The organism is Salegentibacter tibetensis (assembly GCF_020164485.1).
GTDB classification, from domain to species: Bacteria; Bacteroidota; Bacteroidia; order Flavobacteriales; family Flavobacteriaceae; genus Salegentibacter; species Salegentibacter tibetensis.
In genome coordinates this window covers 1-56543 of record NZ_JAIQZA010000022.1, presented here as the reverse complement: position 1 = coordinate 56543, position 56543 = coordinate 1, and the positions used below count along the sequence as shown (strand labels likewise).

61 protein-coding genes and 1 tRNA gene (1 of these 62 running past the window's edge) are annotated in these 56543 nt (G+C 38.6%); 36 read left to right on the top strand and 26 right to left on the bottom strand.

Translation table 11 applies throughout. From position 1 onward, the window contains the following. From LB467_RS12265 to LB467_RS12235, 7 genes are all read left to right on the top strand, one after another. Positions 1-805, top strand: the 3' portion of a protein-coding gene (locus tag LB467_RS12265) for a sugar phosphate nucleotidyltransferase (RefSeq protein WP_224474332.1). Its footprint begins 212 nt before the window's first position; only the last 805 of its 1017 coding nucleotides appear in the window; its start codon lies beyond the left edge, outside the window; its stop codon occupies positions 803-805. A gap of 220 nt (positions 806-1025) precedes the next feature. Next, positions 1026-2402, top strand: coding sequence for a tetratricopeptide repeat protein (locus tag LB467_RS12260; protein WP_224474331.1), 1377 nt, complete (start codon positions 1026-1028; stop codon positions 2400-2402). Continuing rightward, positions 2403-3173: a DUF4292 domain-containing protein gene (locus tag LB467_RS12255; RefSeq protein ID WP_224474330.1), complete on the top strand. Its 771-nt coding sequence runs from the start codon at positions 2403-2405 to the stop codon at positions 3171-3173. It begins immediately after the preceding gene. Next, positions 3173-4396 (top strand): murein hydrolase activator EnvC family protein, encoded by a 1224-nt coding sequence (locus LB467_RS12250; RefSeq protein ID WP_224474329.1) that lies wholly within the window; start codon positions 3173-3175, stop codon positions 4394-4396. The genes LB467_RS12255 and LB467_RS12250 overlap by 1 nt, the downstream gene beginning before the upstream one ends. Before the next feature lie 61 nt (positions 4397-4457). Next, positions 4458-4643, top strand: coding sequence for a hypothetical protein (locus tag LB467_RS12245; RefSeq protein ID WP_224474328.1), 186 nt, complete (start codon positions 4458-4460; stop codon positions 4641-4643). A gap of 219 nt (positions 4644-4862) precedes the next feature. Next, positions 4863-5162: a hypothetical protein gene (locus LB467_RS12240; protein WP_224474327.1), complete on the top strand. Its 300-nt coding sequence runs from the start codon at positions 4863-4865 to the stop codon at positions 5160-5162. After that, positions 5146-5784: a hypothetical protein gene (locus LB467_RS12235; RefSeq protein ID WP_224474326.1), complete on the top strand. Its 639-nt coding sequence runs from the start codon at positions 5146-5148 to the stop codon at positions 5782-5784. The genes LB467_RS12240 and LB467_RS12235 overlap by 17 nt, the downstream gene beginning before the upstream one ends. On the opposite strand, the gene LB467_RS12230 is transcribed toward LB467_RS12235, so the two are convergent. Both LB467_RS12230 and LB467_RS12225 read right to left on the bottom strand, forming a co-directional pair. Beyond that, positions 5781-6293, bottom strand: a complete 513-nt coding sequence (locus tag LB467_RS12230; protein ID WP_224474349.1) for an acyl-CoA thioesterase — start codon at positions 6291-6293, stop codon at positions 5781-5783. The genes LB467_RS12235 and LB467_RS12230 overlap by 4 nt on opposite strands. A 57-nt stretch (positions 6294-6350) precedes the next feature. Beyond that, positions 6351-7280, bottom strand: a complete 930-nt coding sequence (locus LB467_RS12225) for an HU domain-containing protein (protein WP_224474325.1) — start codon at positions 7278-7280, stop codon at positions 6351-6353. A gap of 98 nt (positions 7281-7378) precedes the next feature. Here LB467_RS12225 and dprA point away from each other — a divergent pair, with 98 nt between their 5' ends. Further along, positions 7379-8479, top strand: a complete 1101-nt coding sequence (gene dprA / locus LB467_RS12220) for a DNA-processing protein DprA (RefSeq protein WP_224474324.1) — start codon at positions 7379-7381, stop codon at positions 8477-8479. Here dprA and trpS read toward each other — a convergent pair. Then, positions 8476-9444, bottom strand: a complete 969-nt coding sequence (gene trpS / locus LB467_RS12215) for a tryptophan--tRNA ligase (protein WP_224474323.1) — start codon at positions 9442-9444, stop codon at positions 8476-8478. The two genes, dprA and trpS, sit on opposite strands and share 4 nt — an antisense overlap. A gap of 75 nt (positions 9445-9519) precedes the next feature. Here trpS and LB467_RS12210 point away from each other — a divergent pair, with 75 nt between their 5' ends. Beyond that, positions 9520-10275: a lysophospholipid acyltransferase family protein gene (locus tag LB467_RS12210; protein ID WP_224474322.1), complete on the top strand. Its 756-nt coding sequence runs from the start codon at positions 9520-9522 to the stop codon at positions 10273-10275. 60 nt (positions 10276-10335) lie between these two features. Further along, the gene (locus LB467_RS12205; protein ID WP_224474321.1) at positions 10336-11304 is read left to right on the top strand and encodes an arsenic resistance protein; all 969 of its coding nucleotides are present in this window, start codon (positions 10336-10338) and stop codon (positions 11302-11304) included. A gap of 202 nt (positions 11305-11506) precedes the next feature. On the opposite strand, the gene LB467_RS12200 is transcribed toward LB467_RS12205, so the two are convergent. The 4 genes from LB467_RS12200 to recA all read right to left on the bottom strand — a co-directional run bounded on the left by LB467_RS12200 (position 11507) and on the right by recA (position 15178). Next, the gene (locus tag LB467_RS12200; protein ID WP_224474320.1) at positions 11507-12973 is read right to left on the bottom strand and encodes a hypothetical protein; all 1467 of its coding nucleotides are present in this window, start codon (positions 12971-12973) and stop codon (positions 11507-11509) included. Continuing rightward, positions 12970-13512 (bottom strand): RNA polymerase sigma factor, encoded by a 543-nt coding sequence (locus LB467_RS12195; RefSeq protein ID WP_224474319.1) that lies wholly within the window; start codon positions 13510-13512, stop codon positions 12970-12972. The genes LB467_RS12200 and LB467_RS12195 overlap by 4 nt, the downstream gene beginning before the upstream one ends. Before the next feature lie 11 nt (positions 13513-13523). Further along, a complete protein-coding gene (locus LB467_RS12190; protein ID WP_224474318.1) occupies positions 13524-14003 on the bottom strand; it encodes a hypothetical protein in 480 nt (159 codons plus the stop codon). A gap of 158 nt (positions 14004-14161) precedes the next feature. Then, positions 14162-15178 carry a recombinase RecA gene (recA, locus tag LB467_RS12185; RefSeq protein WP_224474317.1) on the bottom strand — a complete coding sequence of 339 codons (1017 nt, stop codon included), beginning with the start codon at positions 15176-15178 and terminating at the stop codon, positions 14162-14164. A gap of 467 nt (positions 15179-15645) precedes the next feature. Between recA and trhO the strand changes: the two genes are divergently transcribed. From trhO to LB467_RS12150, 7 genes are all read left to right on the top strand, one after another. Beyond that, positions 15646-16677 carry an oxygen-dependent tRNA uridine(34) hydroxylase TrhO gene (gene trhO, locus LB467_RS12180; RefSeq protein ID WP_224474316.1) on the top strand — a complete coding sequence of 344 codons (1032 nt, stop codon included), beginning with the start codon at positions 15646-15648 and terminating at the stop codon, positions 16675-16677. A gap of 207 nt (positions 16678-16884) precedes the next feature. Further along, positions 16885-18045, top strand: a complete 1161-nt coding sequence (locus LB467_RS12175; RefSeq protein WP_224474315.1) for a PSP1 domain-containing protein — start codon at positions 16885-16887, stop codon at positions 18043-18045. Then, positions 18038-18529 (top strand): gliding motility lipoprotein GldH, encoded by a 492-nt coding sequence (locus LB467_RS12170; protein ID WP_224474314.1) that lies wholly within the window; start codon positions 18038-18040, stop codon positions 18527-18529. The genes LB467_RS12175 and LB467_RS12170 overlap by 8 nt, the downstream gene beginning before the upstream one ends. A 13-nt stretch (positions 18530-18542) precedes the next feature. After that, the gene (locus LB467_RS12165) at positions 18543-20855 is read left to right on the top strand and encodes a penicillin-binding protein 1A (protein ID WP_224474313.1); all 2313 of its coding nucleotides are present in this window, start codon (positions 18543-18545) and stop codon (positions 20853-20855) included. Positions 20856-20963: 108 nt separating this feature from the next. Next, the gene (locus LB467_RS12160; protein ID WP_224474312.1) at positions 20964-21665 is read left to right on the top strand and encodes a CoA transferase subunit A; all 702 of its coding nucleotides are present in this window, start codon (positions 20964-20966) and stop codon (positions 21663-21665) included. Between the two features lie 30 nt (positions 21666-21695). Continuing rightward, a complete protein-coding gene (locus LB467_RS12155) occupies positions 21696-22049 on the top strand; it encodes a four helix bundle protein (protein WP_224474311.1) in 354 nt (117 codons plus the stop codon). A gap of 46 nt (positions 22050-22095) precedes the next feature. Further along, complete coding sequence (locus LB467_RS12150; protein ID WP_224474310.1) at positions 22096-22749, top strand: CoA transferase subunit B; 654 nt, start codon at positions 22096-22098, stop codon at positions 22747-22749. A gap of 60 nt (positions 22750-22809) precedes the next feature. Here the strand turns inward: LB467_RS12150 and LB467_RS12145 are convergent, their stop codons facing one another. From LB467_RS12145 to hemA, 14 genes are all read right to left on the bottom strand, one after another. After that, positions 22810-23169, bottom strand: a complete 360-nt coding sequence (locus LB467_RS12145; protein WP_224474309.1) for a DUF6616 family protein — start codon at positions 23167-23169, stop codon at positions 22810-22812. A 117-nt stretch (positions 23170-23286) separates the two neighbouring features. Beyond that, complete coding sequence (locus LB467_RS12140; RefSeq protein WP_224474308.1) at positions 23287-24000, bottom strand: 3'-5' exonuclease; 714 nt, start codon at positions 23998-24000, stop codon at positions 23287-23289. Beyond that, positions 23984-25138 (bottom strand): serine hydrolase domain-containing protein, encoded by a 1155-nt coding sequence (locus LB467_RS12135; protein ID WP_224474307.1) that lies wholly within the window; start codon positions 25136-25138, stop codon positions 23984-23986. Before LB467_RS12135 ends, LB467_RS12140 begins: the two co-directional genes overlap by 17 nt. Before the next feature lie 12 nt (positions 25139-25150). Then, complete coding sequence (locus LB467_RS12130; RefSeq protein WP_224474306.1) at positions 25151-25633, bottom strand: methylated-DNA--[protein]-cysteine S-methyltransferase; 483 nt, start codon at positions 25631-25633, stop codon at positions 25151-25153. Then, complete coding sequence (locus tag LB467_RS12125) at positions 25578-26705, bottom strand: CNNM domain-containing protein (protein ID WP_224474305.1); 1128 nt, start codon at positions 26703-26705, stop codon at positions 25578-25580. The genes LB467_RS12130 and LB467_RS12125 overlap by 56 nt, the downstream gene beginning before the upstream one ends. A gap of 131 nt (positions 26706-26836) precedes the next feature. Beyond that, positions 26837-27310: a hypothetical protein gene (locus LB467_RS12120; protein ID WP_224474304.1), complete on the bottom strand. Its 474-nt coding sequence runs from the start codon at positions 27308-27310 to the stop codon at positions 26837-26839. A gap of 100 nt (positions 27311-27410) precedes the next feature. Continuing rightward, a complete protein-coding gene (locus LB467_RS12115; RefSeq protein ID WP_224474303.1) occupies positions 27411-27758 on the bottom strand; it encodes a hypothetical protein in 348 nt (115 codons plus the stop codon). A gap of 137 nt (positions 27759-27895) precedes the next feature. Continuing rightward, positions 27896-28885, bottom strand: coding sequence for a porphobilinogen synthase (gene hemB, locus LB467_RS12110; RefSeq protein ID WP_224474302.1), 990 nt, complete (start codon positions 28883-28885; stop codon positions 27896-27898). Positions 28886-28922: 37 nt separating this feature from the next. Beyond that, complete coding sequence (hemF, locus tag LB467_RS12105) at positions 28923-29825, bottom strand: oxygen-dependent coproporphyrinogen oxidase (RefSeq protein ID WP_224474301.1); 903 nt, start codon at positions 29823-29825, stop codon at positions 28923-28925. A 2-nt stretch (positions 29826-29827) separates the two neighbouring features. Then, positions 29828-30286 carry a DUF6973 domain-containing protein gene (locus tag LB467_RS12100; protein WP_224474300.1) on the bottom strand — a complete coding sequence of 153 codons (459 nt, stop codon included), beginning with the start codon at positions 30284-30286 and terminating at the stop codon, positions 29828-29830. Positions 30287-30312: 26 nt separating this feature from the next. Beyond that, positions 30313-31341 (bottom strand): uroporphyrinogen decarboxylase, encoded by a 1029-nt coding sequence (gene hemE, locus LB467_RS12095; RefSeq protein ID WP_224474299.1) that lies wholly within the window; start codon positions 31339-31341, stop codon positions 30313-30315. Beyond that, positions 31338-31985 carry a uroporphyrinogen-III synthase gene (locus tag LB467_RS12090; protein ID WP_224474298.1) on the bottom strand — a complete coding sequence of 216 codons (648 nt, stop codon included), beginning with the start codon at positions 31983-31985 and terminating at the stop codon, positions 31338-31340. Before LB467_RS12090 ends, hemE begins: the two co-directional genes overlap by 4 nt. A 22-nt stretch (positions 31986-32007) precedes the next feature. Beyond that, complete coding sequence (hemC, locus tag LB467_RS12085) at positions 32008-32928, bottom strand: hydroxymethylbilane synthase (RefSeq protein WP_224474297.1); 921 nt, start codon at positions 32926-32928, stop codon at positions 32008-32010. After that, positions 32925-34181: a glutamyl-tRNA reductase gene (hemA, locus tag LB467_RS12080; protein WP_224474296.1), complete on the bottom strand. Its 1257-nt coding sequence runs from the start codon at positions 34179-34181 to the stop codon at positions 32925-32927. Before hemA ends, hemC begins: the two co-directional genes overlap by 4 nt. A gap of 199 nt (positions 34182-34380) precedes the next feature. Here hemA and LB467_RS12075 point away from each other — a divergent pair, with 199 nt between their 5' ends. The 11 genes from LB467_RS12075 (at position 34381) to LB467_RS12025 (ending at position 44323) form a co-directional block, all read left to right on the top strand. Then, positions 34381-35280: a helix-turn-helix domain-containing protein gene (locus LB467_RS12075; protein ID WP_224474295.1), complete on the top strand. Its 900-nt coding sequence runs from the start codon at positions 34381-34383 to the stop codon at positions 35278-35280. A 3-nt stretch (positions 35281-35283) separates the two neighbouring features. Further along, on the top strand, positions 35284-36036 hold the full coding sequence (locus tag LB467_RS12070) for a ThuA domain-containing protein (RefSeq protein ID WP_224474294.1): 753 nt from the start codon (positions 35284-35286) through the stop codon (positions 36034-36036). Positions 36037-36318: 282 nt separating this feature from the next. Then, positions 36319-37353 carry a ferrochelatase gene (hemH, locus tag LB467_RS12065; RefSeq protein WP_224474293.1) on the top strand — a complete coding sequence of 345 codons (1035 nt, stop codon included), beginning with the start codon at positions 36319-36321 and terminating at the stop codon, positions 37351-37353. Beyond that, a complete protein-coding gene (locus LB467_RS12060; protein ID WP_224474292.1) occupies positions 37353-38708 on the top strand; it encodes an MATE family efflux transporter in 1356 nt (451 codons plus the stop codon). Before hemH ends, LB467_RS12060 begins: the two co-directional genes overlap by 1 nt. Positions 38709-38759: 51 nt before the next feature. Next, a complete protein-coding gene (locus tag LB467_RS12055) occupies positions 38760-39032 on the top strand; it encodes an addiction module protein (RefSeq protein WP_224474291.1) in 273 nt (90 codons plus the stop codon). Next, the gene (locus LB467_RS12050) at positions 39022-39306 is read left to right on the top strand and encodes a type II toxin-antitoxin system RelE/ParE family toxin (RefSeq protein ID WP_224474290.1); all 285 of its coding nucleotides are present in this window, start codon (positions 39022-39024) and stop codon (positions 39304-39306) included. The genes LB467_RS12055 and LB467_RS12050 overlap by 11 nt, the downstream gene beginning before the upstream one ends. Positions 39307-39312: 6 nt before the next feature. Continuing rightward, on the top strand, positions 39313-39861 hold the full coding sequence (locus LB467_RS12045; RefSeq protein ID WP_224474348.1) for a CopD family protein: 549 nt from the start codon (positions 39313-39315) through the stop codon (positions 39859-39861). 39 nt (positions 39862-39900) lie between these two features. Continuing rightward, positions 39901-41355, top strand: a complete 1455-nt coding sequence (locus tag LB467_RS12040) for a sensor histidine kinase (RefSeq protein WP_224474289.1) — start codon at positions 39901-39903, stop codon at positions 41353-41355. A 27-nt stretch (positions 41356-41382) separates the two neighbouring features. Continuing rightward, a complete protein-coding gene (locus LB467_RS12035; protein ID WP_224474288.1) occupies positions 41383-42165 on the top strand; it encodes an enoyl-CoA hydratase/isomerase family protein in 783 nt (260 codons plus the stop codon). Positions 42166-42255: 90 nt separating this feature from the next. Next, positions 42256-43332 carry a PA0069 family radical SAM protein gene (locus LB467_RS12030; RefSeq protein ID WP_224474287.1) on the top strand — a complete coding sequence of 359 codons (1077 nt, stop codon included), beginning with the start codon at positions 42256-42258 and terminating at the stop codon, positions 43330-43332. Between the two features lie 205 nt (positions 43333-43537). Continuing rightward, positions 43538-44323 (top strand): Fpg/Nei family DNA glycosylase, encoded by a 786-nt coding sequence (locus LB467_RS12025; RefSeq protein ID WP_224474286.1) that lies wholly within the window; start codon positions 43538-43540, stop codon positions 44321-44323. 2 nt (positions 44324-44325) lie between these two features. Here the strand turns inward: LB467_RS12025 and LB467_RS12020 are convergent, their stop codons facing one another. The 3 genes from LB467_RS12020 to LB467_RS12010 all read right to left on the bottom strand — a co-directional run bounded on the left by LB467_RS12020 (position 44326) and on the right by LB467_RS12010 (position 46390). Continuing rightward, positions 44326-44979, bottom strand: coding sequence for an HD domain-containing protein (locus tag LB467_RS12020; protein ID WP_224474285.1), 654 nt, complete (start codon positions 44977-44979; stop codon positions 44326-44328). Between the two features lie 50 nt (positions 44980-45029). Continuing rightward, positions 45030-45761, bottom strand: coding sequence for a lysophospholipid acyltransferase family protein (locus LB467_RS12015; protein WP_224474284.1), 732 nt, complete (start codon positions 45759-45761; stop codon positions 45030-45032). A 218-nt stretch (positions 45762-45979) separates the two neighbouring features. Further along, positions 45980-46390, bottom strand: coding sequence for a BrxA/BrxB family bacilliredoxin (locus tag LB467_RS12010; RefSeq protein WP_224474283.1), 411 nt, complete (start codon positions 46388-46390; stop codon positions 45980-45982). 254 nt (positions 46391-46644) lie between these two features. Between LB467_RS12010 and LB467_RS12005 the strand changes: the two genes are divergently transcribed. Next, a complete protein-coding gene (locus LB467_RS12005; RefSeq protein ID WP_224474282.1) occupies positions 46645-47379 on the top strand; it encodes a TerB family tellurite resistance protein in 735 nt (244 codons plus the stop codon). Positions 47380-47381: 2 nt separating this feature from the next. Here LB467_RS12005 and LB467_RS12000 read toward each other — a convergent pair whose 3' ends face one another. Beyond that, positions 47382-49652, bottom strand: coding sequence for a TonB-dependent receptor (locus LB467_RS12000; RefSeq protein ID WP_224474281.1), 2271 nt, complete (start codon positions 49650-49652; stop codon positions 47382-47384). 98 nt (positions 49653-49750) lie between these two features. Between LB467_RS12000 and LB467_RS11995 the strand changes: the two genes are divergently transcribed. The 4 genes from LB467_RS11995 to LB467_RS11980 all read left to right on the top strand — a co-directional run bounded on the left by LB467_RS11995 (position 49751) and on the right by LB467_RS11980 (position 52086). Then, positions 49751-50410: a metal-dependent transcriptional regulator gene (locus LB467_RS11995; protein WP_224474280.1), complete on the top strand. Its 660-nt coding sequence runs from the start codon at positions 49751-49753 to the stop codon at positions 50408-50410. After that, complete coding sequence (locus tag LB467_RS11990) at positions 50411-51232, top strand: ZIP family metal transporter (protein WP_224474279.1); 822 nt, start codon at positions 50411-50413, stop codon at positions 51230-51232. A 50-nt stretch (positions 51233-51282) separates the two neighbouring features. Beyond that, on the top strand, positions 51283-51750 hold the full coding sequence (locus LB467_RS11985) for a hypothetical protein (protein WP_224474278.1): 468 nt from the start codon (positions 51283-51285) through the stop codon (positions 51748-51750). A 180-nt stretch (positions 51751-51930) separates the two neighbouring features. Further along, positions 51931-52086, top strand: a complete 156-nt coding sequence (locus LB467_RS11980) for a hypothetical protein (RefSeq protein WP_224474277.1) — start codon at positions 51931-51933, stop codon at positions 52084-52086. A 112-nt stretch (positions 52087-52198) separates the two neighbouring features. On the opposite strand, the gene LB467_RS11975 is transcribed toward LB467_RS11980, so the two are convergent. Then, on the bottom strand, positions 52199-52873 hold the full coding sequence (locus tag LB467_RS11975; protein WP_224474276.1) for an SCO family protein: 675 nt from the start codon (positions 52871-52873) through the stop codon (positions 52199-52201). A 358-nt stretch (positions 52874-53231) separates the two neighbouring features. On the opposite strand from LB467_RS11975, the gene rseP reads away from it, so the two are divergent. The 3 genes from rseP (at position 53232) to ltrA (ending at position 56461) form a co-directional block, all read left to right on the top strand. Next, entirely contained in the window at positions 53232-54548 is a 1317-nt protein-coding gene (rseP, locus tag LB467_RS11970) for an RIP metalloprotease RseP (RefSeq protein WP_224474347.1), read from the top strand. A 109-nt stretch (positions 54549-54657) separates the two neighbouring features. Then, positions 54658-54731, top strand: a tRNA-Asn gene (locus LB467_RS11965). Between the two features lie 596 nt (positions 54732-55327). After that, positions 55328-56461 (top strand): group II intron reverse transcriptase/maturase, encoded by a 1134-nt coding sequence (gene ltrA / locus LB467_RS11960; RefSeq protein WP_224474275.1) that lies wholly within the window; start codon positions 55328-55330, stop codon positions 56459-56461. The last annotated feature ends 82 nt before the right edge of the window (positions 56462-56543 follow it).

Here is a 56543-nt window from a genome sequence, read left to right as displayed (position 1 = left end):
AGATTTGGCCAAAAGCCTTAATGCAAAAGCTTCAATTTACCGTCAGGATCAACCCCTGGGAACCGGTCACGCTATTATGAGTGCCAAAGAATCCCTTTCTGGTCCTGCAGTTGTTGCTTATGCTGACACCTTGATAAAAGCCGACTTTAAACTGGATAAAGACGCAGATGGCGTAATCTGGACTAAAAAAGTAGATAATCCCGAAGCTTTTGGAGTGGTAAACCTTAACGAGAAAGATGAGATTATAGAACTGGTTGAAAAACCTAAGAAATTTGTAAGTGATCAGGCCGTTATTGGAATTTACTATTTTAAAGATATCGCGGTTCTAAAAGGGAAACTGGAAGAAGTATTGGAAGAAAACCTAATGCACGGCGGAGAATACCAGATCAACGATGGTATCAAGAAAATGATGGCTGAAGACAGGGTTTTTAAAACCGGAACTGTAGACGAATGGATGGATTGCGGAAACAAAGATGTAACCGTAGAAACCAACGGCAGAATGCTGAACTTTCTTCATCAGGATGGCGAAAAGCTGATTTCAGATTCTGTGAAAATCACTAATTCTGAAATTACCGAGCCTTGTTATATTGGCGAAAATGTAGAACTGTTAAATGCCAAAATAGGGCCTAATGTTTCAATAGGAGACGGGACAAAAATTATTGGTTCTGAAGTAAAAAACAGCCTGATCCAGACTTTTGCTGAAGTAAAAAATGCAAAACTGGATAACGCTATGATCGGGAATTTTGCGAAATTTAATGGCGAATTTACAGAGATTAGTATCGGCGATTATTCAACCTTAGAATAAGCTTATTTAAGAGGGTGTATGAAAAGTTTTTAAAATCGTCATCCTGAATTTATTTCAGAGCCTGCCGCGATTTTTATCGGGGATCTAAAATCTTGATAGTTACAAAGATGTTAGAAGCTGAAATGAACCCGCCTGAACGGACGGACGGGCAGGTTCAGCTTGACGAAACCAGGCTTTTCAAACAGCCTCTTTATTTCAATCTTGTCCTGAAAATTTAATTATGAAAAAAAACTTCTTCATTACTGCTGTCCTTTCAGGAGCTTTATTCATTTTTCAGGGAAGTTATGCCCAGGAGAAGGAAGTTGTGCTTGAGGAAGTAAATCAGGACGATCTTGGGAACGTTACCGACGAATTTCAGGAGCAATTCTTTGAAGCCCTGAAACAAAAAGGTATCGAGAATTATGAAAAAGCCTTATTAGCTTTAGATAATTGCCAGAAACTGGAACCTGAAAACCCGGTGGTGTATTTTGAAATGGCTAGAAATTATAATGAATTAAAAAAATATGACGAGGCAATAACCAGTTTGGAGAAAGCGCATGAACTCGCGCCGGAAAGGGAAGATGTTTTGAATGAGCTTTATAAAAGCTACACCCGCGCCCAGCAATATAATGCAGCTATAGCAACCTTGCTAAAATTACAGGGTTTTGACGGGGATTATAAAGAAAAGCTTGCGAATATTTATCTGCTCAATCAACAATACGAGGAGGCACTGGAAATTATAGGTGAACTGGATCAGCAAGAGGGCCCAAGCACTTATCGAAACAAATTGCGCCGGCAAATTTTTGCCCGTACCGGGGACACCGCTGCACAAATAGAAAACCTTGAAGAAAGCATAAGCAATAACCCCGAAAATGAGCAAAATTATCTAAACCTGATCTATATCTACAGTGATCAGGGCGAAAATGAAGAAGCTTACAATACCGCACAGGAATTATTGGCTACAAATCCCGGTTCTACCCTGGTACACCTGGCCCTTTATAAATTCCATCTGGAGCGGGAGGAACCTGAAGATGCAGTAAATTCAATGAAAATTGTTTTTGAAAGCGAAGAGATAGATCCAGAATCTAAATTTAAGGTGCTTAATGATTTTCTGCTGTTTGTAGATAATAATCCAGAATATGAAAAGGATTTAATGCAGGTAAGCAAAATGCTTAGCGAACGAGAGAACGCTCCAAAACTCTACGGGCAGTTGGGACAATATTATATGAATCGCGGTCAAATAGAAGAGGCCCTTACTTTTTTTGAAGCCGGTTTAGCAGAGAGCCCTGAAGATTTTCAATTAGTGAAAAATACTATTTTACTTCAATTAGAGTTAGAAAAGTATAAAGAGGCCCGGGATTTGAGTAAGGAAATGTTAGAGGTGTTTCCCGCGCAACCTGCTTTATTTTTATTGCAGGGAATTGCATTAAACCAATTAGAAGAATATCGTGATGCTATAGAAACACTTACATTTGGCCTGGATTATTTAATTGATAATCCCAGGATGGAAGTAGACTTTTATACTCAATTAAGCAGGGCACATGGAGCATTGGGGGAAAAAGATAAATCGGCTGAATTTTCGAATAAAGCCGAAGCATTAATTAAAGAAATTGAATAGATGTATAGAAAAATTTTAGGATTAGTATTATTGAGCCTTTTTGTTGTTTCCTGCGGAAGCCGGAAAGGAATAAAAGGAATCGCTACTAAAAATGCTGAAGCCGCAAACATTATAGAAAATCATTATAATTCTGAAACCGATTTTAAAACCCTTAGCGGGAAATTAAGAACGGTTTACCAGAGCGAAGAACGTACACAATCTGTGAATTTAAGCTTTAGAATGGAAAAGGATAAAGCTATCTGGATGAGCGCTTCGGTTTTAGGATTTCCGATAGCAAAAGCTTATATCACACCTTCCCGGGTGAGTTATTATGAAAAAGTGAGCCAAACCTATTTTGATGGTGATTTCAGATTGTTAAGTGATTTATTGGGCACGCCTTTAGACTTTCAGAAACTTCAGAATTTGCTAATAGGTCAGGCTATCTATGACCTGAGGGAAGAAGAATTTCAATTTTCCCAAACCGCCAGGGGATTTCAATTTATGCCTTCAGTAGAAGGATTAATCAAGAAAATGTTTTTGCTTGATCCTGGAAACTTCAAAGCCTCTGCTCAGCAACTCGCGCAAGTCGGCGAGAATAAAAGTGTAACGGTAACGTATTCAGATTACCAGCAAATAAATGGGAAAATTTTTCCGGAAGAAATAAGAATTATTGCCAACGAGGCCGGAAGCAGCACAAGAATAGAGCTCACCTACCGTTCACTCGAATTTGACCAGGGAGAATTGAGTTTCCCGTTCGATATTCCGTCAGGTTATGAAGAAATTATTTTATAATGAAACTTAAGAAATTTTCTGAAATTTTATTTTGCATCGTTTTTTTACTGTTTTCTGCGGGGAATTTGTTAGCTCAAACAACTCGTGAAACCCTGGAGAAAAAAAGGATAGAACTTAGAAACGAAATCACTCGTATTAATGAGTTAAGAAGCAGTAACAAGCAAAAAGAACGTTCGGTTTTAAGTCAGGTAGAAGATCTGGATCAGCAAATAAGGAACACAGAAAATTTAATAAAAGTAACCAACCAACAGGCGAATCTTTTAACCAATCAAATTAACGCCAACACCAATAAAATTTCCCGGCTTAGAACAGAATTGGAACAGCTTAAGGAAGATTATGCCGCGATGATAGAGAAATCTTACAAAAGTAAATCTACCCAAAGTAGAATAATGTTTTTGTTATCTTCTGAAAACTTTTTGCAGGCCTATAAACGCTTGCAATATATGAAGCAATACACAAACTACAGAAAGCAACAGGGAGATGAAATTAAGGCACGTGCAGAAGAACTACAGCAGCTTAATGCCAGTTTAGCCGATCAAAAAGAAACCAAGGAAGCGCTTATTGTCGAGAACAGGCAAACCCGCGCTCAATTGGAGAAGAACAAAAAGGCACAGCAGGATTTAATGCAGAATATTAGAAGTAAGGAAGGGGAATTCGCTGCTCAAATAAGGCAAAAACAACAGGAAATCAATAAAATTGACGCACAAATTGAGAAAATGATTCGTGAGTCTATTGTAAAATCCAATGAAGAAAGCGGTTCTGCTGAAAGGGATGTTTATGAATTAACCCCCGAAGCGAAAGCCCTTGCAGCCGATTTTGTGAAAAACAAGGGCCGATTGCCCTGGCCAGTAAGATCTGGCGTGGTTACTTCCCGCTTTGGAACACAACCACACCCAATAGTAAAAACTATTTCTATTAATAATAACGGGGTAAATATTGATACCGATCCCGGCGGAAAAGCCCGGGCTGTTTTTAATGGAACAGTAAGTGAAGTTCAGGTTCTAAAAGGAGCTAATAAAGCCGTAATGGTAAGGCACGGAGACTACATTACCATTTACGATAACCTCGAAAATGTTTTTGTAAAGAGGGGCGATGTGGTAAATACAGGGCAGGAGCTTGGTTCAGTTGCTACCAGCCGAACTTCAGGAAAAACTACCCTGCATTTTCTGATCTATAAGAACATGCAAAAAATGGATCCGGCAGATTGGATCCTGGAAATGTAGAATTCTCAAGCAACCATTTATTGTTTGTTGCATCTTACAAAGAGAACTGTTTATATAGTGTATGAAAAAACTTTTACTCCTTTTAAGTTTTATTTTTTTAACGGGTTGTTTCGATCATAATGTTGGAGTGGTTGGTAACAAAAGGATGATGATTTCGGGAAATATTCTTACCACAGAGAATATTCCTTTAGAAAAAATCAGTATGACCGCATCAGGTTCAGAATACTTTATTTTGAATATCAGGTAACGAGAGATTTTAGGGGAAGGTTTTACTAATGCTTCCGGGGAGTTTTCATTTGTTAGTTTAGATACTGGTAATAGTTTTTATGGGATAAGTATAAACCATCCTAACCACGAGGATTACCGGGAAGAATATGCCAGCATTCACTTTTTAGATTCTATTGGCTCGCGGGAAAATTCTTTTGAACTGGTTAATATAAAACTACCAAAAACTCAGGAATTTGAGTTGAAAGTAAATAACTCTTCAGAAAGTAACGATACCCTATATTATAAGCTCACTTATCCAAATCCGGAAGAATATAGGATGTTACATGCAAATTCATTTTTAGAATTCCCGCAGATTTTTCAGACTGAAATTGAACAATCCAGTCGAATGTTACCTGATCAAGATGGTATAAATTTTCATTTTAGAACTTTAGCAAACAGTACTATTCAGTTTGCTTATAAATTCAATGTTGAAGCGGTTTTCGACACTATAAATGTTGAAATAACTTCTGAAAATCCAGTCTATGAATTCGGTTACTAAGCTTTTGTTTTTCGCCATCTTTTTTCCGCTTTTATTGAATGCACAAGATAGTATTCCGGAGCCCCACAGAAATCAATATGTAGCCACAGATCCTGAAACCGTATTTTTTGAAGGAGAATTTTTTAGAGGTTACAGTTTAAATAATTCTAGCTGGGAAAATTTTTCCAAATCTGGGTTTGGACTGGATGTAAACTGGTTTGTAATGCCCTTTTTAACCCTTGGCGGGGAGTATAATGTAACCAGAGGAAATTCCAGGGAAAACTATAGTGGTCATACCGGTTCCATAAATAGAATCACTTCACATTACCAGGGATTGCATCTCGGATATTACCATGCATTTAATAAGGAATGGAATTTACATAATGTGGCAGGTTTTGGTGTGTTCCAGAATATAAATCGAGCCCCGGATTCTCGTTTTACTGAAGAGGGTAACAGTTTAATGTTAGAAAGTGCATTAGGATACAGAATTGATAGAACCGCAGCGATTTACTTAAAAGCGACGTTGAGATGGGATAGAATGGAGATAAAAACTCCACAGGTTCTAGACGATTATTTTAACAAACACAGCTTATTGCTGATTAGCTTTGGAGTAAGACTTCATTTACAAAACCCAAATGGCTAGTCTTTAAACAGAGCTTTAAGCTCTGTGGCTTCGTTTGGTTTCATTTTACCGGCAAGTACAAGGCTAAGTTGTTTTCTTCTCAAGGCAGCCTCATAACGTTCTTCTTCCAGCGCTGTTTCGGGTTCTAAGGGTGGTACCGTAACAGGAGCACCGGTTTCATCTACGGCTACAAAAGTATAAATAGCTTCATTTGCTTTGGTTCGGTTTCCACTCTCACGGTCTTCCACCCAAACATCGATAAAAATTTCCATAGAAGATTTAAAAGCACGGGAAACTGCGGCTTCTACGGTAACTACACTTCCTAAGGGAATGGCTTTATTAAAAGCTACGTGATTTACCGAGGCAGTAACCACAATCCTGCGGCTGTGTCTTCTGGCGGCAATGCTGGCAGCACGATCCATTCGGGCGAGTAATTCTCCCCCAAATAAATTATTGAGTGGATTGGTTTCACTGGGTAAAACCAAATCGGTTAAAGTAGTTCTGGATTCTTCTGGGTGTTTTGCCTGCATTTCGCCAATTTTGGGCAAAAATAGGGAGCTTTGCGCAATTTAAGGCCTAAAGAACTATTAAAGTTCCTGTACCAATAACCACGCAGCTTCATTAGAAGATTTTACTTCGCGTAGCATATTTATTGCATCACGTCTTTTCTCATGACTGGCGTAAACAACCTGGTGTAAGCCATATCTGTTCTCGCCTAGAAGATGTGCTTTAAAACCTTCTTTTCTAAGTTCAGCAACCTTCGTTTTCGCGTTTTCTTCTACACGAAATGCGCCGGCTACAATATGGTAATTTCCGGTTTGTTTGGCTACATTAAAAGTAACGGCCGGTAGCGGATTATCGATAATAAAAGTTGCCTGTTGAATTTGAGCCTGGAGCTGTTCCTGTGCCTCTTGTTGCTCGGCAATATTATGTTTGGAAACCTGGCTGCTGTAAATATTTAGTCCTGCAAAACCAGAAATTCCTAATGCGATAAGTCCTATAGCTGCATACTTAAGATAGACAGGTGATTTTCTTCTTTCCGGAGTAAAAAGTATAGGAGCTTTTTCTTCAAGCTCTTCAACTTGTTTTTTATAAGTTTCGCGGCTAATTGCTGAAGTTTTAAAACTATCCAGTCCAAAAGAATCGGTTAGGTAATTTACATGGCCAAATGGCTCAAACTGAAGTTTTTCTTCCGCATAAAATAGTCGGCCAATGTTCTCCAGTTCAACTTTACCATCTTCTTTAAAGGATACTTCCAGTTTTTCTACAAAGTCGGCAATCATATTTACCGCAGTGGTGTAAGAAACTTTTTGTGCCGCAGCAATATAGTTTGCCAAAAGCCCATCGTTCTTTTTCAGCTGTGAATTAAAGGAAACAAGCTTTTTTGGCGGATGAAAAATTTGGGTTTCTTTGTCTATATAGGCCGGTTCTTTTTGGGAAAGAAATGCCCCAAATCCGGGTAATATTACGCATTCGTAACGATAAAGTAAATCCTGGATGTAGTTAGCTATCTTCATTGCCGCAAAAATAAGGGGTTATTTTAATCTTTCTAAAGTTACCCAAAGAAATTTTATTAACAAACCTTTTTTTCTGTAATTTTAATCAAATTCGAATTATGTCTTCTGAAGAGTTACAGTATATCTTAGCCTTGCAACACATTCCAAATTTGGGAGATATACTTGCGAAAAAATTAATCAGGCATTTTGGATCGGCAAAAAATGTACTACAACAAAAGAAGCGAAATTTACTTAAAATCGATGGAATTGGTGCTCACCGGTTACGCGATTTCTTTGATTCTTCACACCTAAAAGCTGCAGAAGAGGAGCTAAAATTTATTGAGAAGAATAACATCAAGATTTTGTATTTTGAGAACGATGATTACCCCGATAAGCTAAAGCATTGTATTGACGGCCCAATTGTATTATTCCAAAGAGGAAATATCAACCTTAATAATCAAAAAATTATAAGTGTGGTGGGCACCAGGAAGATCACCCAAAATGGCCTTGCATTTTGCGAGCAGTTTATTGAAGAATTGAGTCCGTTGAATCCGGTTATAGTTTCGGGTTTTGCCTATGGAGTAGATATTACCGCACAAAAAGCTGCGGTTGCTAATAACTTACAAACCATTGGTTGTCTCGCGCATGGATTCGATCAGATTTATCCGAAAGTGCATCATAAATATGTAACTTCAGTTGAAGAAAACGGAGGCTTTTTTACCGACTTCTGGAGCAAAGATCCTTTTGAACGGAATAATTTTTTGAAGCGAAACCGAATTATCGCGGGCTTAAGCGAAGCAACCGTGGTAATAGAAAGTGCTGAAAAAGGCGGTTCTCTGGTTACTGCTGATATTGCGAATTCTTATAACCGGGAGGTTTTTGCTGTGCCGGGAAGACCGTCAGATAAATTGAGTAAAGGCTGCAATAATTTAATTAAAACTCAAAATGCACATTTAATGAATTCTGCGGCAGATCTGGTTTACCTCTTAAACTGGCAAACCGAAGAAAAAACCAAACCGGTACAAAAACAATTATTTGTAGATCTTGATGAGGACGAAAATAATATATTCCACTTTTTAAAAGGGGAAGGGAAAGCCCAGTTAGACAGCATTGCGCTAAACTGTAACTTTCCCTCCTATAAAACTGCGGGTATTTTAATTAATATGGAATTAAAAGGCGTTGTGCGCCCATTACCCGGAAAATTATTTGAATTGATCTAGTAACCTACTTTTTTTCTTACTCTATTAATAACCTCATTGGCTACATTTCTTGCTTTTTCAGCGCCAACTTCAAGGGCTTTGTCTAATTCTGCCAGGTTGTTCATATAATAGTCATACTTTTTTCTGGGAGTTTCAAACTGCTCCAGAAGTACTTCATATAAAGCTTGTTTAGCGTGCCCGTAACCAAATCCGCCGGCTTCATAGTTCTTGCGCATTTCTGCTATTTGTGCTTCAGAAGCTACTAATTTGAATAGTGCAAAAACATTACAGGTGTCGGGATTTTTAGGTTCTTCCAAAGGCGTACTGTCGGTTTCAATAGCCATAATTTGTTTCCGAAGTTTTTTATCGGTCACAAATAGATTTATGGTATTGCCTTTAGATTTGCTCATTTTAGCACCATCGGTTCCCGGAACATACATGGTATTTTCCTGAACTTTAGCTTCGGGAATTACAAAAGCTTCGCCCATTTTTGAATGAAAACGGGATGCTACATCACGGGTGATTTCCAAATGCTGAAGCTGGTCTTTTCCCACCGGCACGATTTCAGCATCATAAAGTAAAATATCTGCCGCCATTAACATTGGGTAAGTGAAAAGTCCTGCATTCACATCCTCTAGATGATCTGATTTGTCTTTAAAAGAATGCGCCAGGGTTAAACGCTGATAAGGAAAAAAGCAGCTCAAATACCACGAAAGCTCAGCGGTTTGCGGGATATCACTTTGTCGGTAAAAAACCGTCTTTTCTATATCAATCCCACAGGCCAGCCAGGTTGCGGCCACAGAATAGGTGTTATTTCTTAAGGTTTCGGCATCTTTTATTTGGGTTAGCGAATGCATATCGGCAATAAAAATAAAAGAATCATTATCGGGTTTGTTGGCCATTTCTATGGCCGGCAAAATCGCTCCCAATAAATTTCCTAAGTGTGGAGTTCCTGTGCTTTGTACTCCTGTAAGAATTCTGGACATCTGCTTTTTCGGTTTTTGTGCAAAGGTACTTTTTTTGCGGAATTCCCTCGGTTCAATTTAGTACTTTTGGTTTCTATGAGCATCCTACGCACAATACTTACTGTTTTATGGCGAATCTGGTTTTATATTCTTCTTGTAATACCAATTTTAATAATGTTTCCGGTGCTTGTCGTGTTTTCTTCCGCTGAAAGACTTTATCCTAAATATTATGTTTGTGCCCGAATTTGGGCAAAATGTATTTTATACGGAATGGGTTTTTATCCTGAAATTAAAAGGATGCAGCAACTTGACCCAAAACAAAATTATATGTTGGTGGCCAACCACACTTCTATGATAGACATTATGATGATGCTTGTCATCATTAAGCAACCATTTATATTTGTAGGGAAAAGAGAACTGGCTAAGATTCCTGTTTTCGGTTTTTTCTACCGGAAAACAAACATAACCGTAGACCGAAATAGCAACAAAAGTAAGCAGGATGTGGTAATTGAAGCCCGTAGAAGATTAGATATGGGCGAAAGTATTTGTATTTTTCCTGAAGGTGGAGTTCCAGAAGATAGATCACTTGTATTAGATACTTTTAAAGATGGTGCATTTAGATTGGCAATAGCACACCAAATTCCTATTGTACCTATTACTTTTTACGATAATAAAAAGCGGTTTTCCTATAAATTTATCTCAGGTGGACCTGGGAAACTTCGGGTGAAAATTCACGAATTTATTAGTACAGAAGGCATGCAGCCTGGGGATAGAAGGGATTTAAGAAACCAAACCCGGCAGGTTATTTTTGAAGAGCTTTCCAAAGATGTTGAGAAAAAGGAGGCTGTTTGAAAAGTCTTGTTTTCCTTTGTTGTATATCTTACAGGAGAGCGGAAACTGTAACAAAATTTAATGAATTCCATTAACAAATATCAAACCTTAATAATCGGTCTTGCTGTTCTTCTCGGAATTCTCATCGGACAAAATTCGTCAATTGGAAATTACGCCGAATATCTTATAGTTCCTTTTTTGATGATAATGCTTTTCGGGATTTTCCTTAATATCCCAATTAAGAACTTGCTTAAAAGTTTTTCTAATCTAAAATTTTTCTCGGCAAATATTGGAATCAATTTCATTTGGACTCCATTATTTGCTTACGGCCTGGGCCGCTTATGGCTTCAAAACGAACCAAGCCTTTGGATTGGATTTGTAATGCTGATGGTAACGCCCTGTACAGATTGGTATTTGATTTTTACAGGAACAGCCAAAGGTAATACATCGTTAAGTGCATCCATTCTTCCACTAAACCTGATTTTGCAAATAATCCTTTTACCGATTTATTTGCTTCTATTTTTCGGTAAGACAGGATCGGTTGATTCAACTATCTTATTTGAAAGTATAATTTTGGTCTTGCTAGTTCCTTTCGTTTTAGCGCAAGCCACAAGATATGTCTCAAAACAATTAAAAAACTCAAGGTTTATCAATAATAAGTTTTCGCCATTTTTTGAAAGGAGCCAGGTTATTTTTTTAGGCTTAGCAATTATGGCAATGTTTGCATCACAGGGAGATTATTTAACAAATAACCTTGAAGTCGTTTTAATCTTATTTATTCCGTTGCTAATCTTCTTTATCGGAAATTTCTTTATTAGTCGATTTATGAGCTCCTTATTAAAATTCAATTATGAAGATTCAGCAAGTTTAAACTTGACAACTTTAGCAAGAAATTCTCCTATATCCCTGGCTATTGCCATAACAGCATTTCCTAATGACCCACTTGTAGCATTGGCCTTAGTAATTGGACCTTTAATTGAATTGCCAATTTTAGCATTGGTGTCACAAATCTTGTTGCAAATAAGAAAAAGGAGGATGATAAAAGAGTGAGGTATATGACCGTGATAAACTTTGTGGTGATCGGATAGTGAATTCCTCTAAACTCAAACTACGCCTATACGTGACCTTTGTCCTGAAAACTATCGGAATAGCTTCAGCTCAACATATAATTTTTAAGCTCAATTTAGACCACCGAATAAATTTCGGAGCAAGCTCTAAAACCAGTTTAGGGTGACGATTTTCTTGAATCAGTTTAAAATCTAAAGCTTACTCCAGAATATATTCCGAAGTAAAACGGGCGTACACCGGGTGCATCACTAAAAGTATCCAGCTGATATTTAAAAATAGGTTCTAAATTCAGCATAAAACTATCGGTAATTTTATAATCCAGTCCTACACCAACATTCGTGCTAAAACTCACTTTATTGATATTATTTGCTTCCCCAATTCTCGTATTTTGGTTATTGGTATTTACCTGGATACTATTTTCATCTAAAAACATACTACTTCCGCCTGCAATTAGATTAAGACCTATTTTGCTGTCTATGAGACTGTATTCTATTTCCAGTGGAACCTCAATAAAACCAAATTGCTGGTTGATCTCGCCCGGTAACGCCATATTATTGATAGATGAGAAAGTATTATTACTACTGTCGGTATTGCCGGGAAGGCCGCTTGGCGCCGCATTTTCCAATTGAACATTATTTCTATCTGATTCGTAATTTATGGAACTTATAGAGCTGGGATTTATGGAGGCAGTAAATACAATATCTTCCACGTTATAGCTCATCGCTACCTTAGAAACCCCGCTTCTTATCTTGATTTTTTCTGAAATTGAATAAGCCAGGTTCATGCCATAAGCCATACTAACCTGTGAGCTGGTAGTATTACCCGCAAATTGGGGGTCTATGGCATTTCCTTTACCAATATTATCATAAAAGACGGGAGCTGCGAAAGTGCTTAAACGAAGTCTCTTTTTAGCAGCTTCAGCAATTAATTCTTCGTCTAATTCCAGATTTTTTTCTTCTTCAATTTGGGCTAATTGTCCTGCTACTTCCAGGCTATCCTTAATTGAAAGTTGTTTTTCTTTTTCAATACTATCCAGCTTATTTTCTGCGATCGCTTCAGGATTGTGTTCGTTTTTTGAATTTGGATTGATGAAATCCTGATTCTGAATTATTCCTTCTTCGGAATCTGGATGATTTTCTTCCGCTATCGCCGAATTTTGTTGGTCTGAATTTTCTGTGATTTGGTCTGCTGTATCTTCTGTTTTAGCTGAATTAACTGAAGTTTTTTTGGCTTGAGCATTTGTGTTTTCTGAAGCTATAGCCGAATTGTTATTAGCTGATGAGGTTTTGGCACCTTCAGAAGTTAAATAAGTAGCTTCATTAACATTTTCCAATATTTCTGAAGCATTTATAAACTGTTCGTTTTTATTGATTTCTGGTAAATTTATTTGAGGTTTAGCAGTTTCTTCTAATTCAAAAACTACTTGTGTTTCGGTGAAATTATTCTGGCTGAAAAAATAGCCGCCCAGTATTAAAGCTAAAACAGCTGCAACACCGCTAAGCTTCATCCATAGTGGAATTATAAAAGGTTTTTTTCTATCTTTCTCCTGCAATTTCCCGGCAATATTATTCCATAACTCAGGACTTGGTTCGGGGGCAAAGTCCCTGAACTTTTCCTGGTATAGCCGGTCTATGTTCTTTCTTTCTTTCATAACGATTGCACCTTATTATCGTTGAGGTAATTTTCTATTTTGCTTTTTAAAATCTGCCTGGCTCGAGCCAGATTAGATTTTGAACTTCCCACACTTATATTCAGCATTTCTGCGATTTCTTTATGTGAAAATCCGTCCAGGGCATAGAGGTTAAAAATTTGCCGGTAGCGTTCCGGTAAATCCTGAATGCTTTTTAATAGAAAATCAGTAGTAATTTCTTCATCATCGATTTCAATCTCGGGATCTTCTAAAAGATTTTCATTAATGATTTCAAAATATTTTTCCTTTCGGTGCTTTTGTAGGGTTGTGTTAATTACAATTCGCTTCATCCAGCCCTCAAAAGAACCTTTATCTTCATATTGATTTATTTTCTTGAAAATAGTGATGAAACCATCCTGCAGGTTGTCTTCAGCCTGCTGGTAGTTATTGGAATATTTAAGGCACAGGCCAAAAAGTTTACCGGAGTATAAACGGTAAAGCTTTTCCTGTGCCCTAATATCCTGCTTTTTACACTGATGTATGAGTTCTTCTAAACTCACTAACTTAGTTGTTATTCGTTAGTATTCTCTTCTGGTGTTTCCGGCTCCGGTTCTCCCACCGGAACATCAACGATTAAAAATTCTGCTTCTTCATCCTCATCAAAACCTGTAAGGAGCTTAAATTGGTAATTGTTGTAATTTTCACTGGTAATTCGCAGATCTCTAATAGTTTTAGACTCATTTAAACTTCCTTCCTCTGTACATTCTGTTAGATTGGCATCATAAGAAGTTACCGCATAAATTTCTATAACATAGGTAGAGTCATTTTCTTCATCGGTGTATTCATCGAAATCAAAGGTGATGAAACTGTGACAGGCGTTGGGCAACTCGTAACTTATTTCCAGATCATAACTTTCGCCAACTTCAAAAAAACCGGGGAGGTCTGCATTGGTTATTTTTGCGAAGTCATAATTTACATTAGGGCCATCATCATCATTACTACAGCTGGACAGGCTTAGGGCCAGTACTATTAATATGGCAATTCTTTTCATTTCAGATATATTATTAGGGTTATCTACTTCATAGATGCAACTTTATAGAAATGGTTGCGTCCAGAATCAAAAAAATCCCTTTTTTAAGGGATTTTTAAGACTTTGACATTATCTTAATTTGAAAATACTATTAAACTATCGTGACCAAATGCTTGATTTTAAGCTTCTTTAGCAACTTTAATAGCGTTCTTGATTTTTTCTTCAAGTTCTTCCATTAAATCGGGATTATCTTTTAGAAGTATTTTTACCGCGTCACGACCCTGACCTAGTTTAGTGTCTTCGTAGCTAAACCAGGAGCCGCTTTTCTTCACGATCTCATAGTCTACACCTATATCTATTATTTCACCAATTTTAGAAATTCCTTCGCCATACATAATGTCGAATTCAGCCATTTTAAATGGTGGTGCTACTTTATTTTTTACCACTTTCACACGGGTTTTATTACCCATAACATTGCTGTTGCTGTCTTTTATTTGCGTAGAACGTCTAATATCTAAACGAACCGAAGCATAAAACTTAAGTGCGTTACCACCGGTTGTAGTTTCTGGGTTTCCAAACATCACCCCAATCTTTTCCCTAAGCTGGTTAATAAAGATTACGGTACAGTTGGTTTTACTAATAGAAGATGTGAGTTTTCTAAGGGCCTGAGACATTAAACGGGCGTGTAACCCCATTTTTGAATCTCCCATCTCTCCTTCAATCTCACTCTTTGGAGTAAGAGCCGCAACCGAATCTATCACGATAATATCTATAGCTCCCGAACGTATCAGGTTATCGGTGATCTCCAGAGCCTGTTCTCCGTTATCCGGTTGTGAGATAATAAGGTTTTCAATATCTATACCTAGATTTTCTGCATAAGTACGATCAAAAGCGTGTTCTGCATCAATAAAGGCAGCAATACCTCCTTTCTGCTGGGCTTCGGCTATTGCGTGTAAAGTTAAAGTTGTTTTACCCGAAGATTCTGGTCCATAGATTTCAATAACCCTACCTCTTGGATAGCCTCCAACGCCCATCGCCAAATCTAAACCTAAGGAACCGGTAGAAATTGCATCTACATCAGATATGGCCTGGTCGCTCATTTTCATTACGGTACCCTTTCCGTAGGTTTTATCCATTTTATCCAGGGTAAGCTTTAAGGCTTTTAATTTTGCTTCTTTTTCTTTATCGTTGCTCATAATTTGAATAATCTATTTAGAGAGTTGCTAAATTACTATAAGTTTTCCTGCATCACAATTTTATATGCGCGGCTTTTGTATATTTACTTTTGAAGAGAGATTTAGAATACGATTACGCTTGTTTTGAAGTGTTTTGAATTTCTCAATCTAATGCCTTGAGAGCTTGCTCCCTGGTAGTTATTTAAACAGAAATTTTAAAAATTAACCCTGCCTATGAGATTTTTGAGAAAAAGTCTGTTTATGCCCGGTTGTAGCACTTCAGTAATTATTTTGCTGAATGTTAATTGCCGGGTAGATGGTGGCTAGAATTTAAAAATCTAATTTATGAAACAAAGTAAAAAAGATTACAAACCGAATTAGCCACACAAAAAATGCCCTGGGAATAGACTTTTCAGGGCATTTTTTCTTCCTTGGAATTTAAACGTATCTTTGCAAAAATTTTTCTTTAACCTTAACATTGGTATAGCATGCAACTGTACAATAAATTAAGCGCTAAAGAGAGGGAAGCACTTATAGACGAAGCGGGAGAAGACCGTTTAACGCTCTCTTTTTATGCCTATGCCAAAATTGGCAATCCACACTTATTCAGAAATCACCTTTTTATCGCCTGGGACCAAATGGATGTTCTTGGTCGCATCTACGTTGCCCACGAAGGGATCAATGCCCAACTCTCGGTTCCGGCCAAACGATTTGAAGAATTTAAAGAATTTATAGATAATATTTATTTTCTTGAGGGCGTTAGGCTGAATATTGCCATAGAACATGACGCTAAGGCCTTTTTAAAGCTGAAGGTGAAAGTGCGTAAAAAAATCGTTGCCGACGGACTTAATGACAGTACTTTTGATGTTACCAATAAAGGGGTGCATGTAGATGCGATAAAGTTCAACGAACTTATTAGTGACCCTAATACCGTTTTGGTAGATATGCGTAACCATTATGAAAGTGAAATTGGTCATTTTCAGGGTGCGATTACTCCAGACGTGGATACGTTTAGGGATTCCTTGCCAATTATAGAAGACGATCTTAAAGATTATAAAGAAGATAAAAATTTGGTAATGTACTGCACCGGTGGAATTCGTTGCGAAAAGGCCAGTGCTTATTATAAGCATAAAGGTTTTAAAAATGTATATCAGTTGGAAGGCGGTATTATTGAATATGCCCGACAGGTTGAAAAACAGGAACTGGAAAATAAATTTATAGGAAAGAACTTCGTTTTTGATCATCGTCGTTCCGAGCAGATTTCAGAAGAAGTGATCGCGCATTGTCACCAATGTGGTAAACCTTGCGATAAGCATGTGAATTGCGCTAACGAAGCCTGTCATTTGCTTTTTATTCAGTGTGAGGAATGTGCAGAAAAAATGAATAATTGCTGTTCTAAAGATTGTATGGAGATTGCTGCTTTACCTTACGAAGAGCAAAAAGCCTTGCGAAAAGGAAAAGGAAACAGCAATAAAATATTTAAAAAAGGACGTTCTGAGGTTTTAAAATATAAAAGTTAACACAGCGTTCTAAAAAGGGAGTGCCAATTAATATTGGTATATTTACTCGATAATCGAGATTTAATTGTTCGGAGGCTTGCCTCTGTTCTAATTAATAAATTTTTGTATCATAACTCTCGGGATTACCCCGAGGTTCTTGATTAGAAACTCAATATAAACCTAAAAGTCTGCAAAGCAATTTGCAAGACTTACAACATATAAATATTTATGGCTTGTAGCAGTTGCTCAACCAAAGACGGAACGCCTAAAGGATGCAAAAACAACGGGACCTGTGGTACAGATTCCTGCAATAAACTTTCTGTATTCGATTGGCTTGCAAATATGTCTATGCCTAACGGGATAGAACCTTTCAATTACGTAGAAGTTCGTTTTAAAAACGGAAGAAAACACTTTTTCAAAAATGAAGAAAACCTAAGCCTCAGTATGGGCGATGCAGTGGCTGTTGAAGCTTCTCCCGGTCACGATGTAGGTATGGTGAGTCTTACCGGGGAACTGGTAAGAGTACAAATGAAAAAGAAAAAAGTTAAACCCGATAGCGAGGAAGTACTTAAAATATACCGAAAAGCCACTCAAAAAGATATTGACGTTTGGGAGGAAGTTCGAAATAGGGAAGAAGCAATAAAGAAAAGAGCCAGAGAGATCGCAATTAGGCTTAATCTAAGTATGAAGATTAGCGATATTGAATTTCAGGGAGATGCTTCAAAAGCTACGTTTTATTATACGGCCGATGATCGTGTAGATTTTCGTCAGTTAATCAAGGAATTTGCGAGGGAATTTAATACCCGAATAGAAATGCGGCAAATTGGTTTGCGTCAGGAAGCAGCCCGCCTTGGCGGAATTGGCTCTTGCGGTCGTGAACTATGTTGTTCTACCTGGCTTACAGATTTTAGATCCGTAAGTACTTCTGCAGCGAGATATCAGCAATTATCTTTAAATCCGCAAAAGTTAGCTGGACAATGTGGAAAGTTAAAATGCTGTCTTAACTATGAGCTCGATTCTTATCTGGAAGCCTTAAAGACTTTTCCGCGAACCGACACCAAACTTTTTACCAAAAAGGGAACTGCCGTTTGCCAAAAAATTGACATTTTTAAAGGTGTACTTTGGTATGCCTATGAGGGGGAGTGGATGAACTGGCATCAATTAACAGCAGAGCAAGCGAATAAGATTATAGCTTCAAATCGTAAGAAAGAAGATGTTGCTAGCCTTGAGGAGTTTGAGGTGCAAATTCAGTTGGAAGAAAAACGGGATTTCAACAATGTGGTTGGGCAGGATAGTTTAACACGTTTTGATAAGCCCAAAGGCCAGCATAAAAAACACAAGTCAAAAAAACGAAGAAAACGTAAAGGAAAACCTTCGAATAATGCGTAAAGCTGGTGTCTTTTTAATTTTTATTGGTGCTTTTGCCTTACTGACTTCCTGTGATAAAAAGCGGGTTTATGATGAATATAAACCAATAACAGGGGGCTGGGAAAAAGATTCTACTTTGGTTTTTAAACTGGGAGATTTGGATTCTTTGCAAAATTATAACCTGTTTATAAATATTAGGAATAACAAAGATTATAATTACAGGAACCTGTTTTTAATTACCGAAATGCGATTTCCGCAAGGGAAAGTGATAACCGATACCCTGGAATATGAAATGGCAGCACCCGATGGCAAATGGCTTGGTACGGGTTTTGGTGATGTAAAGGAAAGTAAACTCTGGTATAAAGAAAATGTGAGTTTTACTGAACCCGGCGAATATAGAATTGCCATTAAACAGGCAATGCGCAAAAACGACGAGGTGGAAGGAATAGAAAATTTAGAAGGAATTACCCACGTAGGTTTCAGGATAGAAAAGGACCTGCAATAATATTTAAATTAAAATGGCCGGAACAAAAAAGAAGCAGCAAAAGACCAAAACCTCTAAAAGCCCCTATATTATTGGATTTTGGACAGCTTTTGGGATTGGATTATTAGCTGTGGTTTTAATTTTCTTAATGGCAGGCTGGGGGGCTTTTGGTAAAATGCCCGATTTTGAACAGCTTGAAAATCCTGAGACCAACCTCGCTACCGAAATTTTCTCTTCAGATGGGGAAACCTTGGGAAAATATTACAGTGAAAACCGTACGCCTATAAAATATGATGATCTTCCCGACCACCTCGTTAAAGCCCTTGTAGCTACTGAAGATGAGCGGTTTTATAAACATGCCGGGATAGATGCAAAAGGAACACTTAGAGCGGCGTTTTACCTGGGAACTCGTGGTGGTGCAAGTACTATAACACAGCAGCTTTCTAAACTTTTGTTTACTGATGATGTTTCTAATAATCCTTTTGCCAGGATTTTGCAGAAAGTAAAGGAGTGGAATATCGCCATAAAACTGGAACGACAGTATACGAAAGAAGAAATTATTACTATGTATTTCAACAAATATGATTTTGTGTATCAGGCTGTTGGAATTCGTTCGGCTTCAAAGATTTACTTCGGAAAAGAAGCTAAAAACCTTAATATAGAAGAATCTGCAGTTTTGGTAGCAATGCTGAAAAATGCCGCTTTATATAATCCGGTGCGCCGCCCGGAAATGGTAAAACAACGTCGAAATCAGGTTTTTGTGCAAATGCAGAAAAATGGTTATCTGTCTGAGCAGGAAAAAGATTCACTTCAGAAATTACCGCTAGATCTTGATTTTTCTCCGGAAGGCCACGATGAAGGGATGGCGACATACTTTCGAGTTTATCTGCAAGGGTTTATGAGAGACTGGATAGAGAAAAATCCAAAGCCAGATGGAACTGAGTATAGCCTTTACCGTGACGGATTAAAAATTTATACCAGCATAGATTCTAAAATGCAGCAATATGCTGAAACTGCCGTGGAAAAACATATTTCCCATCTTCAGAAGGAATTTGACAGGCAAAATAAAAATAATAAAACCGCCCCGTTTAGAGATATAGACCAGGGACAGGTTGATGGGATAGTGAGAAGCGCAATGCGCCGATCGGTAAGATGGAAAGAAATGACAGATCAGGGAAAATCTGAAGAAGATATCCTGGCATCTTTCGACAAGGAAACCAGGATGCGTGTTTTTTCCTGGGATGGTATAAAAGATACCATTATGACGCCTAAAGACTCTATCTTTTACTACAAAGGATTTTTGCAGGCCGGTTTAATGTCTATGACTCCTCAAACAGGAGAAGTTAGGGCCTGGGTTGGGGGTACCAACTTTAAGCATTTTAAATACGATCACGTAAAACAGGGAAAACGTCAGGTGGGTTCTACATTTAAGCCTTTTGTATACGCTACAGCAATAGATCAGTTAAAACTTTCTCCCTGTGATATTATGCCTAAAAATAGATTTACTATTGAAGAAGGTAAATACGGCAATGTCAAAGATTGGTCCCCGGCAAATAGTGATGGGGAATATGAGGGAATGATAAGTTTGAAAAATGCACTGGCGCAATCGGTGAATACTGTAACAGCCAGGTTAATTGACAAAACAGGACCGGGACCGGTTTTAGACTTAGTAAAAAAGCTGGGGGTAGATACTGAAAACTTTTCTAATGGGCCCGCAATTGCCCTGGGAACTGAAGATATGAGTCTTTTTGAAATGGTTTCGGCTTACAGCACTTTTGTAAATGAAGGGGTTTATGTAAAGCCGGTTATCGTAAATAGAATAGAAGATAAAAACGGAACCGTCCTTTATCAGCATGTACCGCAAACCCGGGATGTACTAAGTAAAGAAGCAGCTTATGTTACGGTAAACCTTTTAGAAGGTGTTACTCAAAATGGCTCCGGGGTTCGCTTACGTGGAACTTATGCTAAAGAATTTGATCATTACAAACGAGGAGTAACGGGTTATCCATACGATTTCAAAAATCCTATTGCCGGTAAAACCGGAACTACACAAAACCAAAGTGATGGTTGGTTTATGGGAATGGTCCCTAATCTCGTAACCGGCGTTTGGGTTGGTGCCGAAGATCGGGCAGTGCATTTTCCAAACTTGACTTATGGTCAGGGTGCTACTATGGCGCTGCCAATTTGGGGAATGTATATGAAAGATCTTTATGCAGATGAAGAATTAGATGTTTCGAAAGATGCGTTTCCAAAACCCGATAACCTGTCTATTGAAATAAATTGTGATCGGTATAATCGGGAGAATCAATCTCAAAACGATAGCCTTCCAGATGAACTTGATTTTTAAGATTTAGCAAAATTCTACCATTATTTTTTAGAAAAATATAATCTACCAGCCTAAAAGCATTGTAGCAGCATTTTTATTTTCGTATTTTTCGGTAAAATTTAAATACCGATGATTAGAAAAACTGTAGCCAATGTAAAGGATGCTTTGCAGGGCGTAGAAGATGGTATGACGTTTATGCTGGGTGGCTTTGGCCTTAGCGGGATTCCCGAAAACGCCATTTCAGAACTTGTGCGTCTAAATGTAAAAGGTCTTACCTGTATTTCCAATAATGCCGGGGTAGACGACTTTGGCCTCGGACTTTTACTTCAAAAAAAACAAATAGATAAAATGGTTTCCTCCTATGTAGGGGAAAACGACGAGTTTGAGCGGCAAATGCTTAGCGAAGAGCTGGAGGTAGAACTTATCCCGCAGGGAACACTAGCTGCTCGTTGCCAGGCAGCGCAGCAGGGATTTCCTGCAATGTATACTCCTGCCGGTTACGGTACCGAGGTTGCCCAGTTTAAAGAAACGCGCGAATTTGATGGGAAAATGTACGTATTGGAAAAAGCCTTTAAAGCCGATTTTGCTTTCGTAAAAGCCTGGAAAGGCGATAAAGCTGGAAACCTTATTTTTAAAGGAACTGCCCGTAATTTTAATCCTCTAATGTGTGGAGCTGCAAAGATAACTGTTGTTGAGGTCGAAGAACTGGTAGAACCGGGAGAATTAGATCCCAATCAAATTCATATTCCAGGCATTTTTGTACAACGTATTTTTGAAGGAAAGAATTACGAAAAACGAATTGAAAAGAGAACGGTTCAAAAACGAATTTGAAAATTTGAGAATATTTTAATTTGAAAGTTTATGAGAAACGACAAAGAAAATATTATTGTAGGAAAAACTTTTGATTTTGCGCTGAAGATTATCGATTATTCAGAAGAATTAAGGTCAAAGCATAAATACGAAATGTGTTCTCAACTTTTTAAAAGTGGCACTTCAATTGGGGCTAATGTTTGGGAAGCCCAGAATGCAGAGAGTAATGCCGACTTTTTCCATAAATTTAAAATTTCAGCCAAAGAAGCAGATGAAACAACTTATTGGTTAAAACTTTGCAAGGCTTCAGAGCATTTTCCAAATCCAGACGAACAACTTTTTTTAGAATTAACATCTATAGTAAGAATAACATCCAAAATTATAAGTTCGGCTAAGAAAAGATAGGAGACTATTTTCAAATCAACGATTTATCAAATTTTCAAATTGAATTATGTTAGACAAAGAAGGAATAGCAAAACGCATTGCAAAAGAGGTGAAAGACGGGTATTATGTGAATCTGGGAATTGGGATTCCCACCCTTGTAGCTAATTTTGTTCGTGACGATATAGAAGTTGAGTTTCAGAGTGAAAATGGAATCCTGGGAATGGGACCATTTCCTTTTGAAGGTGAAGAAGACGCCGATCTCATCAACGCAGGGAAACAAACCATAACCGCACTACCCGGTGCGAGTTTTTTTGATTCAGCGATGAGTTTTGGGATGATCCGGGGGCAGCACGTAGATCTAACTATTTTAGGTGCGATGGAAGTCGCCGAAAACGGTGATATTGCCAACTGGAAAATTCCGGGTAAAATGGTGAAAGGTATGGGTGGTGCTATGGACCTTGTGGCCAGTGCCGAAAATATAATCGTGGCGATGATGCATACCAATAAATCCGGGGATTCCAAACTGCTTAAAAAATGCTCATTACCTTTAACCGGAGTTGCCTGCGTAACAAAGATTGTAACCAATCTTGCTGTTATCGAAGTTACTAAAGATGGGTTTAAACTTTTAGAAAGAGCTCCCGGGGTTAGTGTAGAAGAAATTGAAAAGGCTACAGAAGGAAAATTGCTTGTAGAAGGCGATGTCCCTGAGATGAAATTATAAAATAATACCGGCAGTGTTTTTAAATCACTGCCGGTATATAATTCTGTTTCTAGTTAAATTTTAAGTCAAAGAAGTGGATTCCGCCTCCAGATTTACCAAGAAATCTATAGCTTCTTTTTGGGAAATAATCTCTCCCCGTGTATTGGCTTGGGAGAAATAATCGTACCAGCCCACTTTCTTTAAGTTTTCTTCCAATGTTTCTACATTATCTAAAGAAGGCATTTTCCATACGGTAACATAGCGATACTGGCTTCGGTAATGAGTGTGTTCATCATTTAAAGCCCAGCCAAGATTCTCCACACCGTTATCTTTTAAACCGGTTATTCTATCCTGCATATTTTCCATGAGCTCTCGCCTCTTTTCTTTAGAGAGATCTATCCATTTTCCGGTTACGTTCCACATTTCAATATACAAATACATAAATTTTGAGTTTTATTGGTTGAATACCTAAAGTTAATGAATATTTTATGGGTAATTCTTTAGCTTAGGTTAAAATACCATTGAATATGATAAACCTCATACCGCAAAAAAATCACATTAAACGCTAATTACCTCGGAAGCTTCTAAAAGTTCTTCCTGGCGAAGTCTAAGAATAACCTGTGCTATAGCGAGAACATCTTTTTCGCAGTAGCTAACTATACGATCCAGGTCTTTCTCATTGTAAAAAACGTTTCTTACATCGCTACCCGAGATATCATCTTTTGGCGATGGAATTTTCAAAACATTGGTGAGTAATTTTAGGGAAGTAAAATGTTTATAATCCCCAAATTTCCATAATTCCAGAGTATCCAGGTGCGGTACTTCCCAGGGCTTCTTTCCAAATAGATTGAGTTTTAAGGGCAGCGCCAGGTTATGAATTAACATCCTGCGCGCGATAAATGGAAAGTCGAATTCTTTACCGTTATGTGCACATAGTAAATGCTGAGGTTTTGCAAAGTGCTCATTTAATAATTCAGAAAACTGCTGAAGCAGGGTTCTTTCTTCATCCTTGAAAGTAGTTACTCTAAAAGTTCTATCCCCATTTTTAAAACTGAAGAAGCCTACCGAAATACATACGATCTTACCAAATTCCGCCCAAATTCCGGCCCGATCGTAAAACTCCTGCGGGGTAAAATCATCTTTGCGCTGGTATTGGGTTTTTTCTTGCCAGAGCAACTTTTTGTCTTCAGAGAGTTTGTTGAAATCTTCAAATTCGGGTACTGTTTCTATATCAAGAAAAAGTATGTTTTCCAGCTTAATCGTTTGCAGCATCGTTTAACATTTTATAAGTCTCATCAATATACTTATAGAAATCCGGAGCGTGTTCTTCGTCTTCTTCTTTTTTAATCAGGTTTTCCCCCAATCTTACGATAATGAGGTCGTCTTCTGGAACTACGATCACATACTGCCCGCGAATGCCACGCATATAAAAAATATTCTTTTCCTTATAATCACTCAACCAAAACCCATAACCATACTGCGGACTATCCTCAAAGCGGGGCTCTGTAGACCGTGCTACAAATTCTTGATCCAGAATTTGTTTTCCATTCCACTTTCCTTTGTTTTTGTAAAGTTTACCAAAACGTGCAAAATCGCGGGCATTGGAAGCGATACAACAATAGGCTTTTTCCATTCCGCTTTCCTCGCTGTCCAATTGCCAGAGCGCATCTTGTTGCATTCCCAGCGGTATCCAGAAACTTTCGCTTAAATAATCTGAAAGATTTTCTCCGGTGGCCTTTTCTATTACCATTCCAAGTAGAATGGTATTCCCGCTTAGATATTTAAAACTTTCTCCGGGGGTCCTCGTTACTTTTAGCCGCAAGACCAAATCCCTTATATTTTCGGTAAAATAAGCCCTCGCCGTCATCCCAAACGGGTTGTAATAATTCTCGTTCCAGTTTAAGCCCGAAGCCATAGAAGACAAATCGCCGACTTTTAATTCAGAATTAAACTGCGGAAAGAAATCAGAAACCGGTTGGTCTAAACTTTTTATATGACCATCATAAATTGCTTTTCCTAGAAGGGCCGAAACAATGCTTTTGGCCATAGAAAATGAATTAGTTTTAGATTCGGGGCCGTATTCCTGGTAATACTCCTCAAACCAAATACTATCATTTTTTATAATTAGAAAAGCAGCAGTTTCCAGTTCTTCATTTAATTCAGCAAGGTTTTCGGTTGGAGTTACAGAGTTGTAATTAGAATGTTCTGGCCAGGTATCAGCTTCAGTGCCGGCTTCAATAAGTCGGTTTTCAAAGTGGGGATAATCGTCTATGTAAGCTGTTTTCTGGCCTTGAAAATAAGTGGCCTGCATTCCGCGGAAAATATAACCAAAATCCAAAATAATAAGAATAATAACAGCGATTAGAAGTACAAAAATTACAGTTCCAGAAATTTTTAAAAATCTAATCATAAAGCAGAAGTTTTAGAACATTGAAAGTTGTGACGTATTATTCTCGTGATTTAAAAGCCATTGTTTTCGTTGAAGTCCGCCGGCATAACCGGTTAAAGAGCCATCGCTGCCAATTACGCGGTGACAGGGAATTACCACCCAAAGCGGATTTTTCCCGTTGGCAGATGCTACGGCTCTAATCGCCTTTTCATCACCCAGTTTCCGGGAAAGTTCAAGATAGCTGCAGGTTTTACCATATGGAATTTCACTTAAAGCTTTCCACACTTTTTGCTGAAAAGCGGTTCCCTCTGGATTCAGAGTTAAATCGAATACCTGTAGATTTCCTTTAAAATAAGCGTCCAACTGTTGTGCTGCCGATTGAAGAAAATCAGGTATCTCTTTTGAAGTAGGAACCTCTTCATCCAGAATCTGAATGGACGAAACCCCATTTTCATTGCCGTTAATTTTGGCTATTCCCAGTGGAGTTTTCAGAAATATCTGATTTTGGTTCTTCATGTTCTCCATTATCTTTCCTTTGAATTAATCCAAGACGTTTTGCGCGCTTTTCCCAGTTTTGGCGGGCAAGCATCTGCATATCTTCAATACTGTCGCTCTCGTCCATAATTTCAAGGCCTAGCAGGGTTTCAATGATATCTTCCATAGTGACCAGACCAACGGTGTTTCCGTATTCATCCACAATTATGGAAATATGCCCCCTTTTTTGAACAAAATTCTCAAAAAGTTCAGGGATTGGCGTGTCTTCCGCACTCATAAAAATATCCCTTTTTAAAGCACTTAAAGGTTCAGAACCTTTTTGGTCTATCATTTCCTCTAACACATCATCCTTCAAAATAAAACCGGTTACATTATTGGTTTTATCCTTATAAACCGGAATTCTGGAAAATTTAAGGTTTTTATGGGTTCGGTGAAATTCTTCGATACTGGTATCTTCACTTTCAATAATAGCAACAGAATAAGGGGTCATCACGTCTTTCGCCTTAACCGATTTGAACACCAAAAGGTTTTTAATAACCGTAGTCTCACTTTCGTCAAAAACGCCTTCTTCTTCAGCAGCATCGGTAATTGCGGCGAACTCTTCTCTATTCATAGAAGATACGTGTGCCGATTTGCCTATTAATTTGGTAGTAAGCATCATAAGCCAAAGTATACCGGTATACTTCAGTGGAAAGATCATTATTTTAAGGGTTTTTGCTGTGAAATTTCCCAGCTGTTGCCAGTAAGTGGCGCCTATGGTTTTTGGTATTATTTCTGATAAAATTAAGATTGCCAGGGTCATTACCGCTGAAACTATACCTACAGCATTTCCTCCATCGCCCCAGATTTTTTCAGCCTGTACACCTACTAAAATCGCACCAACGGTATGGGCAACAGTATTTACAGTTAAAATAGCAATTAACGGTTTGTCTATATCTTGTTTAAAGTTTGCCAAAGTGGTGGCATATGCTTTGCCCTCCTTATTTTTTATTTTGATGTAGGATGGAGTAACACTTAATAAAGCTGCTTCCAGAATAGAACACATAAAAGAGAAAAAAATTGAAAGGGTAGCATATAAAATGAGTATTCCCATGTTGGTGTTTAGTTGTTTGAGTTACTAATTTAAAGATAATTACTGCAAACAAGTGTAAAGAAATGGTAAAACATAAAAAATCAGCCCCGGCATATTAAAACCGGGGCTGTATAGGAATTAATTATTAATGTTTAAGCCGATAGTTTTTCAGTGATTATCTGGTTCCATCTGTTGGCTGCAATTAATCTTTCAGAAGCGTTATTGTTCTCGTTATCGTCTTCATCATAAAATATGATTTCAGAGAGTTTCTTGTCCTGAGAGTTTCCAGAAAGGTCCAAACTAATTCTTCTAATATAATTCCTGTTTTCAGCAAGTTGCAAGGTGCTCACTTTAGTGTTTTTAATTTCTAAAAGGTCCAAAACCCGATGTTGCATATTATTGTTGGGTTCTATTACCAGCAGTTTCTTCGATTTACTGTCCAGTCCCAGGAAAAGGGTTGCTGAAACCTCAACCGTATCGGTATCTAAATTATTTTTTGAACCTATTTCCTTTAAGGTTTTAAGTCGGTTTTTTTCATTAGTGTTTTGTTGCCAGATAAGTAGTAATATCGGCAGCACGAACAAGGCTAACAGCCCAAGGCCAATTAGCGTAGATGCAGTATCCATTTTTTATAGTATTTAGGTGAAATTTTTAATTATGTCTGAAGAGGTTCAGACAAAGTATTTCTTTGAAGAAATTGATATTTTTCTTCGGAAAGCATTTATTTCACCAGAAAAAATGGAAAGGAAAGATTTGTTGAAGTATTAACTGTCTTTGATCTAAAGCGTTGAAAAACGCATTTTTTTCAACCGAAATGAGAAGTTTCTTTTTTGAAGAAAATGAAGAACACAAATTGCCTGAAGAATTTGGAAAATTTTCTTCTGAAATAATATTTTCTGAAGAGATAATTTCAGAAAAAATAACCGCCTGCTGGTTCTGTTCGGCTTGCAGGTAATCGTAGTTTCGGGAATCGAGATTTACAACCGTGGTTGAAAAAGCAAAAACAGTATTGCTGGTAATGCTTAGGAGCAGCACCAACAATAAGCTTATAATATTAAAACTTCGGTTTTGCATAAAATCAACTGGCCAGGGTTAAATCCACCAGGCATTTGGTTGAGAAAAATAAACTTTCGGTTAATATTTTAGATCCCATCCAACGAGCAAAATTAGCTAAAAATCAGATTCGAAAATGATAAATTTTAGTTATAAAATCAGGAAATTAATTTCACTGCATCTTTTGCAAAATAGCTGGCAATCATTGAAGCACCGGCGCGCTTAATGGCGGTTAATTGTTCTAAAACCACGGCATCGTGATCCAGCCAACCTTTTTCTGCCGCAGCTTTAATCATCGCATATTCGCCACTAACCTGGTAAACGGCTACGGGAATATTTACCGCATTTCGAATATCACGAACAATATCCAGATAGCACAATCCCGGTTTTACCATCACGATATCGGCGCCTTCCTCTATATCCATAAGGGTTTCTTTAACCGCCTCTTCCCGGTTTGCGGGATCCATCTGGTAAGTTTTTTTATCCTTCGGGATATTTTCGGCATCTACCGGGGCAGAATCCAAAGCATCCCGAAACGGACCGTAAAAAGCCGAAGCGTATTTTGCGCTATAGCTCATAATCCCGGTATCGTGGAAACCTTCGTCTTCCAGCAGGCCGCGCATTTCAAAAATACGGCCGTCCATCATATCGCTAGGAGCAAGGATATCGGCACCGGCTTTGGCGTGAGATAATCCCATTTCAGCTAAAATTGCGGTAGTATCGTCGTTTATTATTTTTCCGTGAGCAATAACTCCATCGTGCCCATAAGCCGAATAAGGATCCAGGGCAACATCGGTCATGACCAGCATTTCGGGAACTGCATTTTTTACGGTCCTAATAGCACGCGGCATAAGTCCGTCGTTATTTAAAGCCTCAGTCCCGGCATTGTCTTTTAGGTTGTCGGGAACTTTTACAAATAACAACACCGATTTGATGCCTAAATTCCACAGTTCTTTAACTTCCTTCTCAAGCAGATCCAGGCTAAACCGAAAATAATTCGGCATAGATGCGATTTCTTCCTTTTTATTCTTTCCCTCAACCACAAACAGCGGTGCGATAAAATCGTTTGGGGTTATTGCGTTCTCCCGCACAAGGCTGCGCATTGCTTCGCTGGTTCTTAATCTTCTATTTCTTCTTAATGGGTACATAATCTCAGTTTTCGGTTCTCAGTAAATCAGTTTTCAGTTAAACCCAATTTCGTGGTTTTTCCAAAACCTTTAATAATCTTTCTTCCTCGCTTCCGGGTTCGGGGCGGTGGTCGTAAACCCATTGCACGTGTGGGGGCAAACTCATTAAAATGCTTTCAATCCTTCCATTGGTTTTTAACCCGAAAAGCGTGCCTTTATCGTGTACTAAATTGAATTCAACATATCTACCGCGTCTTATTTCCTGCCAGGTTCGATTTGCTTCAGAATATTGCAGGTTCTTACGTTTCTCTACAATTGGCACATAAGCTTCAAGGAAACTATTGCCAACTTCGGTTACGAAATCATACCAGTCGTCTATACTTTTTTCTTCGGAAGCTTTTAAATAATCAAAGAACAATCCACCGATTCCTCGGGCTTCATTGCGGTGTGAATTCCAGAAATACTCATCACATTTTTTCTTGTATTCCGGATAGAATTTAGAAGAATGCTTATCACAGGCTGCTTTTGAAACCTGGTGAAAATGTTTGGCATCTTCTTCAAATAAATAGTAAGGTGTAAGGTCCTGTCCGCCGCCAAACCACTGGTCTAAAACGTTTCCGTTTTTATCATACATTTCAAAATAGCGCCAGTTGGCGTGTACCGTCGGCACCATGGGATTTTTAGGATGGATCACCAAACTGAGTCCGCAGGCGAAGAAGTCTACATCGCCAACTTTAAAATATTCTTGCATAGCCGGGGCAAGGGGGCCGTGAACTGCCGAAATATTTACGCCACCTTTTTCGAAAACAGCCCCGTTTTCTATAACCCGTGTTCTACCACCACCGCCTTCTTCACGTTCCCAAAGGTCTTGCTGAAACTTAGCAGTGCCGTCTATCTCCTCCAGTTTTGCACAGATGCTATCCTGTAAATCTTCAATGTATTTATAAAATTGCTCTCTCATTTTCAATCTTCAATATAAACGAGTTTGTTCTGAATACCTTCCGGGAATTTTTCTTCGGAAAGCTTTACTGCCTGCTCCATTTTTTGCTGAATCAGTGCTATGATTTCTTCGGTTGAATTATCATCTTCCTTAAAAACCTGCTGCCCAATGCGGTTGTTATGTAAGTCCATCGCTTTTGCCAGTTTTTCATTGGGCGAAAGCTTTTCGTGCAAACCGGTGATGTGATCGCTCCAATTTCTAACGACTTCCACTGAACCTGAAATATGATAACACTTTTTGCAGATTAAATAATTCCAGAGGGCGTGCCTAAAGGCATTTTCTTTTCCGTTGTTGTGATGTTCTTTTTTGTAAAGCTCGTCACAAATTTTTATAGTTTGAATTGTCGCCTTGTATGTTGGAAAAATATAGCGCGGTTTTCTTATAAAAACTTTAGAAACCGAAAACAGCTCCTTAAATTTCATATTTTTAATCCGCGCCCAGACTGCCATTATTGGACTTTATATTCCTTTACCGCATCTACAAAAGCTTTGGCATTTTCTACCGGAATATCGGGCAAAATGCCGTGTCCAAGGTTTACGATATACTGGTCTTTTCCAAACTCATTAATCATTTGGGTTACCATTTTCTTGATCTCGGATGGTGGGGAATATAACCTTGCGGGATCAAAATTACCTTGCAGCGTAATTCTTCCGCCACTTAAATAACGCGCGTTTCTTGCACTTAGGGTCCAGTCTACTCCCAGAGCTGAAGCTCCGGAATTTGCCATTTCGTGAAGGGCAAACCAGCAACCTTTTCCAAAGGCGATCACAGGGATTTCATCTTTTAAAGCATCAATTATCTGCTGAATGTATTTCCAGGAAAACTCCTGATAATCTACCGGGCTCAGCATTCCGCCCCAGGAATCAAAAATTTGCACCGCATCTACCCCGGCTGCAACTTTGGCTTTTAGGTAAGCGATGGTGGTGTCGGTTATTTTCTGTAATAATTGGTGGGCAGCAACAGGATTGATAAAACAGAATTTCTTCGCTTTATCAAAATTTTTGGAACCCTGGCCCTGTACGGCATAGCATAAAATTGTCCACGGGGAACCTGCAAAACCAATTAGCGGAACTTCATTGTTCAATTCCTGTTTGGTCATTTTAATGGCATCCATCACATAGCCTAAGGTTTCCTCGATATCGGGAACAATCACGTCATCTACATCTTTTGCTGTGCGTATTGGGTTCGGCAACCATGGCCCGAGCCCGGGTTTCATTTCCACTTCAATGTTCATCGCCTGTGGAATTACCAAAATATCGCTAAAAAGAATAGCAGCATCGGTACCTACCTGGTTGATTGGCATAACGGTGATTTCTGTAGCGAGCTCTGGAGTTCTACAACGGGTGAAAAAGTCGTATTTTTCTTTAAGCTTCATAAAATCGGGAAGGTAGCGGCCTGCCTGGCGCATCATCCAAACCGGCGGGCGTTCTACTGTTTCTCCTTTTAAAGCTTTTAGAAATAGATCGTTTTTTATCATTTTTTAAAATATTTCACCACCTGCACAATCACATTTTCAATAGAAGGTTTGGTGGCGATTATTATGTTGTTTGTATGTTTTTTGGCTTCCGTCGCAGTTGTTTTTCCTATGCAAAATGCCGTTACATCTTTTAGTTGATTTTCAGCAGTAAAACTTTGTACTGCACTCGGACTAAAAAATAAAATCCCGTCAAATTCCTGGGAAAATGGCTTCGGATTTAAACTTGTTTTATAAACTTCAATTTCTTTAAAATCGATTTTATTTCCTTGCAGGATCTCTGGAATCTCATCCCTTCTTTTATTTCCGCAGAAAAAAATAAAGCTTTCTTCAGGATATTTCTGAACTATTATTTCTCCCAAATCTTTGCCGTAATCAGTGATTTCCTGAATATGAAATCCGTTTTCACTTAGTAAGTCCGCGGTTTTTTTGCCTACGCAGAAGCAGTGTTCAACCTCCACTTTTCCCAAAACTGCCTTTACTGAATTTTTACTGGTGAAAATAGCGTTTTTTATCTTTTCTGAAGGAAGTTCGAAATCGGTAGCTTCAGTGTTAATTGCATCATATTCCACCAAACTCAAGCCCGAATTTAGAAACAATTGTTTCTGAGAATTACTGAATTTTTTAGTGGAAAGAATGCTTTTCATTTTTGGAGTTTTTAAATGAAAATCAGCCTTCGGAGTTAATTTCAGCCTTAATTTGCTGCATCAATTTTGATCCGCCATTGTTTAGAATCTCTTCAGCACAGCGTCTTCCAAAATTCTCAATTTCATCTAAGGAAACTGTTTTTTCAACACCAATTTTTTCTTTTCCGTCCAAACTAAAAAGTGCGCCTTTAAAATAAACCAGATTTTTGTCAATTGTAGCTAAAGCTCCAATTGGCGCGGTACACCCGCCTTCTAAAACCTTTAAAAATTCACGTTCAATATGTACGGTTATTTTAGATTCCTTATGATTTAATAGCGCGAGTGCTTTTCGGGTAAATTCGTCCTCTTGCATCGCTACCACAAGCATTGCGCCTTGGGCAGGGGCAGGAATCATCCAGTTTAGGTCTATAAAATTATCTGGCTTTAATGCGATACGCTCCAGTCCCGCAGCAGCGAAAATAGCTCCGTTCCAGTTGTGATCGTCTAATTTTTTCATTCGGGTGTTTACGTTTCCACGCAAATCCACCACCTTGTGAGTAGGATATTTGTTAAGCCATTGCGCTTTGCGGCGTAAACTGCCGGTGGCAATGGTGCCATCGCTTTCCAGGAAATCGAGGCCTTTATGAATAAGGATATCTTTGGTGTTGGCACGTTTCAACACCGCAGCTTCAACAATTCCTTGTGGAAGTGCCGTGGGAACATCTTTCATAGAATGTACGGCGATATCAACTTCGCCTTTAATCATTGCTACGTCCAGGGTTTTGGTGAAAATCCCGGTAATGCCCATTTCGTAAAGCGGCTGATCTAAATTAAGGTCACCGGTAGATTTTACGGGTACGAGTTTGGTTTCGTGGCCAAGTTTTTCCAGCGCGTTTTGCACTGTTTTTGCCTGCCAGAGTGCGAGTTCGCTATCCCTGGTGCCAATGCGAATTACTTTGTTCATTTGGCCTGTTCTTCAAGCTGAAATACTTTCTGGATCAACTCCAGGCTTTCATCTGTAGTTTCTGAATCTCCTTTTAAATGATTGGCGAAGTGCTTCATTATTTTCTGGATAATCCTGTTGCTCACAATTTCGGCCTGCTCATCGTTGAAATCTGATATTTTTCTACGCTGAAAATCTAGTTCAGCATCTTTCATGCTTCTAAGCTTTTTCTTTAAAGCTTTTATAGTAGGCGCGAATTTTCGGGTTTCCAGCCATTTATTAAAATCGGTTTCCACCTCTTTGATAATAGATTCGGCCTGAGGAATAAATTGCTTTCTTCGTTCTAAATTCTCGTCGGTCATTTTCGCAAGCTGATCGAGGTGAACTAGTTTTACATTCAGTAAATGTGCTACATCTTCTGAAACGTTCTTTGGTATAGATAGGTCTAAAACAAGGAGATCTTTGTTCGAATAGATTAATTCTTCAGAAATGGTGGGATTTTGTGCCCCGGTAGCGACAATTAAAATATCGGCTTTTCTTATTTCAGCCTGTAGATCGGCGTAATCTTTTACGATAAGGTTAAATTTACCCGCGATTTTTTCCGCTTTGTCTTTGGTGCGGTTAATAAGGGTAATATGTTCGTTCTTTGTATGTTTTATAAGGTTTTCGCAGGTGTTTCTTCCAATTTTTCCGGTTCCGAAAAGCAAGATATTCTTATCGGAAACATTCGGAACATTGTTTAGAATATATTGAACCGAAGCAAAAGCCACTGAAGTAGCGCCTGAAGAAATTTCGGTTTCATTTTTAATTCGCTTGCTCGCCTGGATAACCGCGTTGGCCAGTCTTTCTAAAAATGCGTTTACAAGGCCAAACTTTTTAGAGCGTATAAACGCAACTTTTAACTGACTAATAATTTCAAAATCACCAAGAATCTGGCTATCCAAACCGGTGCCAACCCTGAACATATGGGAAATGGCCTGTTTGTTTTTATGAACATAAGCCACTTTTTCAAACTCTTCTACAGTGCCGTGGGTGTGTTCACAAAGTAATTTGATTAGCTGAAATGGGTGTTGTGCGAATCCGTAAATTTCGGTACGGTTACATGTAGAAGTTACGAGAATGGCATCAATGCCTTTAGCCTTAGCCTGTTGAAGTAAGCCGTTCTTGGCTTCTTCGTCCAAACTAAAATGTCCTCTTATTTCTGCATCAGCCTTTTTGTAACTAAGACCTATGGTGTAAAAATGTTTTCCGCTTGCGATGTGATAATCTTCCATGTACCTATTTAGGGTATTCGGGACAAAATTAAGCTAATGTTAAATCAAAAAGTAACGCTCAAAGTACTTTTTGTATCGCTTTCAGTTATTTTAAGTTTTTTATACCTTTAAAAAATGCAAATCCTTACTTTTGCAGTAGTGATAGTTGGTTTGACTTCAATAGTTTAGAACTGTTCTAAATAGGATAAAATTTAAAAAAATGATTTCAGAAGATAAAAATAACGCTGTAGGATTTACTGAGGAGTTGAAAATTGAGGATGGTTTTTATCTTTTAAAGTTTCAAAACGAAACCCCTGATATTCAGAAAATTATTCGAGATATAGATAGTAGTTATATTCAGTTTCATTTCAACTTAAAAGGAAGTAGTAAATTTTTGTTCAATAATAACAATTACGAGCTTCCGCTTAATGAAGAGAGCTCTTTGTTGCTCTACAACCCGCAGCAGGATCTTCCGTTAAACCTGGTTTTGGAGCCAAATTCCTGGTTAATTTCCCTGGTGATATCCATAAAAAAATTCCATTCCCTTTTTTCACAGGAAGCTGGGTATATCACTTTTTTAAGCGCCGATAACAAGGATAAAAAATATTATAAAGATGGACCAATTTCACCTTCTATGGCGATAGTGCTTAATCAGGTGATGAATTTTAACCTTACTCAAAGTATTAAAAACCTCTATTTTAAAGGGAAAGCTTACGAGCTGCTAAGTTTGTATTTTAACAGGACCGAAGATCCAAATGTCGAACAATGCCCGTTTCTTAGTGACGAAGAAAATATAATCAAAATAAGAAAAGCCAAGGATATTGTGATTTCCCGGATGGCCGAGCCGCCTTCACTCCAGGAATTATCTGAAGAAATTGGCTTGAGTCTTAAAAAGCTTAAGGAAGGTTTTAAGCAAATTTACGGAGATTCGGTTTACAGCTTTCTTTTTGATTATAAAATGGAATATGCCCGAAAACTTTTAGATAGCGGGGACTATAATGTAAACGAAGTAGGACTTAAAGTGGGTTACAGCACAGGGAGTCATTTTATTGCGGCCTTTAAAAAGAAATTCGGTACTACTCCCAAGAAATATATTATGTCATTAACCCCAAATATTTAAAATATGTTCAGAATAATTGTAAGCATTTTTGTTTGCTCGTTCTTTTTTGGCCTAAATTCCAGCTTTGCCCAGGAAACCGAAAATGAAAACGAAAAAAATAAAGAAGTACTTGTTTTTTATAAAACAGCCGGATTTTGGCATGAGGCTATCCCAACCGGAAGAGATTTTATCTCAGATCTTGGCGAAGACCATATATTTGAAGTAAGCACTACTCAGGATGCCGATGATTTTAACGATGAAAACCTGGCTGAATTTGATCTGGTTATTTTTCTAAATACTACAGGAAATGTACTGGACGATGAAGAGCAGGAAGCTTTTGAGAAATATATTGAAAACGGTGGTAATTTCTTCGGAATTCACGCTGCTGCAGATACGGAATACGAATGGCCCTGGTATGGAGAATTAGTTGGAGGGTATTTTGATGGGCATCCCGAAGTTCAACAAGCTGACGTAATATTGAATATGCCAGAGCATCCCGCGGTTGCTCATTTACCAGAAGTTTGGTCCAAAACCGACGAATGGTATAACTACAAAAATTTAAATCCTGAAATGCAGGTGCTCCTTTATTTGGATGAAGATTCTTACGAAGGCGGTACTAACGGTGAGGAGCATCCTATTGCCTGGTTTAGGGAAACCGGCCACGGAGGAGTTTCAATTTATACCGGTTTGGGACATACTATTGAATCTTATATAGAACCATTATTCCAGGAGCATATTCTTCAATCTATTTTATTTGCTTTGGGAGAGGAAAAATAGGCGCTCTATAGGTGTATAAAAAACAGCAATAAGTATTTGGAATTCCCTGTAGCAAATAATCTTATTTTTGAATTGAAACCAGCTTGAGGCTGGACACAAAGGTTAGCAATATATAGGGAGATGATTACTAGCCTGTGATGAATTCCCGCTATGGGGGTGAATTTTAAACAGATGAAACCAGCATGCTGCTGGACCCAAAAATGGCACCCACAGGGGCTTGATTATAAGTCTTTGCTTTATTCCAAAATTGGGTTAAAATTATAAACCGTTGAAAAAAAAATTATGAGCAAAGGCGTACTATTGGTTAATTTGGGTTCTCCAAAAAGCACCGATCCCAAAGATGTAAAAACATACCTTGACGAATTTTTGATGGACGAACGTGTAATTGACGTTCCGTATTGGGCCAGGGTACTTTTAGTAAGGGGAATTGTTTTAAATACACGACCTAAGAAATCGGCTGAAGCTTACCAAAAAATATGGTGGGACGAGGGTTCTCCGCTTATCGTTTTATCAGAACGTCTTCAGAATAAAATGGATGATAATACTTCGGTGCCAATTGCTTTGGCGATGCGTTATGGAGAACCGAGTATAAAATCCGGGCTGCAGGAATTGCATGATAAAGGAGTTGATGAAGTTTTGCTTTTTCCATTATATCCCCAATTCGCGATGGCGACAACGGAAACCATTTTGGTTTTAGCCGAAGAACTTCGGAAAGAAAATTTCCCGAAAATGCAGTTTACCACCGTACCGCCATTTTACAATCACTCTGATTATATTAGGGTTTTAGCTGAAAGTATTTCAGAAAAATTGAAAGGAAAAGATTTTCAGCATTTATTATTTTCTTATCACGGCGTACCGGAGCGGCATATCAGAAAAAGTGATGTTACAAAATCGCATTGTAAAATTGACGGAAGCTGTTGCCAAACGGCTTCGGCAGCACATCAATTTTGCTATCGCCACCAGTGTTATGAAACTACCAGGCTTGTTGCCGAATATCTAGAGTTAAAAGAAAATTCTTATAGTGTTTCCTTTCAATCACGTTTAGGTTTTGATCCTTGGTTGCAACCTTATACCGATAGGACAATAGAGCGTTTTGGAAAACAGGGAATGAAAAAACTAGCCATTGTAACACCTGCTTTCGTTTCAGATTGCCTGGAGACTTTAGAAGAAATCGCTATGGAAGGAGAAGAGATTTTTCACGAAGTTGGAGGCGAAGAATTTACTGTAGTTCCCTGTCTTAACGATCGTGACGATTGGGTAAAAGTGCTTTCCCGTTGGGTAGACGAATGGGCACACCAAAAGCCGGTTGAAGCATAATGGCCTCGGTAAATTCTCGAAATCTCGGAGAAAAACCAATAGGTAAATTACTTGTACAGCAAGCGGCACCAGCTTCCGTAGGAATTTTGGTAATGTCGCTAAATATATTAATCGACACCATTTTTGTTGGAAACTGGATTGGCTCTACAGCTATTGCAGCGATAAATGTAGTGCTTCCGGTTTCATTCTTTATTGCCGCCCTTGGGATGGCTATTGGGATTGGTGGTTCTTCAATTATTTCAAGGGCACTGGGCGCCGATGACCGAAAAAAAGCCCTTAAAACTTTCGGAAATCAAATCAGTCTTACGCTAACTCTTACCATCGGTTTAGTGATTATTGGATTGCTTTTCGTGGATTCGCTAATTCCCGCTTTTGGCGGAAAAGGCGATATTTTTGAACCGGCGAAGGTTTATTACACCATTGTCCTTTACGGTGTGCCATTCCTGGCGCTTTGTATGATGGGGAACACAGTAATTCGCGCCGAGGGAAAACCTAAATTTGCGATGATCGCGATGATTATTCCTTCAGTTGGAAACTTACTTTTAGATTATGTTTTTATCAACCAAATGGGACTCGGAATGTGGGGTGCGGCTTGGGCTACCACAGCTTCTTATCTTTTTTGCTTTGCGTATATTTTCTGGTTTTTTCTTTCCAAAAATTCTGAGCTGAGAATCAGTTTGCCAGATTTCGGGCTTAATAAACTTATCCTTAGGGAAATTGGTTCCCTTGGTTTTGTTACTTTATCCAGGCAGGCAGTAGTAAGTGTAATTTACCTGCTTATGAATAATATTTTGTTTGATCTGGGCGGGGAAGATGCGGTAGCTATTTATGCGATTATCGCAAGAATGCTAATGTTTGCCTTATTTCCGGTACTAGGGGTTACGCAGGGTTTTTTACCAATTGCCGGATTTAATTATGGTGCCGAAAAATACCACAGGGTTCGCAAAAGTATCAATACCGCTATATTGTACGCCTGCGGATTAGGCTTACTGGTCTTCGCAGGGATTATGTTTTTTTCAGAAGAAATTGTTCGCATTTTTACTAAAAACCCCACGATCATTGCCGAAACTCCTGGGGCGATGCGCTGGGTTTTTGCCGCGACACCCATTGTCGCAATTCAGCTTATTGGCGCTGCTTATTTCCAGGCGGTGGGAAAAGCGGTGCCGGCCTTACTGTTAACTTTATCAAGACAGGGTTTCTTTTTTATTCCGCTTATTCTAATTTTACCGAATTATTTTGGAGAAATTGGGGTGTGGATATCATTCCCCATTGCCGATTTACTTTCAACTCTTGTTACTGCCTATTTTTTAAATCGTGAAATGAGATTAAAACTTAGGCCTGAAACCGTGCAATAATTCTTCCGAAGAAAAAATCATAAATCCCTATCTTTGTTAGATAGCTGAAAAATGATGGATATAAATGCTTTGAAAATACAACTGATGCAAAAGATCATTGCCTGTAATGATGACGTTTTGCTGAAGCAAATTGGAGAATTATTGCAAGGAGTAGAAGTAAAAGAGCCTGAGAAAGATTATGAAGTAGAAAGCCATAAAAACTTGCTTTCTAAAGAACAACTTGAAGAACTGGATCGCCGTTTGGAGGCATATAAAAGTGGCACGGAGAAAGCAATTCCGTGGGAAGAGGCAAAGCGGGAAATTGAAAAGAAATATGGGTTTTAGACTGAAAATAAACTTTTCAGCCCAATTTGATTTGAAAAATGCGATTGACTGGTATGAAGCCAAGCAGCCTGGTTTGGGAAAGCGTTTTCTAGATGATATTGAAAAAACATTAAACAGAATTCAATCTGATCCATATATCTTTCCGTTGGAAGGCAGTTATAGAAATGCTCTTCTTGATACTTTTCCATATATAGTGATTTTTGAAATAGATAGTCAAGAAATTATAATCCTGGCTTTCTTCAACACCCATCAGAACCCAACCAAAAAACCATAATTTGTGATAGAATATTACCAGTACATAAAAGCTTTACACCTTATTTTTGTGATCACCTGGTTTGCCGGGCTTTTTTATATCCCACGTTTATTTATTTACCATATAGAAGCCACCCAAAAACCTGAACCGGATAGAAGTATTCTCGCTACGCAGTTTAAATTAATGACTAAAAGGCTTTGGTTTATCATTACCTGGCCTTCGGCTATTTTAGCGAGCTTGTTTGCTTTTATGTTGCTGCATTTAGCGCCGGGATGGCTTTCGCAAGACTGGATGTTGGTGAAATTGGGTTTTGTTGTTTTGCTTTATGCCTACCATATTAAATGTCACCTCATTTTTAAAGAACTACAAAAAAATGTAGTAAAATGGACTTCTAATCAGATGAGGTTATGGAATGAAGGTTCTACCTTAATCCTTTTCTCAGTTATTTTTTTAGTAATTGTACGTGACGCGATTAACTGGATTTATGGAGTTTTAGGAATATTTTTACTGGCGGCAATATTAATGCTGGGTATCAAAATTTATAAGCGAATTAGAACCAAAAACCCCGATGCCTAATTGGTGTGATAATTGATTAATTTGCGCTAATAATCGTTTATGAAGCTTTCAAAACTTTCTTTAAGTACCCGCATTTTTATCTCCATGATCTTATTGGTGCTGGGGGCTTCAATTTTAATTGTTGGTATCACAGTATATCAATACAAACAGGAAGCCGAAAACTACCACCGCGAACGCCTGGAACGAAAGGAGCAGGCCATTAGGGAAAATATAAAGTTTATCCTGGCAAGCACTACCTATTTGATAAACACAGAAAATCTTGATATCATTTTTAGGGAGCGAAATAAAATTCACGAAATGGCCCAGGTGCACGAGATGCAAATCAATATTTATGATTTTCAGGGGCGGCTTTTAGTAAAATCAGATCAGTCTTTTTTTAGGGATACAACAGATAATCAGTTAGATAGGGATATACTTAGAAAACTGGAGCGCTCAGAAAGCAAGCGGTATATCGAAAAAACCGAACTTAACGGTCAAAAGTTTCAGTCTTCCTATTCCTATATTGTTGACGGTAAATTTAAACCCCTTGCCATTTTATATCTCCCGTATGTTCAGGATGATACGGTTTTAAACCGTGATTTGAACAATTTTCTATTAAGGATGGGGGAAGTGTATTTATTTATGCTTGTTCTGGCTATAATAATGTCTTATTTTCTGTCGAAATATATCACAAAATCCCTTAAGATTATTTCAGATAAAATTACTGAAACCCGGCTTGATAAACGGAACCAAAAGATAGATATTACCGACGCTTCCGAAGAAATTTACACGCTTGTGGCTGCTTATAACAGTATGATAGATGAGCTGGAAGAAAGTGCTGTAAAACTGGCTGCCGGCGAGAGGGAACAAGCCTGGCGCGAAATGGCAAAACAGGTGGCCCATGAGATCAAAAACCCATTAACCCCTATGCGTTTAAGTGTGCAAAGTTTTGAACGGAATTTTGATAAAAACGATCCCGATATTGAAGCGAAAGTAGCCGAATATTCTACCACGCTTATCAATCAAATAGACACGATGAGCTCTATTGCCGAGGCTTTCTCGAATTTTGCAAAAATGCCTGCTCAGCAAAATGAGATGCTAAATGTTCCGAAAATCGTAAAACTGGCGCTGGATATTTTTAATGAGGATTACATTCAGTTCTCCAGTGAAAAAGATGAAATTCTGGCCAAATTTGACCGCACGCAGCTTATTAGAGTGATTACCAATTTGGTGAAGAATGCGATTCAGGCGATGGGTGGGCAGGAGAATCCACGTATTATGGTTAGTATCCACGAAGAAGCTTCAGATGTATTTGTGGTAATATCAGATAACGGGGCGGGGATTTCCGAAGATAATATAGCGAAAGTTTTCGAGCCTAAATTCACCACTAAATCCAGCGGAATGGGCCTTGGTCTGGCTATGGTAAAGAATATTGTGGAAACCTATAACGGAAGCATTACCTTTACTTCTAAGCTAGGAAAAGGGACTACGTTTAAGCTGCGTTTTCCAAAATAATAGAATAACGAACCAAAAATTTTAGATATGGAATTCGAAAATATTTTAACCGAAAATAACGACGGGATTTTACAAATTATAATCAACCGTCCTAAAAAATTAAACGCCTTAAACCGCGATACAATTGAAGAATTACACCAGGCTTTTGCTGAGGCAAAAGAAGATCGCGAAGTAAAGGTGGTAATCCTAACCGGAACAGGCGAAAAAGCTTTTGTTGCCGGTGCCGATATTAGTGAATTTGCCGATTTTTCTACGGAAGAAGGTCGCGAACTTTCAGCTGAAGGCCAGGCTAAATTATTCGATTACGTGGCCAATTTTCCAAAACCGGTTATCGCCGCAGTAAATGGTTTCGCGCTAGGCGGCGGACTCGAATTGGCGATGGCGGCACATTTTAGGGTGGCCAGCGATAATGCAAAAATGGGGCTTCCCGAAACTTCCCTTGGAGTAATTCCCGGTTATGGAGGTACGCAAAGACTTCCGCAGCTAGTAGGAAAAGGCCGTGCGATGGAAATGATCATGACTGCGGGAATGATAGATGCTAACCAGGCACTTCAGTACAATCTGGTTAATCACGTTTGTGAGCCGGAAGAATTAATAGAATTCACGGAAAAAATTGCCCGTAAAATAATGAAGAATTCCCTGGTGGCTATAAGCGCAGCAATTCGAGCTATAAATGCGAATTACGAAGACGGTGTAAACGGATTTGAAGTTGAAATCAGTGAATTTGGAAGCTCCTTTGGAACTGAAGATTTTGAAGAAGGAACTTCGGCATTTTTAAATAAACGCAAAGCCGATTTCCCCGGAAATTAAAATAAAAGCTTTAACCTTCAGGAAGTATTTTCTGAATGTTAAAGCTTATTTTTTGTTTACTAAACAGGATATATTCCATAATTTTGTAATATGTCCAATAACAATGAATTTATCTACGGAAGGGGAGCACAGTTAAATGTGTCTAACCGCTTTGATGCGTACGATCATGAATTTCGCGATGATTTTCTCAATCATTGCGCGACTGAAGGCGATGAGGTGCAAAACTCGAAGACGGTTTTAATAGATACCTTTCCTAAAACCATAGTTAATAAAGTCAACAGTCCGGATGTTGGAATGGGATTTTCTTTGAACCCCTATCAGGGTTGTGAACACGGTTGTATTTATTGCTATGCGCGCAATTCCCATGAATATTGGGGCTATAGTGCGGGGCTTGATTTTGAACAGAAAATTTTGGTAAAAAGAAATGCGGTAGCCCTTCTGGAAAAGAAGATCAGCAGCAAAAAATGGGAAGCGACGCCTATTGTTCTTTCCGGGAATACCGACTGTTACCAGCCTATCGAGAAAAAACTGAAAATTACCCGGCAGTTGCTTCAGACCTTTTTGAAGTATAAACACCCGGTTGGAATAATTACCAAAAACGCTTTGGTGCAACGGGATATAGATATTTTAAAAGATCTGGCGGCAGATGATTTGGTGCACGTTAACCTATCGGTCACTTCTCTTGAAGAAGAAACTCGTAGAATCTTAGAGCCACGAACGGCCAGTATTAAAAAACGCCTGGAAACCATAGAAAAGCTTGCTGTAGCGGGTATTCCGGTGAGTGTGATGATGGCGCCTATAATCCCCTCAATAAATTCCCACGAAATTATGCCACTGGTTAAGGAAGTTTCAGAAAGAGGAGCTTTGGGCGTTGGTTACACTATTGTAAGGCTAAACGGTTCTATTGGCGCAATTTTTACCGACTGGATAAAAAAAGCAATGCCAGACAGGGCCAATAAAGTTTTGCATCAAATAGAAAGCGTTCACGGCTGGAGTTTAAACGATAGTCGGTTTGGCACGAGAATGAAAGGCGAAGGCGAATTTGCAAGCCAGGTAGCTCAACAATTTAAAATAGCCAAAGCAAAATATTTAAAAGGAAAGGAAAGACCGGTTTTGAACTGCGATCTACACGAACAATTTAAAGACGGACAAATGAAGCTTTTTTGAAAGACTGCCGTCATGCTGATTTCGTTTCAGCATCTACCATGAAAAGCAGTAAGTTCAATAATTAGAGTCCTTGGATCTTAAACTTTATGATGAATTTATAAGCTTAGAGTTGTAATCATTAATATTTTAGGGAAAAAGAGACAAGAGACAAGAGACAAGAACCGAGAACTGAAAACCCAGAACCGAGAACTGAGAACTGAGAAATATGCCTGAACTACCCGAAGTTGCTTATCAGAAAAAATATGCCGATGCTACTATTTTGCATAAGAGAATCGTAAAGATAGAAACCGGCGATAAAAAAATATACCAGTCAGATAAAAGTGAATTTGAAGAAACCTTGAACGACAATAAATTCACCGGCACAGAACGGTTAGGAAAATATTTGTTTCTAAACTTAGAAAAGCACGGGGTTTTGGTAGTTCATTTTGGGATGACCGGGAAACTGGAATATTACCAACACGAAGAAATACCCAAATATGCGCAACTAACCCTTACTTTTGAAGATCATTCCCGGGTATCATTTACCTGTCCGCGTAAGTTTGGAAAACTCTATTTAGCCGAAAGTTTAGCGGAATTTCAAAAAGAAAATGACCTGGGTGTAGATGCCCTGGTGCTTAAAAAATCGGAGTTTATAAAAATATTAGAAGGCAAAGCCGGTACAATAAAAGGGCTACTTATGAACCAAAAACTCATCGCGGGAATTGGAAATTTGTATGCCGATGAAGTGCTTTTTCAGGCTAAAATTCATCCAGCAACCAAGGTTGATAAACTTTTAGAGAAGGAGAAAGCGAATATTTACAAAGAAATTGAAAAAGTTTTGGAAGTGGTTAAAGAGGCGCGGGAAGAAGGGAATAAACTTCCGAAAACTTATATCACTACGGTTCGGGAAAAAGAAGCCGATTGTCCAAGAAATAACGGTAAGATAGAACAAATTAAAGTTTCTGGAAGAACCACTTATTTTTGCCCAAGTTGCCAGGAAGAAAAATCCTAAGGTTAAATTTTCCCATTCCACTCTGCATAAAATTGCTCGAGGTAAAGCTCCATAAAGTTGTGGCGTTTTTGCGCAATTTCACGCCCCGTTTTGGTATTCATCCGGTCTTTTAGTAAGAGCAGTTTTTCGTAAAAATGGTTGATTGTTGGTGCAGTGGAAGCTTTGTATTCCTCTTTACTCATATTCATTTCGGGCTCAATGGCAGGATCGTAAAGTGCACGGTCTTTAAACCCACCGTAATTAAAAGTGCGGGCAATTCCTATTGCGCCCAGGGCATCTAACCTGTCGGCATCCTGAACAATTTCCAACTCTATGGAATTAAATTCCTGCTGAATATTCCCTCCCTTAAAAGATACGTTTTCTATGATCTTTACCACGTGATCTATAATTTCAACTGAAACCTGTTGTTTTTGAAGAAATTCTGAAGCCATTTTTGGACCCACATTTTCGTCGCCATTATGAAATTTAGAATCGGCTATATCATGAAGTAGCGACCCAAGTTCGACTATAAATAGATCGGCATTTTCACTTTTAGCGATATGCTTTGCATTATTCCAAACCCGCTGAATGTGAAACCAGTCGTGACCACCCTCCGCATTTCTAAGAGTTTGTTTTACAAAAGCTTCTGTGTTTTTTAAAATTTGAGATTTATTCATATTGAAAATCAAACCTCACAGGTTTAGAAAACCTGTGAGGTTTTGTGTTATTATTTTATATCAGCAATAATAGTTCGCTCCACTTTGGCTACAAGGCCTTCGGGATCGTCTGAAGCTACGGAAACTGGTTCGTGAACTTTCAGTTTAATATGTACGCCGGGTTCCATCGGGAAATTTCCGTGTTTAAAGAGTTTCCAAGAATTGTTGATGGTTATGGGGACAATTAAAGCTTCGGGCATTTTTTTAAAAAGCATTTGCATTCCGCTTGCGGCGAACTTTTTAGGAGCACCGGTTCTGCTGCGGGTTCCTTCAGGAAAAATTACGGCAGAGCGATTTGTATTGTTGAGGTATTTGGCAAATTTACCCATCTTAAGAAGCGATTCTCGTGGATTTTTTCGGTCTATTAAAACCGAACCTCCGTGTCGTAAATTAAAAGAAATACTCGGGATTCCTTTTCCTAATTCTTTCTTGCTCACAAATTTCGGGTGGTGTTTGCGTAAATACCAGATTATTGGGGGGATATCATACATTCCCTGGTGATTGGCCACAAAAATACAGGGCTTTTCTATAGGGATATCCTGAGAATTTTCGACGGTAAAACGAGTTCCCAGAACATTAAGGCAACGCATTAAAAAGAAATTAAAGATATCTACACTTTTTTTATGCGCCTGGTAGCCGCCAAGTTTTAAACAAAGCCATTGAATAGGATGAAAAACCAGCAGGGTAATAAAAAAGAAAAAATAAAATAGAACCGATAAAGGGTATGAAAGTATTTTTTTCATCACTTAGATTATGCGGCTAAATTAAGTATTTAAGCCGTAAACCTGCAAATACTAATCTGGGAAATGGAAATAAAAATGGCTGGTAGAAAGGTCTTATTTCGTCAAGCTGAACTTGTTTCAGCTTCTAAGTTGATTTGAAACTAGATCCTGAAACCAGTTCAGGATGACGATTACAAAAACCTTCAACCAGCCATTTAATGAATTATACTAGTTGCTGCTTAGCAAAACTCGTTATAAGCTCCGATAAGGTTTTCAGCAATCATTTCAGCCGGGCGGCCTTCAATGTGGTGACGCTCTAGCATGTGTACTAACTCACCATCTTTAAAAAGTGCCATAGAAGGCGAAGATGGAGGGAAAGGTACCATTAAACTACGGGCCTTATCTGTAGCTTCTTTGTCTACACCTGCGAAAACGGTCACAAGGTTATCTGGTTTTTTTGCATTCTGTAAAGAAATTCTGGCGCCGGGTCTTGCATTGGCGGCTGCACATCCACAAACCGAATTTACAACTACCAGGGTAGTTCCTTCCTTCTTCATTGCGGCCTCTACATCTTCTACACTGTGTAATTCTTCAAAACCAATGCTGGTAAGGTCTTCGCGCATAGGTTTTACTAAATCTGCTGGATACATATATTTGTTTTTTTTGTATTAAACTTTAATAAGTTACAAAGATACCAAATTAACTTCAGCTGCCCATATTCCAATTAATTATGTGCGAATAGGTTAAATCGATGAAAAAGGGGTGGATTAGGTTTTTTGGAAGTTAAAGATTCCTGCAAGTCGCGAATTCGATAAATTAAAAAATTTCAGCGCAAGCCTTTTGGCAATTAAATCTCATTTAATGAGTAAAATAGTATCTTTGCCGCTTATTTAAAATTTTCTTCATGTTTAAATGGATTGCCGCTGTAATTGGCTATATGTATTTCCGGTTTCCCGGAGCCTTGCTCGGTTTTATAATAGGATCTCTAATAGATAACTGGACCCGTGGTAGTGGCGGGGCTTTTAAGCAAATGTTCGGGCAGGAGGAACAAAAGGTTTCCCCCGGAGATTTTGAGCTTAATTTGCTCTCACTATGTTCGCTGGTAATTAAAGCCGATGGACAGGTATCGCAGTCTGAAATGGATTATGTGCGTTCCTATTTTGTGCAGGCATATGGAAAAGAACGAGCCAATGCTACTTTTAGAACTTTTAACGAACTGATTAAAGACCGGGAGATCTCAGCGCCCCGTATTTCACAATATTTAGCTTCCAGGACCAAGTATCCTGCTCGTTTACAAATCATACATTTTCTCTTCGGAATTGCGCAAGCCGATGGCCGTGTTAGTGAAGCCGAAGCAAGAATAATTCAGGAAATTGCCGGCTATCTTAGAATTGGCCGAATGGATTTTGAAAGCCTGAAGGCGATGTTTTTTAAATCTGCCGATAATGCTTATAAAATCCTTGAAATTGAAAAATCTGCTACTGACGCTGAAGTGAAAAAAGCCTACAGGAATATGGTGAAAAAATACCATCCCGATAAATTAGGCCATATGGATGAAGCTTACCGAAAAGGTGCCCAGGAAAAATTCAATAAGGTACAGGAAGCTTACGATCAAATTCAAAAAGAGCGCGGAATTTAGTTTTAGAAATTATATTTTACATTCAGCATCAAATTTCTGCCTGGGCTGCTCACATTAAATGCCCTTAAAATAGACATATGATCTACATAAGTTTTATTTAATGCGTTATAAACCGTAATCCCAGTCTCCAGCTGATTGTTTCCTAAATTGAATTTCTTACTGATTCCCAAATTAACTAGAGCGTAACCCGGTGTAGTTTCTTCATTAAGTCCGGCTCTATCCTGATCTCGTATTAATCTTAGTTTTGAAAAAGCATAGAGGGATCTATCATTTAAGCCGAAATAACCCACTTCCAGGTTAAAATTATCTGGCGGAATAAAACTTATATTTCGGTTATTTTCTCTGTCTTCAGCCCTTACAATTGCTCCGGAAAATTTTGTTTCCAGTCTTTGCTGGTTTAACCAACTGTGCTTTAACTCAAATTCAAAACCATATAAATCGGCGTCAGTTTGCAGGTAAGACCAGACCTCAAGATTTTCTTCCGGCCGAGTTTCATTTGTGGCAGCAAAGTAGATATAGTTATTCACCCGGCTACCAAATGCTGAAAAAGTACCTTCAAATCTTTTATTTCGGTAGGTGTAACTCGCATCGGCCTGTAAACTTTGTTCCCGGCCAAACTGATCGTTCCCTTTTTCAAACCTACTGGTACCTGGATGTGGGCCGTTGGAGAACAATTCAGCCAAATCTGGTGCCCTGAAACCGGTAGAAAAATTCAGTTTTAATTGATTTCTTGCGTTGAATTTTTTAGTGGCCCCAATCGAACCGGTAAAGCCGTTAAATGTCCGGCTGAGTTTTCGGTTTTCAGGATTTCCGGGAAGGATAAATTCATCGGCAATAAGTTCGGCTGAACTGGCATCAGCAGTAACATCTCTGTAATCATAGCGTAAAGCCCCCTGGAAAAACCATGTATCGATATCCAGACTGGCGAGGTAATATAAACCACTCTCAAAAACATCAGCATCTGGAATTAAGAATTCCTGTGAATTTTTAATGTTTCGGGTATTTACAACACTTCCCTGGACGCCCAGACTGTGTTTTAATTTTCGGTTAGGTAAGCTTACTCTGGCATTATAAAAAGTATGATTTTGCTGTAGGCCAAGGTCTACCCGGTTAAAATCTTCCTCTATTTCCTTGCGATTATTTGAGTGATGGGAAAGGTGTAATGAAGTTTCAAAATTATCGTGCTGGGTAGTTTGATTATAGGAAAGCAAATAATCTTTTACTTCCTGAAATGGCAATTGCATTTCCCTGTCATTTCTTGTAGTGGCGAGGCTTTGCGAATCCTGCATTTCTTCATCTATAATAATTCCAAGGTTTTGATCATTAAAGGAAAATGATAATTTATTCTGAAAATTTTTCCGTTTAATACCGGTGTGTAGTCTAAGCGTTTTAGTATTAAACCGACTATTACCAATAATCCTGTCACCCCCGTTTTTATAGTCGGCGTGATTTTCAAAAGCGAGATCTGTGGCTATAAAAATGCCATTTTTAAAGGATTTTCCTACTGAAGCATAAGTGCGGACACCGTTTGAAACACTATTAAAAGTAGTTCCTATATTTCCTGATATTTTGTTTGCATTCTTATAAAATTCATCATCCTGGGCGAGTAAAACCCCGCCTAAAGCTCCCGAACCATATAAAACTGAAGCAGGTCCTTTAATAACTTCTACTTTTTTAATACCGAGATCATTAATTCCAAGGCCGTGATCTGCACCCCATTGATGGTTTTCAAGCTTATTGCCCTGGTAAATAGTTACCACCCGTGAAAACCCAAGTCCGCGAATAAATGGTTTTACGATACCCTGACCAAATTCGGCACCATATACCCCCGGTACTTCCCGTAAACTTCCCATCATCCCATTGGGGTTTCCCTTATTTTCGATTCCCTGCATACTAATGCTGGAGACATTATAAGGAGTGCGCCGGGTAAGTCCGGTCTGGGTATCTACAATAAGTACTTCATCAAGTTCTGCAGGAGATTTTTCGAGTTCGATATTTTGGGTTTTGGTTTGCCCTTCAGCAATAGAAATTTCCAGGCTAAAATTCTTAAAACCGATAGCACTAACCTTAATAGTATGATTTCCTGCGGGAATATTCTTCAGTAAAAAATTTCCGTTTTCATCAGCTGTAGTTCCCAGGCTTGAATTTTCGATGTAAATATTTGCAAAAGCAACCGAGCTTTTTTCAGAAGTGATCTTTCCTGAAAGTTCGCTCTCTTGTGCAAAACCTGGAAAAGCAGTTATTATTAAAAGTACTATTGCTAAATGTTTCATTTTCGTATTTTTGACAAAACTATAAAATATATTTAGATAAGTCTAAAAATAGGTTTTTAAATTTAAAAATGTATTTTTGGAAAATATAAATTGGGAGAATGTTTAGTTTTTCAGAAGAGAATTACCTTAAGGCGATTTTTCATTTAGAACGAAAGTACCAGGCTGGCGTAAGCACCAACGCGCTGGCTGAAGAAATGGATACCAAGGCTTCCTCGGTTACCGATATGATTAAGAAACTATCAGAAAAAGAACTGGTAGTCTATAAGAAATACCAGGGAGTAAAGCTGAGTGAATTAGGGAGGAAAACTGCTGTAGAGGTAATTAGAAAACACAGGCTGTGGGAATATTTTCTGGTAGAAAAACTCAATTTTAACTGGGATGAAGTGCATGATATAGCCGAACAACTGGAACATATAAAATCTGAAAAACTCACCCGTGAATTAGATAAATTTCTGGGTTTTCCCAAGCGTGACCCTCACGGAGATCCAATACCGGATGCTGAGGGGAACTTTAGTGTAGCCAATAAAATGTTGCTTTCAGAATTAGAAAAGACCGAACAGGGAATTTGTGTAGGAGTTAAAGATAGCTCATCAGATTTTTTAAGGTTTTTAGATAAGAATAATATCTCGCTAGGGAAGGATATTAAAGTTCTGGAAAAAGAAGCTTTTGATGGATCAATGCTAATTTTAATTGAAGAACGACAACTAAGGATTTCACAATTAATATCGAATAATCTCTATATAAAAATACAGCAATAAATGGAAGATATAATAGCGTATTTTGAGCAGTTAGACCCGGTAACGGCCGCTTTAATAGCCACGATTTTTACCTGGTTACTTACGGCAGCCGGAGCTTCCCTGGTTTTTCTTTTCAAGAATATGAATAGGAAATTATTTGACGGAATGCTGGGTTTTACGGGTGGGGTAATGGTGGCTGCCAGTTTTTGGAGCTTACTTGCACCCGGGATAGAAATGAGCCCGGGAGAAGGTTTTGAAAAAACGGTTCCGCCTCTTATTGGTTTTGGCCTGGGTGCGCTTTTTCTTTTCGGACTTGATAAAATATTACCACACTTACACGTAAACTTTAAAATGAGTGAAAAGGAAGGTATAAAAACACCATGGCATAAATCGGTCTTACTTACCCTGGCCATTACTTTGCATAATATTCCTGAAGGTTTAGCTGTTGGTGTTCTTTTTGGAGCCGCAGGTGCCGGCATGGAAGGCGCAACTATTGGTGGTGCAGTAGCCCTGGCTATCGGGATTGGATTACAGAATTTTCCTGAAGGTTTTGCGGTTGCCATGCCTTTGCGGGGACTGGGAATGAACCGTTGGAAAAGTTTTAATTATGGCCAGCTTTCCGCAATTGTAGAGCCCTTTGCCGCTGTATTAGGTGCCTGGGCAGTAATGACCTTTGAGCCAATTTTACCTTATGCGCTTTCTTTTGCTGCCGGGGCGATGATCTTTGTGGTAGTAGAAGAAGTGGTACCGGAATCGCAAAAAGGTAATTATACCGATATTGCTACTATTGGGTTTATCATCGGATTTATGGTCATGATGACGCTGGATGTTGGTTTAGGATAAAAGCTTTTGCAACATTTAGGTTGTGGCACAGTCTTTAGTAGTAAAGAGTTATGCAAGAATTATATATAACCAATAGCAACCGAATTAGTAGAAATTATATTTCAATAAAATCAGCTTTGTTAATGGCTGCCTTTTTTCTTTTTATAATTCCCGCTTCAGCACAGGAAGAAATTGAAGATATAGAGCATTACGGTAAAACCTATGTTGGGGAGTCTTTTAATTTCGGCGGAAAAACAATTAGGTTTAAAGAGGTGTTGGTGGATTCCAGATGTCCCAGTGACGTAACCTGCATCAGGGCCGGCGAAGCAAAAATTCTGATAGAAATATTTAAAAACGGAAATCTGGTAGGAGAAGAAATTATTAGTACCCAATCGCAAAATCTCTCTCTTACGAAATTCTTTCAGGGGGATTTTTCACTGAATGCAGTTGCACTTTCACCATATCCTAAAACTTCCAGAAAAATAAAAGCTTCAGATTATCAGCTTCAGTTTAAAGTAACAGAAACGATTAAAAATTGATCCCAAGCACATTTTAAAATTCTACAGCTTTTTTCTAAAGGGTCCCGGAAAATCACAAATTATATAGCTTAAGAGGCTTAGCAATAATGTGAAATAACTCTTATCTTGTAATTAAGATTAAAAGCTTATTATGGAATCAGTAATATTTCAAGGAGAATCGAAAAAGATTTAAAGTTGCTTATGAAGCTTGCGCATAAACTCGGGATTGAAACCCGGTTTTTAAAACCGGAGGAACTGGAAGAATATGCATTGGGATTTGCAATAGAAGAAGGAGTAAATGAAGAGGAAATAAACGTAGAAGATTTTAAACAATCACTTTTAAAGGATGAAGGTTAGAATCAGTAAAATCCTGACAAAAGACACCACTAAAATCACTGATAGGCGATAGGCCTGATTTCTGAGGGTTGCAATTTTCGATTCTTTTATGAGAATTTTTATTACTTCCGAGTTATCTGTTATATTCAGCTTTCAGCACTTTAAGATCGTGCATTAGATCTTCAATAGCTTCGGCATCGGTGCCATCGTAAAATCCGCGGATGCGTTTTTCTTTATCTACAAGCACGAAATTTTCGGTATGAATCATATCATACGGTCCTCCATCGCCATTGCTTTTTGAAGCGAGATAAGATTTCCTGGCCAGTTCATAAATATGTTTTTTATTACCGGTAACCAGGTTCCATTTTTCATCGATTACGCCTTTTTCTTCAGCATAAGCTTTTAAAACAGGCACCGAATCGGTTTTTGGGAAAACGGTATGGGAGAGTAACAAAACTTCGGGATCATCCTTTACTTGCTCTTGAATTTCCAGCATATGATCGGTCATTACAGGGCAAATGGTAAGGCAGGTAGTGAAAAAGAAATCGGCGATATAGATTTTATTCTCATAATAATCCTGGGTGATCGTGTCGCCATTTTGATTGATAAGCTCAAAATCTTTAACGGTATGGTATTTACGAATATGCTGCACTGTGGAATCTACCAATTCGGCATTTACCATATCGGGCTGAAAAACAGGCAGGCGCTCTTCCGGAGTTAAAAGCGTATAAATACTATAAATAATAATTACTGATAGTATAAACAGTACAATGGCAAATTTCTTGAGCCAGGCAAAAAGATCACGCATACTATTAAATTTACTCGATAATCGAGATTTAAATGCTCCGAGGCCTGCCCGAATCATTCAGGCGGGCTTGCCTCGAAATCAAGATATATTTTCCAATAATGTCTCTTGGGGCTTGCCCCAAGGTAGTTTACTAAGTGAGATTTTAAATATATAGATTTAAGTCGAAAATCTTTAGCTTTTTAAAAATGCTTCCTTAAGAGTGTCTCAAGAAAATCTACTGCAAAATTAAGGGCTAGCAATCAATTAGTCGCAGTTTAAAACTTAAAATTTCAGATCACTAAAACAGGAGGGCTTTTAAACTTTTTTAGGAGATTTTAAAAGTTTACTTTTGTGCGATTTAAAATTTGAAGCATTACGCATGGATCCATTTATAGTTAAAGCCATACAGTTACTGTTAAGCTTATCTTTACTTATAGTCTTACACGAACTTGGGCATTTTATTCCCGCCAAAATATTTAAAACCAGGGTAGAAAAATTCTTCCTCTTCTTTGATGTGAAATTCGCACTCTTTAAGAAGAAAATTGGCGGAACGGTCTACGGAATTGGATGGTTGCCTCTGGGCGGTTATGTGAAAATTTCCGGGATGATAGACGAAAGTATGGATAAGGAGCAGATGGCAAAACCACCTGAGCCCTGGGAATTTAGAAGTAAACCGGCCTGGCAGCGACTTATTATTATGCTTGGAGGGGTAACGGTAAACCTTGTGCTTGGATTTTTAATTTACATGATGATTATTTTTGTTTGGGGAACCAATTATGTTGGTCCAGATGAAATGCCAGAGGGGTTTGCTATTGCTGAAGAATTTAAACAATTTGGTTTTGAAGATGGCGACAGGGTATTACAGGTAAACGGTCAGGAATTTGAAAACAGCCTTGATATTAACCGCCATTTATTTATGCGTGATGTTAAATCAATAACTGTATTACATCCTAATGGACAGGAAGAAACGGTGCAAATTCCGGAGGGAATAGGTAGCGAAATGTTTGAAAAAGGCATTATGCAACCGTTTATACCTATACAAAAACCGGTTGTAGATAGTGTTTTGGCAGAACAAACGGCAGCACTTGCCGGATTAAAAAAAGGGGACAGCATTATTTCTGTTAATAATCAGAAGATTGGATATTGGCACGAAATAAGGGCGATTACCGATGAAAATAAAAACAAGGAAATAGAGATTGTCTATAAACGGGGAGACGATATTAAAAGTAGTCTGGTTACCCCAGATGATGATGGTATTCTTGGTTTTAGCGTGATGCGCGATTTTGAGGTTAAACAAAAGAAATACGGTTTTGCCGAAAGTATAAAAGAAGGTTTCGATTATGGTTACTGGACTCTAAAGGATTATATCTATCAATTTAAATATGTTTTCACAGAAAAAGGAGCAACGCAATTAGGAGGCTTTGGTGCCATAGGAGGAATGTTTCCAGATACCTGGGATTGGAAAGGATTCTGGGGGACTACCGCCCTGATTTCTATTATTCTTGCCGTAATGAATTTACTGCCAATTCCTGCTTTAGATGGCGGGCACGTAGTTTTCTTATTATATGAAATGGTTACCGGCCGCACACCTAATGAAAAATTTATGGAAGTCGCCCAATTAATAGGGTTCTTTATTTTAATTGCACTAGTGCTATTCGCTAACGGAAACGACATATATCGCTGGTTATTTGAGTGATAGGGATAGGAAGGAATTTTAAACGAAAAAAACCTGAAAAAAATTCAATTTTTGTTTTGCGGTGATTTAAAATTTGGTTTATATTTGCAACCGCAAAAGAGCGATACACTCCTCCTTAGCTCAGTTGGTTAGAGCATCTGACTGTTAATCAGAGGGTCCAAGGTTCGAGTCCTTGAGGGGGAGCAGAGTAAAGACAAGCCATTCAAGAAATTGAGTGGCTTTCTTTTTTTGGTGGGTACAACATAGGGACAACATTTTTTTCGAGAAAAAAAATCAAAGATTAAACAATCATTATAATATAACTAGGCAGCCAAAAATGGCTGCCTTTTTTGTTGTGCGCCGTGCATGGCGTATCACTTAACGGTGCAAGTCCGTTATGGGGGTTTATAGCTACCTATCATTAGCTGAGAGCAAGGGTGTCCATCGCGAGGTGGAATCTAAAGGAAGCTTAAAGCAAATTTCCGGTCCGAGGAACACGAACATCATATGAGTCATATCTGATCTGGATGAGCTTGCAGCACAAAGCGAAATCCAAAAGCTATACGGAGATCAGGATGTAAATGATGCGGATATATGGAATGAAAGTGATGCGTCTTACCGCGGAAGATCTCACAGACATAGGTGAAACAGAGTATGAACTTATGGTTGAAACAAGATTTACTGTGAGAGGTCAGCTGACGTCGTAGTACCCAAAGTCAACGAGGTGCATAAACTGCACAGGTCTCACAATTGGGGAAGGACAGAACCTTAAGAAGTAAGAAGTCAATGACTGTTACCTTATGAAGGGAAGAATGCAGAAAATATCGAAAGATACCTGGCTGCAAAAGGATAGGGCGGAACCCGACAGCTATGCAGCAGGGCAGACCTTTATGAGGATAACTGAAAACAACCTTACTGATGTTACTACTTTAGAAGATGGATTATTAGAACAGATCCTGTCTCCTTCCAACCTGAACCGGGCTTACAAAAAGGTTCGGAGCAACAAAGGAAAGGGAGGAGTAGACAAGATGGAAATCGACTCCTTACAGGACTATCTTGTAGAAAACAGAGATGAGCTATTACAATCCATAAGGGACGGAAAATATCGTCCCAAACCAGCACGACGAGTAACAATACCCAAAGAGAATGGCCGAAAGCGCTTACTAGGTTTGCCCACAGTGGTAGACAAGGTAATCCAACAAGCTATTACTCAGGTACTCTCTCCTATTTACGAGGAGCAATTCTCTACCCACAGCTACGGCTTTAGACCCGGTAGAAATACTCATCAGGCACTTAAGAAATGCAGGGATTATATCAGCGATGGCTACATCTATGCTGTCGATATGGACCTGCAAGAGTTCTTCGACAAGGTAAGCCAGAGTAAACTTGTGGAGATCTTGTCAAGAACGATAAAGGATGGGCGGGTAATCTCGCTCATTCACAAGTATCTTAGGGCTGGAGTAATGATCGGGAATAAGTTTGAAGAAACAAAGCTGGGGGTTCCTCAGGGAGGACCACTAAGTCCACTGATGAGCAATGTAATGTTAAATGAGTTGGACAAGGAGCTCCAAAGAAGGGGGCACCGCTTCGTCCGCTATGCGGACGACAGTCTCCTACTCTGTAAGAGTAGGAGGAGTGCGGAGCGAACGCTAAGGAATATTATTCCTTTTATCGAGGATAAGTTATTCTTGAAAGTGAATAGAGAGAAAACAAATGTTTCTCACGTCTCTAAAGTCAAATTCCTTGGACATACCTTCTACCGAAGTCGCGGAAAAGGTAGACTCCGAGCCCATCCAACAAGTATCCGAAAGATGAAACAGCGGTTAAAACAGCTTACATCAAGGAACAATGGATGGGGTGAAGACCAAAGAAAGGAAACACTCAACCACTATGGATATTCCGGTGATGCTGACCCCTCATTCCGGCCATACTGACCCCCCTAAGGATTTTGGTCAAAAAGATAAGTTAATGACAATATTACAGTTTTTTTCTTAGACTTTCCCCCTTAAGTTCTAT

Bases quoted from the DNA above. Each gene is read 5' to 3' on its own strand.
- LB467_RS12190 (WP_224474318.1), bottom strand. From the start codon at position 14,003: ATGAAAAGAATTGCCATATTAATAGTACTGGCCCTAAGCCTGTCCAGC.
- LB467_RS12060 (WP_224474292.1), top strand. From the start codon at position 37,353: ATGGCCTCGGTAAATTCTCGAAATCTCGGAGAAAAACCAATAGGTAAA.
- LB467_RS11990 (WP_224474279.1), top strand. From the start codon at position 50,411: ATGGAAGATATAATAGCGTATTTTGAGCAGTTAGACCCGGTAACGGCC.
- LB467_RS12115 (WP_224474303.1), bottom strand. From the start codon at position 27,758: ATGCAAAACCGAAGTTTTAATATTATAAGCTTATTGTTGGTGCTGCTC.
- LB467_RS12235 (WP_224474326.1), top strand. From the start codon at position 5,146: ATGAATTCGGTTACTAAGCTTTTGTTTTTCGCCATCTTTTTTCCGCTT.
- LB467_RS12120 (WP_224474304.1), bottom strand. From the start codon at position 27,310: ATGGATACTGCATCTACGCTAATTGGCCTTGGGCTGTTAGCCTTGTTC.
- LB467_RS12005 (WP_224474282.1), top strand. From the start codon at position 46,645: ATGTTTAAATGGATTGCCGCTGTAATTGGCTATATGTATTTCCGGTTT.
- LB467_RS12075 (WP_224474295.1), top strand. From the start codon at position 34,381: ATGATTTCAGAAGATAAAAATAACGCTGTAGGATTTACTGAGGAGTTG.
- LB467_RS12090 (WP_224474298.1), bottom strand. From the start codon at position 31,985: ATGAAAAGCATTCTTTCCACTAAAAAATTCAGTAATTCTCAGAAACAA.
- LB467_RS11975 (WP_224474276.1), bottom strand. From the start codon at position 52,873: ATGCGTGATCTTTTTGCCTGGCTCAAGAAATTTGCCATTGTACTGTTT.
- LB467_RS12255 (WP_224474330.1), top strand. From the start codon at position 2,403: ATGTATAGAAAAATTTTAGGATTAGTATTATTGAGCCTTTTTGTTGTT.
- LB467_RS12010 (WP_224474283.1), bottom strand. From the start codon at position 46,390: ATGTATCCAGCAGATTTAGTAAAACCTATGCGCGAAGACCTTACCAGC.
- LB467_RS12050 (WP_224474290.1), top strand. From the start codon at position 39,022: ATGGGTTTTAGACTGAAAATAAACTTTTCAGCCCAATTTGATTTGAAA.
- LB467_RS12040 (WP_224474289.1), top strand. From the start codon at position 39,901: ATGAAGCTTTCAAAACTTTCTTTAAGTACCCGCATTTTTATCTCCATG.
- LB467_RS12230 (WP_224474349.1), bottom strand. From the start codon at position 6,293: ATGCAGGCAAAACACCCAGAAGAATCCAGAACTACTTTAACCGATTTG.
- LB467_RS12150 (WP_224474310.1), top strand. From the start codon at position 22,096: ATGTTAGACAAAGAAGGAATAGCAAAACGCATTGCAAAAGAGGTGAAA.
- LB467_RS11995 (WP_224474280.1), top strand. From the start codon at position 49,751: ATGTTTAGTTTTTCAGAAGAGAATTACCTTAAGGCGATTTTTCATTTA.
- LB467_RS12025 (WP_224474286.1), top strand. From the start codon at position 43,538: ATGCCTGAACTACCCGAAGTTGCTTATCAGAAAAAATATGCCGATGCT.
- LB467_RS12055 (WP_224474291.1), top strand. From the start codon at position 38,760: ATGATGGATATAAATGCTTTGAAAATACAACTGATGCAAAAGATCATT.
- LB467_RS12170 (WP_224474314.1), top strand. From the start codon at position 18,038: ATGCGTAAAGCTGGTGTCTTTTTAATTTTTATTGGTGCTTTTGCCTTA.
- LB467_RS12225 (WP_224474325.1), bottom strand. From the start codon at position 7,280: ATGAAGATAGCTAACTACATCCAGGATTTACTTTATCGTTACGAATGC.
- LB467_RS12205 (WP_224474321.1), top strand. From the start codon at position 10,336: ATGAATTCCATTAACAAATATCAAACCTTAATAATCGGTCTTGCTGTT.
- LB467_RS12030 (WP_224474287.1), top strand. From the start codon at position 42,256: ATGTCCAATAACAATGAATTTATCTACGGAAGGGGAGCACAGTTAAAT.
- LB467_RS11980 (WP_224474277.1), top strand. From the start codon at position 51,931: ATGAAGCTTGCGCATAAACTCGGGATTGAAACCCGGTTTTTAAAACCG.
- LB467_RS12200 (WP_224474320.1), bottom strand. From the start codon at position 12,973: ATGAAAGAAAGAAAGAACATAGACCGGCTATACCAGGAAAAGTTCAGG.
- dprA (WP_224474324.1), top strand. From the start codon at position 7,379: ATGTCTTCTGAAGAGTTACAGTATATCTTAGCCTTGCAACACATTCCA.
- LB467_RS12070 (WP_224474294.1), top strand. From the start codon at position 35,284: ATGTTCAGAATAATTGTAAGCATTTTTGTTTGCTCGTTCTTTTTTGGC.
- LB467_RS12100 (WP_224474300.1), bottom strand. From the start codon at position 30,286: ATGAAATTTAAGGAGCTGTTTTCGGTTTCTAAAGTTTTTATAAGAAAA.
- LB467_RS12250 (WP_224474329.1), top strand. From the start codon at position 3,173: ATGAAACTTAAGAAATTTTCTGAAATTTTATTTTGCATCGTTTTTTTA.
- LB467_RS12130 (WP_224474306.1), bottom strand. From the start codon at position 25,633: ATGAAGAACCAAAATCAGATATTTCTGAAAACTCCACTGGGAATAGCC.
- LB467_RS12155 (WP_224474311.1), top strand. From the start codon at position 21,696: ATGAGAAACGACAAAGAAAATATTATTGTAGGAAAAACTTTTGATTTT.
- hemH (WP_224474293.1), top strand. From the start codon at position 36,319: ATGAGCAAAGGCGTACTATTGGTTAATTTGGGTTCTCCAAAAAGCACC.
- LB467_RS12140 (WP_224474308.1), bottom strand. From the start codon at position 24,000: ATGCTGCAAACGATTAAGCTGGAAAACATACTTTTTCTTGATATAGAA.
- recA (WP_224474317.1), bottom strand. From the start codon at position 15,178: ATGAGCAACGATAAAGAAAAAGAAGCAAAATTAAAAGCCTTAAAGCTT.
- hemB (WP_224474302.1), bottom strand. From the start codon at position 28,885: ATGTACCCATTAAGAAGAAATAGAAGATTAAGAACCAGCGAAGCAATG.
- hemF (WP_224474301.1), bottom strand. From the start codon at position 29,825: ATGAGAGAGCAATTTTATAAATACATTGAAGATTTACAGGATAGCATC.
- hemC (WP_224474297.1), bottom strand. From the start codon at position 32,928: ATGAACAAAGTAATTCGCATTGGCACCAGGGATAGCGAACTCGCACTC.
- LB467_RS12210 (WP_224474322.1), top strand. From the start codon at position 9,520: ATGAGCATCCTACGCACAATACTTACTGTTTTATGGCGAATCTGGTTT.
- trhO (WP_224474316.1), top strand. From the start codon at position 15,646: ATGCAACTGTACAATAAATTAAGCGCTAAAGAGAGGGAAGCACTTATA.
- LB467_RS12145 (WP_224474309.1), bottom strand. From the start codon at position 23,169: ATGTATTTGTATATTGAAATGTGGAACGTAACCGGAAAATGGATAGAT.
- LB467_RS12125 (WP_224474305.1), bottom strand. From the start codon at position 26,705: ATGGGAATACTCATTTTATATGCTACCCTTTCAATTTTTTTCTCTTTT.
- LB467_RS12015 (WP_224474284.1), bottom strand. From the start codon at position 45,761: ATGAAAAAAATACTTTCATACCCTTTATCGGTTCTATTTTATTTTTTC.
- LB467_RS12165 (WP_224474313.1), top strand. From the start codon at position 18,543: ATGGCCGGAACAAAAAAGAAGCAGCAAAAGACCAAAACCTCTAAAAGC.
- rseP (WP_224474347.1), top strand. From the start codon at position 53,232: ATGGATCCATTTATAGTTAAAGCCATACAGTTACTGTTAAGCTTATCT.
- LB467_RS12000 (WP_224474281.1), bottom strand. From the start codon at position 49,652: ATGAAACATTTAGCAATAGTACTTTTAATAATAACTGCTTTTCCAGGT.
- LB467_RS12260 (WP_224474331.1), top strand. From the start codon at position 1,026: ATGAAAAAAAACTTCTTCATTACTGCTGTCCTTTCAGGAGCTTTATTC.
- LB467_RS12175 (WP_224474315.1), top strand. From the start codon at position 16,885: ATGGCTTGTAGCAGTTGCTCAACCAAAGACGGAACGCCTAAAGGATGC.
- LB467_RS11985 (WP_224474278.1), top strand. From the start codon at position 51,283: ATGCAAGAATTATATATAACCAATAGCAACCGAATTAGTAGAAATTAT.
- LB467_RS12020 (WP_224474285.1), bottom strand. From the start codon at position 44,979: ATGAATAAATCTCAAATTTTAAAAAACACAGAAGCTTTTGTAAAACAA.
- hemA (WP_224474296.1), bottom strand. From the start codon at position 34,181: ATGGAAGATTATCACATCGCAAGCGGAAAACATTTTTACACCATAGGT.
- LB467_RS12160 (WP_224474312.1), top strand. From the start codon at position 20,964: ATGATTAGAAAAACTGTAGCCAATGTAAAGGATGCTTTGCAGGGCGTA.
- LB467_RS12245 (WP_224474328.1), top strand. From the start codon at position 4,458: ATGAAAAAACTTTTACTCCTTTTAAGTTTTATTTTTTTAACGGGTTGT.
- ltrA (WP_224474275.1), top strand. From the start codon at position 55,328: ATGAAGGGAAGAATGCAGAAAATATCGAAAGATACCTGGCTGCAAAAG.
- LB467_RS12135 (WP_224474307.1), bottom strand. From the start codon at position 25,138: ATGATTAGATTTTTAAAAATTTCTGGAACTGTAATTTTTGTACTTCTA.
- hemE (WP_224474299.1), bottom strand. From the start codon at position 31,341: ATGATAAAAAACGATCTATTTCTAAAAGCTTTAAAAGGAGAAACAGTA.
- trpS (WP_224474323.1), bottom strand. From the start codon at position 9,444: ATGTCCAGAATTCTTACAGGAGTACAAAGCACAGGAACTCCACACTTA.
- LB467_RS12035 (WP_224474288.1), top strand. From the start codon at position 41,383: ATGGAATTCGAAAATATTTTAACCGAAAATAACGACGGGATTTTACAA.